49 protein-coding genes (2 of these 49 only partly in view) are annotated in these 57,366 nt (G+C 69.5%); 26 read left to right on the top strand and 23 right to left on the bottom strand.

The annotated features are described in order from the left end of the window. The 7 genes from GF068_RS12410 to GF068_RS12380 form a co-directional block, all read left to right on the top strand. On the top strand, window positions 1–235 hold the 3' portion of the coding sequence (locus GF068_RS12410) for a serine/threonine protein kinase (RefSeq protein ID WP_153819560.1). Its footprint begins 2,510 nt before the window's first position; 235 of the gene's 2,745 nt are visible here — the last part of the coding sequence; its start codon lies off the left edge, out of view; its stop codon occupies window positions 233–235. Between the two features lie 5 nt (window positions 236–240). Beyond that, window positions 241–822, top strand: a complete 582-nt coding sequence (locus GF068_RS12405; protein WP_153819559.1) for a GNAT family N-acetyltransferase — start codon at window positions 241–243, stop codon at window positions 820–822. Window positions 823–880: 58 nt separating this feature from the next. Next, complete coding sequence (locus GF068_RS12400) at window positions 881–2,455, top strand: sensor histidine kinase (RefSeq protein WP_338046351.1); 1,575 nt, start codon at window positions 881–883, stop codon at window positions 2,453–2,455. Continuing rightward, window positions 2,452–4,356 (top strand): sensor histidine kinase, encoded by a 1,905-nt coding sequence (locus GF068_RS12395; protein WP_153819558.1) that lies wholly within the window; start codon window positions 2,452–2,454, stop codon window positions 4,354–4,356. Before GF068_RS12400 ends, GF068_RS12395 begins: the two co-directional genes overlap by 4 nt. A gap of 37 nt (window positions 4,357–4,393) precedes the next feature. Beyond that, window positions 4,394–5,422 (top strand): Holliday junction branch migration DNA helicase RuvB, encoded by a 1,029-nt coding sequence (gene ruvB / locus GF068_RS12390; protein WP_153819557.1) that lies wholly within the window; start codon window positions 4,394–4,396, stop codon window positions 5,420–5,422. A 55-nt stretch (window positions 5,423–5,477) separates the two neighbouring features. Continuing rightward, a complete protein-coding gene (locus tag GF068_RS12385; RefSeq protein ID WP_338046350.1) occupies window positions 5,478–7,508 on the top strand; it encodes a PAS domain S-box protein in 2,031 nt (676 codons plus the stop codon). A gap of 69 nt (window positions 7,509–7,577) precedes the next feature. After that, the gene (locus GF068_RS12380) at window positions 7,578–8,741 is read left to right on the top strand and encodes a sensor histidine kinase (RefSeq protein WP_240806836.1); all 1,164 of its coding nucleotides are present in this window, start codon (window positions 7,578–7,580) and stop codon (window positions 8,739–8,741) included. Between the two features lie 7 nt (window positions 8,742–8,748). On the opposite strand, the gene GF068_RS12375 is transcribed toward GF068_RS12380, so the two are convergent. From GF068_RS12375 to GF068_RS12340, 8 genes are all read right to left on the bottom strand, one after another. Continuing rightward, on the bottom strand, window positions 8,749–9,303 hold the full coding sequence (locus GF068_RS12375) for a M23 family metallopeptidase (protein WP_170319444.1): 555 nt from the start codon (window positions 9,301–9,303) through the stop codon (window positions 8,749–8,751). Between the two features lie 118 nt (window positions 9,304–9,421). After that, a complete protein-coding gene (locus GF068_RS12370; protein WP_153819554.1) occupies window positions 9,422–9,928 on the bottom strand; it encodes a hypothetical protein in 507 nt (168 codons plus the stop codon). Continuing rightward, entirely contained in the window at window positions 9,925–10,674 is a 750-nt protein-coding gene (locus GF068_RS12365) for an RseA family anti-sigma factor (RefSeq protein WP_338046349.1), read from the bottom strand. The genes GF068_RS12370 and GF068_RS12365 overlap by 4 nt, the downstream gene beginning before the upstream one ends. Continuing rightward, complete coding sequence (locus GF068_RS12360) at window positions 10,671–11,507, bottom strand: sigma-70 family RNA polymerase sigma factor (protein ID WP_338046348.1); 837 nt, start codon at window positions 11,505–11,507, stop codon at window positions 10,671–10,673. The genes GF068_RS12365 and GF068_RS12360 overlap by 4 nt, the downstream gene beginning before the upstream one ends. A 42-nt stretch (window positions 11,508–11,549) precedes the next feature. Next, window positions 11,550–12,743 carry a S1C family serine protease gene (locus tag GF068_RS12355; protein WP_338046347.1) on the bottom strand — a complete coding sequence of 398 codons (1,194 nt, stop codon included), beginning with the start codon at window positions 12,741–12,743 and terminating at the stop codon, window positions 11,550–11,552. Continuing rightward, complete coding sequence (locus tag GF068_RS12350; protein WP_338046345.1) at window positions 12,740–13,030, bottom strand: DUF1844 domain-containing protein; 291 nt, start codon at window positions 13,028–13,030, stop codon at window positions 12,740–12,742. The genes GF068_RS12355 and GF068_RS12350 overlap by 4 nt, the downstream gene beginning before the upstream one ends. Further along, window positions 13,027–13,401, bottom strand: coding sequence for a hypothetical protein (locus GF068_RS12345; protein ID WP_170319395.1), 375 nt, complete (start codon window positions 13,399–13,401; stop codon window positions 13,027–13,029). Before GF068_RS12345 ends, GF068_RS12350 begins: the two co-directional genes overlap by 4 nt. Window positions 13,402–13,509: 108 nt before the next feature. Next, window positions 13,510–14,112, bottom strand: a complete 603-nt coding sequence (locus GF068_RS12340; RefSeq protein ID WP_153819552.1) for an FKBP-type peptidyl-prolyl cis-trans isomerase — start codon at window positions 14,110–14,112, stop codon at window positions 13,510–13,512. Window positions 14,113–14,216: 104 nt separating this feature from the next. On the opposite strand from GF068_RS12340, the gene GF068_RS12335 reads away from it, so the two are divergent. Genes GF068_RS12335 through GF068_RS12320 form a run of 4 tightly spaced genes read left to right on the top strand, consistent with a single transcriptional unit; the run spans window position 14,217 to window position 18,744 of the window. Beyond that, window positions 14,217–15,524, top strand: a complete 1,308-nt coding sequence (locus GF068_RS12335) for an efflux RND transporter periplasmic adaptor subunit (protein ID WP_153819551.1) — start codon at window positions 14,217–14,219, stop codon at window positions 15,522–15,524. A 12-nt stretch (window positions 15,525–15,536) separates the two neighbouring features. Then, complete coding sequence (locus GF068_RS12330; RefSeq protein WP_153819550.1) at window positions 15,537–16,301, top strand: ABC transporter ATP-binding protein; 765 nt, start codon at window positions 15,537–15,539, stop codon at window positions 16,299–16,301. Then, window positions 16,301–17,518, top strand: a complete 1,218-nt coding sequence (locus GF068_RS12325) for an ABC transporter permease (RefSeq protein WP_153819860.1) — start codon at window positions 16,301–16,303, stop codon at window positions 17,516–17,518. The genes GF068_RS12330 and GF068_RS12325 overlap by 1 nt, the downstream gene beginning before the upstream one ends. A 17-nt stretch (window positions 17,519–17,535) precedes the next feature. After that, window positions 17,536–18,744 (top strand): ABC transporter permease, encoded by a 1,209-nt coding sequence (locus GF068_RS12320; protein WP_240806835.1) that lies wholly within the window; start codon window positions 17,536–17,538, stop codon window positions 18,742–18,744. A gap of 125 nt (window positions 18,745–18,869) precedes the next feature. Here GF068_RS12320 and GF068_RS12315 read toward each other — a convergent pair whose 3' ends face one another. The 4 genes from GF068_RS12315 to GF068_RS12300 form a co-directional block, all read right to left on the bottom strand. Then, window positions 18,870–20,744, bottom strand: a complete 1,875-nt coding sequence (locus GF068_RS12315) for a S1 RNA-binding domain-containing protein (RefSeq protein WP_153819549.1) — start codon at window positions 20,742–20,744, stop codon at window positions 18,870–18,872. Between the two features lie 150 nt (window positions 20,745–20,894). Beyond that, on the bottom strand, window positions 20,895–22,004 hold the full coding sequence (locus GF068_RS12310; RefSeq protein ID WP_153819548.1) for an Mrp/NBP35 family ATP-binding protein: 1,110 nt from the start codon (window positions 22,002–22,004) through the stop codon (window positions 20,895–20,897). 176 nt (window positions 22,005–22,180) lie between these two features. Further along, complete coding sequence (locus GF068_RS12305; RefSeq protein ID WP_153819547.1) at window positions 22,181–23,359, bottom strand: hypothetical protein; 1,179 nt, start codon at window positions 23,357–23,359, stop codon at window positions 22,181–22,183. Between the two features lie 215 nt (window positions 23,360–23,574). Continuing rightward, window positions 23,575–24,900: a hypothetical protein gene (locus tag GF068_RS12300; protein ID WP_153819546.1), complete on the bottom strand. Its 1,326-nt coding sequence runs from the start codon at window positions 24,898–24,900 to the stop codon at window positions 23,575–23,577. 438 nt (window positions 24,901–25,338) lie between these two features. Here GF068_RS12300 and GF068_RS12295 point away from each other — a divergent pair, with 438 nt between their 5' ends. From GF068_RS12295 to GF068_RS12285, 3 genes are read left to right on the top strand one after another with little or no spacing between them, the layout of a single operon-like run. Next, window positions 25,339–25,800, top strand: a complete 462-nt coding sequence (locus tag GF068_RS12295) for a TlpA disulfide reductase family protein (RefSeq protein WP_240806834.1) — start codon at window positions 25,339–25,341, stop codon at window positions 25,798–25,800. Between the two features lie 55 nt (window positions 25,801–25,855). Continuing rightward, window positions 25,856–26,386, top strand: coding sequence for a peroxiredoxin family protein (locus tag GF068_RS12290; protein ID WP_153819545.1), 531 nt, complete (start codon window positions 25,856–25,858; stop codon window positions 26,384–26,386). Between the two features lie 34 nt (window positions 26,387–26,420). Continuing rightward, on the top strand, window positions 26,421–28,511 hold the full coding sequence (locus GF068_RS12285) for a DUF6029 family protein (RefSeq protein WP_338046344.1): 2,091 nt from the start codon (window positions 26,421–26,423) through the stop codon (window positions 28,509–28,511). A gap of 15 nt (window positions 28,512–28,526) precedes the next feature. Here GF068_RS12285 and GF068_RS12280 read toward each other — a convergent pair whose 3' ends face one another. Then, window positions 28,527–29,858: a HEAT repeat domain-containing protein gene (locus GF068_RS12280; protein ID WP_153819544.1), complete on the bottom strand. Its 1,332-nt coding sequence runs from the start codon at window positions 29,856–29,858 to the stop codon at window positions 28,527–28,529. Between the two features lie 233 nt (window positions 29,859–30,091). Here GF068_RS12280 and GF068_RS12275 point away from each other — a divergent pair, with 233 nt between their 5' ends. Beyond that, a complete protein-coding gene (locus tag GF068_RS12275; protein ID WP_153819543.1) occupies window positions 30,092–31,027 on the top strand; it encodes a diacylglycerol/lipid kinase family protein in 936 nt (311 codons plus the stop codon). Here GF068_RS12275 and GF068_RS12270 read toward each other — a convergent pair whose 3' ends face one another. Next, window positions 31,028–31,669, bottom strand: coding sequence for a CBS domain-containing protein (locus GF068_RS12270; RefSeq protein ID WP_153819542.1), 642 nt, complete (start codon window positions 31,667–31,669; stop codon window positions 31,028–31,030). It abuts the gene before it with no gap. A 171-nt stretch (window positions 31,670–31,840) separates the two neighbouring features. Between GF068_RS12270 and GF068_RS12265 the strand changes: the two genes are divergently transcribed. Then, complete coding sequence (locus GF068_RS12265) at window positions 31,841–32,797, top strand: acyl-CoA desaturase (protein ID WP_240806894.1); 957 nt, start codon at window positions 31,841–31,843, stop codon at window positions 32,795–32,797. On the opposite strand, the gene GF068_RS12260 is transcribed toward GF068_RS12265, so the two are convergent. Further along, the gene (locus GF068_RS12260) at window positions 32,790–34,481 is read right to left on the bottom strand and encodes a CTP synthase (RefSeq protein WP_153819541.1); all 1,692 of its coding nucleotides are present in this window, start codon (window positions 34,479–34,481) and stop codon (window positions 32,790–32,792) included. The two genes, GF068_RS12265 and GF068_RS12260, sit on opposite strands and share 8 nt — an antisense overlap. A gap of 314 nt (window positions 34,482–34,795) precedes the next feature. Here GF068_RS12260 and GF068_RS12255 point away from each other — a divergent pair, with 314 nt between their 5' ends. Then, window positions 34,796–35,701: a fumarylacetoacetate hydrolase family protein gene (locus GF068_RS12255; protein WP_153819540.1), complete on the top strand. Its 906-nt coding sequence runs from the start codon at window positions 34,796–34,798 to the stop codon at window positions 35,699–35,701. Here the strand turns inward: GF068_RS12255 and GF068_RS12250 are convergent. Both GF068_RS12250 and GF068_RS12245 read right to left on the bottom strand, forming a co-directional pair. Next, a complete protein-coding gene (locus tag GF068_RS12250) occupies window positions 35,698–36,192 on the bottom strand; it encodes a hypothetical protein (RefSeq protein WP_153819539.1) in 495 nt (164 codons plus the stop codon). The two genes, GF068_RS12255 and GF068_RS12250, sit on opposite strands and share 4 nt — an antisense overlap. Window positions 36,193–36,200: 8 nt before the next feature. Continuing rightward, window positions 36,201–36,731 carry a hypothetical protein gene (locus tag GF068_RS12245; RefSeq protein WP_338046343.1) on the bottom strand — a complete coding sequence of 177 codons (531 nt, stop codon included), beginning with the start codon at window positions 36,729–36,731 and terminating at the stop codon, window positions 36,201–36,203. A gap of 133 nt (window positions 36,732–36,864) precedes the next feature. Between GF068_RS12245 and dacB the strand changes: the two genes are divergently transcribed. Continuing rightward, window positions 36,865–38,388 carry a D-alanyl-D-alanine carboxypeptidase/D-alanyl-D-alanine endopeptidase gene (gene dacB, locus GF068_RS12240; protein WP_153819538.1) on the top strand — a complete coding sequence of 508 codons (1,524 nt, stop codon included), beginning with the start codon at window positions 36,865–36,867 and terminating at the stop codon, window positions 38,386–38,388. Between the two features lie 148 nt (window positions 38,389–38,536). Here the strand turns inward: dacB and GF068_RS12235 are convergent, their stop codons facing one another. Continuing rightward, the gene (locus GF068_RS12235) at window positions 38,537–40,273 is read right to left on the bottom strand and encodes a sigma-70 family RNA polymerase sigma factor (RefSeq protein ID WP_153819537.1); all 1,737 of its coding nucleotides are present in this window, start codon (window positions 40,271–40,273) and stop codon (window positions 38,537–38,539) included. 824 nt (window positions 40,274–41,097) lie between these two features. Here GF068_RS12235 and GF068_RS12230 point away from each other — a divergent pair. Beyond that, window positions 41,098–42,456 carry an ATP-binding cassette domain-containing protein gene (locus tag GF068_RS12230; RefSeq protein WP_153819536.1) on the top strand — a complete coding sequence of 453 codons (1,359 nt, stop codon included), beginning with the start codon at window positions 41,098–41,100 and terminating at the stop codon, window positions 42,454–42,456. Here the strand turns inward: GF068_RS12230 and pheS are convergent. Genes pheS through rpmI form a run of 3 tightly spaced genes read right to left on the bottom strand, consistent with a single transcriptional unit; the run spans window position 42,447 to window position 44,108 of the window. Continuing rightward, the gene (gene pheS, locus GF068_RS12225; RefSeq protein WP_420814121.1) at window positions 42,447–43,481 is read right to left on the bottom strand and encodes a phenylalanine--tRNA ligase subunit alpha; all 1,035 of its coding nucleotides are present in this window, start codon (window positions 43,479–43,481) and stop codon (window positions 42,447–42,449) included. The two genes, GF068_RS12230 and pheS, sit on opposite strands and share 10 nt — an antisense overlap. A gap of 51 nt (window positions 43,482–43,532) precedes the next feature. Continuing rightward, window positions 43,533–43,886 (bottom strand): 50S ribosomal protein L20, encoded by a 354-nt coding sequence (rplT, locus tag GF068_RS12220; RefSeq protein ID WP_153819535.1) that lies wholly within the window; start codon window positions 43,884–43,886, stop codon window positions 43,533–43,535. 24 nt (window positions 43,887–43,910) lie between these two features. Further along, a complete protein-coding gene (gene rpmI, locus GF068_RS12215; protein WP_153819534.1) occupies window positions 43,911–44,108 on the bottom strand; it encodes a 50S ribosomal protein L35 in 198 nt (65 codons plus the stop codon). Window positions 44,109–44,269: 161 nt separating this feature from the next. Between rpmI and GF068_RS12210 the strand changes: the two genes are divergently transcribed. Together GF068_RS12210 and carB are read left to right on the top strand one after the other, a co-directional pair. After that, a complete protein-coding gene (locus GF068_RS12210; protein ID WP_170319443.1) occupies window positions 44,270–45,805 on the top strand; it encodes an ASKHA domain-containing protein in 1,536 nt (511 codons plus the stop codon). 57 nt (window positions 45,806–45,862) lie between these two features. Next, window positions 45,863–49,234: a carbamoyl-phosphate synthase large subunit gene (gene carB / locus GF068_RS12205; RefSeq protein WP_153819532.1), complete on the top strand. Its 3,372-nt coding sequence runs from the start codon at window positions 45,863–45,865 to the stop codon at window positions 49,232–49,234. A gap of 39 nt (window positions 49,235–49,273) precedes the next feature. Here carB and GF068_RS12200 read toward each other — a convergent pair whose 3' ends face one another. Both GF068_RS12200 and GF068_RS12195 read right to left on the bottom strand, forming a co-directional pair. Then, window positions 49,274–49,540, bottom strand: a complete 267-nt coding sequence (locus GF068_RS12200) for a hypothetical protein (protein ID WP_153819531.1) — start codon at window positions 49,538–49,540, stop codon at window positions 49,274–49,276. Further along, window positions 49,537–53,280, bottom strand: coding sequence for a DUF3857 domain-containing protein (locus tag GF068_RS12195; RefSeq protein WP_153819530.1), 3,744 nt, complete (start codon window positions 53,278–53,280; stop codon window positions 49,537–49,539). Before GF068_RS12195 ends, GF068_RS12200 begins: the two co-directional genes overlap by 4 nt. 477 nt (window positions 53,281–53,757) lie before the next feature. Here GF068_RS12195 and GF068_RS12190 point away from each other — a divergent pair, with 477 nt between their 5' ends. The 5 genes from GF068_RS12190 to GF068_RS12170 form a co-directional block, all read left to right on the top strand. Next, window positions 53,758–54,240, top strand: coding sequence for a roadblock/LC7 domain-containing protein (locus GF068_RS12190; protein ID WP_136930304.1), 483 nt, complete (start codon window positions 53,758–53,760; stop codon window positions 54,238–54,240). Window positions 54,241–54,251: 11 nt separating this feature from the next. Then, window positions 54,252–54,842: a GTP-binding protein gene (locus GF068_RS12185; RefSeq protein ID WP_153819529.1), complete on the top strand. Its 591-nt coding sequence runs from the start codon at window positions 54,252–54,254 to the stop codon at window positions 54,840–54,842. 436 nt (window positions 54,843–55,278) lie between these two features. Continuing rightward, window positions 55,279–55,866, top strand: a complete 588-nt coding sequence (locus tag GF068_RS12180) for a hypothetical protein (protein WP_240806833.1) — start codon at window positions 55,279–55,281, stop codon at window positions 55,864–55,866. Window positions 55,867–56,001: 135 nt separating this feature from the next. After that, complete coding sequence (gene alr / locus GF068_RS12175) at window positions 56,002–57,183, top strand: alanine racemase (protein WP_338046341.1); 1,182 nt, start codon at window positions 56,002–56,004, stop codon at window positions 57,181–57,183. 42 nt (window positions 57,184–57,225) lie between these two features. Beyond that, window positions 57,226–57,366, top strand: partial view of a vWA domain-containing protein gene (locus GF068_RS12170; protein ID WP_153819527.1) — the beginning only. 1,050 nt of this gene lie beyond the right edge of the window; 141 of the gene's 1,191 nt are visible here — the first part of the coding sequence; the start codon lies at window positions 57,226–57,228; its stop codon lies off the right edge, out of view.

Below are 57,366 nucleotides of genomic sequence, written 5' to 3'. Positions count from 1 at the left end.
GGACGCCGCGGGCAACGGGCGCATCGTGTGGTTCGAGAAGGGCGGGGTGATGACCGCGCCGATCAGCCGCGACGGCGTGAAGAACGCCGCCGCCGCCAGGATCGCCCGCGTGAGCGGCGCGCAGCCGAGCCCCGCGGTCATCGCCGGCAAGGCGCCGGGCGAGTGGCTGATCGCGTGGCTCGATTTCGAGGCAGGGGTGCTCGAGCCCTACGCAGCGCGCTTCGTCTGCAAGTGACGCGCATGCTGGTCATCCCGCCGCGCTCCGATCTGCGATCCCAGCCCATCGAGACGCCGCGCCTGCTGCTCGCGCCCGTCGATCCGGCGGACTCGCCCGAGGTGTGGCTCGCGGTGAACGGCTCGCGGCCGATGCTCTCGAAGTGGCTGCCGTGGGTGCAGTACTACACGGAGCCGGCGTCGAGCGTGCGCTTCACGGAGGCGTGCGTGGCCGACTGGGATCAGGGGCGCGCGGTGCGCTTCGCGATCCGGGAGCGCGCAGGGCGCACGTTCGCGGGCGTGGTGGGGCTCGAGTCGTGCGTGCACATGCATCGCTCTTGCGAGCTCGGGTACTGGCTGCGCAAGGAGAGCATGCGGCGCGGGCTGATGACGGAGGCCGCGCGCGCAGCCGTGGAGTTCGCGTTCCGGTACATGGGCGCGCATCGCGTGCGCGTCGCGGCGGCGACGGACAACCACGCCTCGCTGCGGGTGATCGGGCGGCTCGGCTTCCGCTTCGAGGGCATCGCGCGGCAGGCCGAGTGGTGCGAGGACCGCTGGCTCGATCACGCGGTCTTCGCGCTGCTCGCGACCGATCCGCGCCCGACCTGAGCGTCCCCCTTGAAGGACGGGGCGATGCGGATGATGCTCGTCCGCGGGGGAGACGAACGTGCGGCGTTTCTCGTTACGACGATTCCGCGGCAGCCTCCCGCTCTTGCCGGTGGCGCCGGTGCTGGTGCTGGTGATCGGCATCGCGACGGCGTTCGCCATCGCGCTCCTCGGGATCACGCAGCTCCGACGTATCAGCGACGACGCCTCCTCGCTGCGCGCCGCCGCGATCGCGGGCACGCTCGCGGCGCGGATGCGCGTCGCCACGGTGGAGGAGCGCCCCGAGATCGTGGGGCGCGCGGCGAGGCGGAGCGGCACGGAGCTCCTGCTCGTCGAGCAGGGCGGGCAGATCCTCGTGGACGAGAGCTTCGGCCCGCCGAACAAGGCCGAGGTGCAGCGCCTGCTCGCGGCCGGGAGCGGCGAGACACGCACGGCGCTCGGTCGCGTGCGGTTCGCGGCGCGCCCGCTGGATCCGCCGCTCGATGGCATCACGGTGCTGGCCTTCGTGTCGGCGCCGAGCCCGCCGCCGGGGTACGTGCCGCTCGTGAACGCGGTCGCGGCGCTGACGGTGCTCCTGCTCGGCGTGGCGGTCTCCGTCGCGGTCGCGTTCACGAAGCAGCTCCGCGACGACGTCGACTACGTGCGCGAGCGCATCGTGGACATGGCGCGCCCCGACGCGGCGCCGACGGGTGAGCCGATCCCCCTCCGTTCGCTCGATCAGGTCGGCGTGCTGACGGCGGCGTTCAACCTGCTCGTCACGCGTTTCGCGGCCGCCGAGCGCAGCTACCGCGCGGATCTGCAGCAGGCCTCGGAGATGGACAAGGAGCGCTCGGCGTTCCTCGCGGGGCTGAGCCACGAGCTGCGCACGCCGCTGAACGCGATCCTCGGCTTCGCGCACGTGCTCGAGAGCGAGGTCGACGGCCCGCTGAGCGACGAGGCGCGCGAGTCGCTCGCCGTGATCCGGACGAGCGGCGAGCACCTCAGGCAGCTCATCGACGACATCCTCGAGCTCTCGGCGCTGGAGACGGGCACGCTGCAGCTCTCGCGCGGGCCCGTCGACGTCCGTCAGATCGCCGAGCAGGTCGTGCGCGAGGCGACCGCGACCATCAAGCGCAAGCCGCTCAGGCTCGAGGTGACGGGCGAGAGCCGGCTCTACGCGTACGCGGACAAACGGCGCGTGCGGCAGATCATCACGAACCTCGTCTCGAACGCGGTGAAGTTCACAGCCCATGGCTCGGTCACCGTGCAGATCGAGGCGCGCGGGTCGTTCGTGAAGATCGAGGTGCGCGACACGGGGCCGGGGATCCCGCGGGAGCAGACGGCGGCGATCTTCGAGGAGTACCGGCAGCTCGGCGACGCGCAGTCGCGACGCAGGGGCACGGGCCTCGGCCTCGCGATCACGAAGCGGCTCGTGCAGATGCACGGCGGCACGATCGACGTGAGCAGCGAGATGGGCCGCGGCTCGACGTTCACCGCCACGCTGCCTCACCTCGCGGATCCAGGCACGATCGTGGAGTCGTCGAGCGACTCGCGCGTGATCGATCTGTCCTCGGATCCGCCGCCGCGACCGGCGCGCCTGCTCGACTCGATGACGCCGCCGCCGATGCCGCTGCCGCGAAGGGAGCGTGATCGATGAGCGACGTCGCCCGCACCTTCACCCGCGCCATCCTGGGTCGCCAGCTCCTCACGGGCATCGGGGGTTTTTGCGCCATCGCGCTGCTCGCGCCGAACCTCATCGTGCTCGACTGGCCGATGACGAAGAAGGTCCTCGTCATCGGCGCCGCGCTCGCCGTCGTCGCGTGGGGCCTGTGCCTGCTCGTGACGTTGCTCCGGATCCACAAGCATCGCGCGCTCTTGCGCGTGCTCTCGGGCGGCGCCGCGACGGTGCGCGCGCAGGACTACGGCGACCTCGCCTCGCTGCCGAGCGCAATCACGCTGCGGACCTTCGTCGTCGGCTCGATCGTCGCCTTCGCCAGCCTCGTGCCCGGCGTCCGCCCCGAGAAGCTCGATCAGGGCCGCGCCATAAGCCTCCTCTGCCTCTCGATCACCATCGTCGGCGCCGCCTCGCTCATCCAGTACGTGCTCCTCCGCGGGGCCACGGTGCGCCTGCTCGAGCTCGTCCCGATCGAGCCCATCACGACGCTGCTCGAGTCGCAGGAGCTGCACCAGATCCCGCGCCGCAGGCTCTTGCAGAAGTTCCTGATCGCGGTCGTCGCGCCCGTCGCGCTCGTCGGCGTGGGCGCGGTGCTCACGACGCACGCGCACATGCGCACGCTCACCGAGCAGAGCCGGAAAAACACGGCGCTCCTGCTCGCGAAGATCGCGCTCGATCCGGGGCCGGGTCAGGGGAACAAGAACGCACGCGAAGACGCCGTGGCGGCGGCCGCGGAGCACGGGTTCCTCGCGCGGATCACCGGCCCGCGGCGCGACGGTGATCCCAACCTGCGCCGCGAGACCGACGGCGAGCTCGTGCTCAGCGTGCCGCTCGAAGAAGGCCAGGCCGACGTGCGGTTCACGGCCGAGCTCGATCCCGCGGTCACGACGGAGGGCGTGGGGATCGCGCTCGCGTTCGTCCTGATCGCGGCGCTGCTCGGCGTGCTCATCGGCCAGGCCATCGCGTCCGACCTGAAGCTCGCCACGCACCGCGTGCGCCTGCTCGGCACGGAGAGCGTGCTGCGCGGCGCGACGCAGATCGCGCGGCCTGCGCGCTTCGAGCTCGTCGCGCGGCTCGGGCGGGCGATCGAGGTCCTCGCCGAGCGCTTCCGCATCTTCGCCGGCGCGCAGGAGCGCGCGCTCGAGGCGCAGGAGGCCGCGCAGCGCATGCGAGGCCTGCTCTTCGCGAGCGTGAGCCACGACCTGAAGAGTCCGCTGAACGCGATCCTCGGCTTCGCGGAGCTCGTCGGCCGCGAGGAGCTCACGGCGAGCCAGCGCGAGAGTTTGGAGCTCATCGCCAACCGCGGGCGCGAGCTGCTCGCGCTCATCGAGTCGATCCTGGACACCGCGCGCGTCGAGGCCGGACAGCTCACGTTGATGCCGAGGGCGACCGAGGTCGCGCTCCTCACGACGGAGGCCGTGCGCAGGGCGCGCGAGCTCGCGGGCGACGCGCAGAGCGAGGTCGTCGTCGAGATCGCCGAGGGGCTGCCGACGATCCCCGTGGATCCTGCGTACGCCGCGCGCGCGATCGCCGTCGTCGTGGCGCACGCGATCCGGACCGCAGCAGCCGACGCGTCCTCGCGCGCCGTTCGTGTGCGCGCGCTCCGCCCTGCCCAGCCGGGTCAGGCCGTTCGGATCGACGTCGAGCTCGGCAGCCGCAACACGACACGCGCCGAGCTCGACGCGCTCTTCGCCCGCCGCGCCACCTCCCGCGGCCGCGGGCTCACGCTCGGCTTGAGCCTCGCGCGCTCGATCATGGAGCTGCACGGCGGCTCCGTGAAAGTGGAAGACACCCCCGACGGCGCGCCCGTCGTACAGTGCGTTCTCCCCCTCGTGATCCCGGGCAGCCGCCCGCGGCTCTCCTCGAAGCCTGCGCTCGGGTGACTTCCCTCTTTCCTTCGTACGGGTTACGTCCTGCCGCATGTCCGAGCGCGTGATCTCTCCGGCGTCCACCGCGGACGACGACCGCTTCGATCGGCTCTTCCGGCCGGACTCGCTCGACGAGTACGTCGGGCAGGACAAACACCGGCAGAACCTGAAGGTCTTCGTCGAGGCCGCGAAGCGCAGGCGTGAGCCGGTCGATCACACCCTCTTCTGCGGCCCTCCCGGCCTCGGCAAGACGACGCTCGCGCACATCGTGGCGCGCGAGATGGGCGTGAACCTGCACGCCACGAGCGGCCCGGCCATCGAGCACAAGGGCGCGCTCGCCGGCCTGCTCACCAAGCTCGAGGCGCGCGACGTCCTCTTCATCGACGAGATCCACAGGCTCACGCCGGCCGTCGAGGAAAGCCTCTACCCCGCGATCGAGGCGTTCAAGATCGACATCATGACGGGCGACGGCCCGTACGCGACGACGATCCAGCTCGCGCTCAAGCCCTTCACCCTCATCGGCGCGACGACACGAACGGGCTTGCTCACGGCGCCGCTCCTCTCGCGCTTCGGCTACGTCGTGCGTCTCGACTTCTACCCCGTCGAGGATCTGCAGCGCATCATCACGCGCAGCGCGCGGCTCATCGACGTGCCCATCGACGACGCGGGCGCCCGCGAGCTCGCCGCGCGCGCCCGCGGCACGCCGCGCGTGGCCAACCGCCTCTTGCGCCGCGCGCGCGACTTCGCCGAGGTCCTCGGCACCGGCCGCATCACCGCGAAGATCGCCGGCATGACCGCCGAGCGCCTGGAGATCGACGCCGCGGGCCTCGACGAGATGGACCGTCGGCTGCTCATGGTGATCATCGATCACTACGACGGAGGCCCCGTCGGCATCGACACCATCGCCGCCGCGCTGAGCGAGCCGCGCGACACCATCGAGGACGTCTACGAGCCGTACCTCCTGCAGCAGGGCTTCCTCGGCCGCACGCCGCGCGGGCGCATCGCCACGCGAAAGGCTTACGAACACCTCGGAAAGCCGATGCCCACGAAGGGCTCGCCCCAGGGCGACCTCTTCTCCTGACGCGGAAAGAGTGCGGTTGTTTCCCTTCCTGCGCGACCGCGGATAATCTCGTGGCGTGCACCCCGCGCTCCCCGTGCTCGTCGTCGACGACGACGCCGTCAGCCGACACGTGCTGACGCAGGCGCTCGCGGGCGCCGGCATCCCCGTGGCCACGGCGACGTCCGGCACCGAGGCACTCGCGTGGCTCGCCGAGCGAGACGCGTCGCTCGTCCTGCTCGACCTCGTCATGCCGCCGCCCGACGGCTTCGAGGTGCTGCGCCAGCTCCGCGAAGACACGCGCGTCGGCGACGTCCCCGTCGTCGTGCTCACGGCGCTCGACACGGACGACGACATCACGCGCGCCTTCGACGTGGGCGCCGACGACTTCGTCCGCAAGCCGTTCCGCCCCGCGGAGCTGCTCGCGCGGATCCGCGGCCAGCTCCGCATGCGCGAGTACGTCGACGCGCTCTGGCGTCGCGAGCGAGACGCGCGTGTCGTCCTCGAGCTGACGCAAGCGCTCTCGTCGACGCTCGACTTCCGCGACATCCTCTTCACGGTCGTACGTCGTATCGCCGAGGTGGCGCGGGTCGACCGCTGCAGCATCGTGCTCGTCGGCGACAACGTCGACACCGGGTACGTCGTGGCCGCGAGCGACGATCGGGATCTGCGCGACTTGCCCATCGCCCTCGACAAGTACCCCGAGATCCGGAGGACGCTCGAGACGGGCGAGGTGCTCGTGATCGAGGACGCCGCGACGCACCCGCTCTTCGAGGTCGTGCGCGCCGATCTCCCGCAGAATTCCTTCCGCTCGCTCGCCCTCGTCCCGATCGTCTACGACGACAAACCCATGGGCGTGCTCTTCCTGCGCGCCCGGCAGCCGGGGACGATGCGTGATCACGAGCTCTCCCTCGCGCGCACCGTGGCGAACGCGACGGCCATCGCGCTGCGCAACGCGAAGATCCTGCAGTCGCTCCGCGATCAGACGCAGGAGATCAACGTCGCGCGCTTCGAGGCCGAGCGGAGGCTCGCCGCGCTCGAGCGTTACGCCGACTTCTTCCACTCGTCCGCGGACGGCATCCTGGTCGTCGACGTCGACGGACGTATCCTCTTCTCGAACCCTCGCGCCCGCGAGATCACGGGCCTCACCGAGGAGCAGCTCGCCACGAGCAGCCTCGCCGACGTCGTCGACCCGAAGGATCTCCCGACGCTCCATCGCATCCGCAAGAGCTTCAAGCGGAACGTCTTCTCGCACATGGCCGACATCACGATCCGACGTTCGAGCGACATCGCCTGCGAACGTCGCATCATCAGCGTGAGCACGAGCTCGGTGCTCCGCGAGGACGGCGGCGCGATCCTCGTGAGCCTGCGCGACGTGACCGACGATCGCGCCACGGCCGCCGAGCTCAAGAAGACCAAGGAGTTCCTCGAGCGCGTCATCGAGAGCTCGGTCGACGCGATCATCTCGGCCGACAACGAGGGCGTGGTGCGCCTGTTCAACCGCGCCGCGGAGCGGATCTACGGCTACCGCGCGAGCGAGGTCGTCGGCGTGAGGAACGTGCGTGACCTCTACGCGCCGAGCCGCGCCTTCCAGATCATGCGGCTCATCAAGTCGCCGGAGCACGGAGGTCCGGGCAGGCTCGAGGGCTACCGGACGGAGGCGCTCGCGAAGGACGGCACCCTGATCCCGGTGCTCCTCTCGGCCGCGCTGATCGTCGAGGACAACCGCCCCGTCGGCTCCGTTGGTCTCTTCACGGACCTCCGCGAGCGGCTGCGCATGGAGGCGAAGCTGACGAAGGCGCAGGACGAGCTCCGCGCGCGAGAGAAGCAAGCGCTCATCGCGGAGCTCGCGGGCGCGGCCGCGCACGAGCTGAACCAGCCCCTCACGAGCGTGCTCGGCTACGCGGAGCTCATCAACCGGAGGGCCGAGGACCCGGCGTCCGTCCGCTCCGCAGCCGCGACGATCCTCGGGGAGGCGGAGCGAATGGCCGAGATCGTCCGGAAGATCGGCAAGATCACGCGCTACGAAACGAAGGCGTACGTGGGGGCAGCGAAGATCATCGACCTGGACCGGTCCAGCGAAGAGGACCCCAACCGAGCGCTCGGGTGAGAGATGGGTGCCGAAGGTCTCGAAGCTCCGATGCGGGAATCCCAGATCCCCATCACGCAAAGGAAAGCGATGCGCCGCGATCTCCCGGTCGAGTGGCTCGACGCTCTGCTCGTCGCCTCGTGCGAGATCCCGCCCGACGCGAGCGCCGAGGAGGCGGCCACGTCGATCGTCACGGCCGTCTTCGAGGTGCTGCCCGACGCGGCGATCGGCGTCTGCGTGCCCGGCGGGCCCGACGGGCAGGTCGTCGTTCGCCGCGGGGCGCGCAGCGAAGGCGAGTCACGTGATCCCACGCGGCTCTTCCCGGACTACGCCTTCGAACGTGTCGTCGTCATCAACGGCGACGAAGGCTCCACGCTGCACCTCGCCTCCGACGACGAGTCGCGCTTCTCGGGCACGGGCTCGATGGACGCCTTCATCGATCGCCTCGCGCTCGCGCTCGCCTCGGCCCTGCGCAACGCCCGCATCCATCGAGCGGCGCGCGCGCACGGCAGCGAGGTGAAGGAGCTCGAGGCCCAGGTCATCCAGGCCGGCAAGCTCGCCTCGCTCGGCCAGATCGCCGCCGGCATCGTGCACGAGCTCAACAACCCGCTCACCTCGATCGTCGCGTACTCGGACTACCTCCACAAGAAGGCCCTGCGCACGGAGGCGGACCCTGCCGACGTCGAGCGCCTCGCGCGCATCAACGAGGCCGCCGAGCGCATCCTGCGCTTCTCGCGTGACCTCATGGCGTACTCGCGCCCCACCGCGTCCGTGCCCGCGCCCGTCGCCATCCACGACACGATCGAGCGCGCGCTCGTGTTCTGCGATCACGTGCTCGGCGAGATGCGCGTCGTGGTCTCGCGCGAGTTCGGCGAGGTGCGCCTCGTGCGTGGCGTCGCGGGTCAGCTCACGCAGGTCTTCGTCAACCTGTTCACGAACGCGGCGCACGCGATGCGCGAGCACGGCGGACGCTTGCTCATCAAGACCGCGACGTCGGCGGCCGAGGGCACGGTGCGCATCACCATCCAGGACGAGGGCCACGGCATCGACGCCGCTCACCTCGAGAAGATCTTCGAGCCGTTCTTCACGACGAAGACCGACGGCACGGGCTCGGGCCTCGGGCTCAGCATCGTGCGGAACATCGTCGCGTCGCACGGCGGCAAGATCCGCGCGTACGCGCATCCCGAGAAGGGCACGGTGTTCGAGCTCGATCTGCCGGTGGCCGCGTCCCCGAGCGAGCCCCCGCAGCGCTGACGGCGCGTTACTTCGCGATCAGGCGATCGCCCTTCTGCGGCAGATCGACCGACATCGCGCCGTTGCGCTCGTAGGGCACGTAGCGGGGCGCGACGCCGCGCGCGGAGCTCGCGTCCGCGTCCGTCATGACCTGCCAGTGCAGGTGCGGCGCGAACGAGTGCCCCGAGTTGCCGCATCGACCGAGCTCGGTGCCTGCCGGGACAAACTGGCCTTTGCGCACGCGCACGGTGCCCGGGATGAGGTGCGCGAAGAGCGAGTACTCGCCGTTCTGATGATCGAGCACGACGAAGTTGCCGTGCATGTCGTACTTGTTCGCGCGCCCCGGGACGTTGTCGGGGACGCCGTCCACCGCGATGATCACCACGCCCGGCGCGTCGGCCACGATGGGCTGGTTGTACGAGGGGTGGTCCTCGTTGCGCTTCGATCGCGGCATGTCGTCGTCGATCACGAGATCGAGCGCGTAGGCCTGATCGTTGTTCGCGCCGTAGTGCGTGCGATAGACGCGCCACTTGCCGACGACCGGGAGCCGGTAGAGCACCGTCCCGGGCGCGTAGATCGGCATGTTCGGAGGAGGAGCGCTTCCGCCGCAGGCAGCGAGCAGGAGGCTTCCAGAGACGAGGAGGGGGGCGAAGAGAGACGAGCGGGGGACCATCCGCCCTAACTATACCGAGGGATCCGGCTCAGGGATTGACCTTGATTCCGATGACGAGGACGCCGCCTTTGTGGTTCTGTCCGGCGACGAAGAAGGTCTCGCCGGCCTTGGCGTTGACCTCGAGCAGCGGGAGGAAGTCGCTGCCGCCCGGCTTCTGGATGCTCGCGCTGATGACGTACCGCTTCGACTCGCCCTTTTTGCTCGGCTGAACGACGTCCTTCAGCGAGACCTTGAGCACCCTGTCGTTCGGCAGCTTCAGCGTGGAGGGGCTCGCCTTCGACGAGGTCTGCTTCGAGCGATCGAGCAGTTTGTAGCTGTTGTACGAGGAGAACGGCGGCTTCGCGAGCTCGGGCATCTTGCCGATCTTGGGGTCGATCCCCGTGCCGTCGTTCGTGCCGTGGAGGACCACGATCTCCATCGAAACGGACGCGTCGGCCTGGGCAGCGGCGGCGCCCTGCGCATGCGCCACGGAGGGGCCATGCCCGAGCGAGAGCCCAAAAGCGGCCACGAGCAAAGCAAACAGCGGGAGCCTCATTGTTCTCCTCCAGCGGAATCGTCGGCCAGCCACACGACGGTGGTGGTGTGGTTCGACGTGGCAGCCTCCGCGGGTACGTAAAAGATCGTGCCGATTCTGGTACCGAAGTCGACGGCCGCCACGGCCACGCCTACCTCGTCGTCGCCGTCCTGCACATCCGTATCGGCTGCGCGAGGCGCCTCCGTCGGCGTCGGGGCAGGGGCCGCAGGCGCTTCCGCGGGCGTCGTGACCACGGCCACGGGCGCGCCTTGCGGCCCAGGCGTCGCGACGTCCATCCGCCCCCAGATCATGAGCCCCGCCGCCGCCGCGACCGCGACGGCCGCGAGCGCGAAGATCCCGCGGGAATTGTCGTTCGACGGGCCCGACTTCGCCGCGACCTTGCCGAGGCCCGGCCGAAGCAGCGGCTTCACCTCGGCGTCCTTGCGCTCCGAGGCGTCCTCGCCCGACGCGGGCGCGGCGTCCCTCGCGTCGCGCGTCGTGCTCTCGTCGGCCGCGATCCGGGCCATGATCCCGTCCGTCAGATCGATCGTCGCGGCGCTCTCCGCGTTCTCCCGGACGATCGAGCCTGCGAGCGAGAGCGCGGCGACCTTGCTTCGCAGCACGCCGTCGCGCGAGACGGCCTGACGAACCTCGCGCAGGCGCTCGCCTTCGAGCTCACCGTCGACGTACATCATCAGCTCGAGGTCCGTCGGCGGCCGCTTCGTGCGCGTCTCGTGGGCTTCTCCGTTCATCATCTTCGTGCTCACGGCGCCTCCTCCGGCTCGGCTGCGATGCCGTCTGTGTTGCCGCCCCGCGAACGCCCTTCCTCTGCGTAACAATCCGCGAGCGCGCGCTGGAGCTTCTGCCGGGCGTGGAACAGCCGGCTCATGATCGTTCCCTTCGAAACGCCCATGGCCACGGCCATTTCTTCGTACGACATGCCATCGACCTCACGCATCAGGATCACGCCTCGGTGGTAGGGGGGCAGGGCGTCGAGGGCGGCCTGTATGCGACCCGCGATCTCCCGGCGACGCATGACGTCGATCGGGTCGGCCCCATCGATGCGCGACACCAGCGGGAACTCCGTCGGTTCCTCCGAAGCGGCTTGCCCGTCGACGAGCTCGGCGTCCCGGCGCCCAGGCTTGCGCATGAGGTCGATCGCGAGGTTCGTGACGATCCGGTAGAGCCAGGTGAAAAAGGACGACCCACCCTGGAAGGTGCCGAGGTTGCGGTACACCCGCAAAAAAGCGTCCTGCACCAGCTCGCGTGCGTCGTTCTCGTCGCGGACGAGGCCCATCGCGATCGCGAAGGCCCGGCGCTGGTGGCGCTCGACGAGCCGCCTGAACGCCGCCTGGTCCCCCTTCTGTGCCCGAAGGATGAGCTCACGATCTTCCTCTGCCTCCCGCCTTCGGGCCTCTTTGTTGGACGCCTCCTGCGAAGGCCTATTCACGCGGCCGATACGGCCGATCGCGGCTTCGGGCGGCGCCGGGGCGTCGGGAAGCTCGTCCGGCAGCCCCAGGGCACCTTCAGGCTGGTCGTCCGTCGGGTCGGCCGGCTCGGGCCGGAGGGACTCGTCCGGGGGCATGGGAATCGGGGGCACGTCGATGAGGTACTCTAGGCGATCGGCCTTCCGGCCGAAAGGTCAAGGCTCCTCACGGTCGTCAATCGGCTCGAGCTCGCCAAGCGTCACGCGGACGTCGAAGACCCGCTCGAGCCGCGCGATCCGCAAGGTCACCGTCTTGTTGACGCCCGCGATGCTCGCGAGCCACCGGAGCTCGTTCGGATCCGAGACGGGCTTGCCGTCGAAGGAGACGATGACGTCGTCAGGCGAGAGCCCAGCACGATCGGCCGGCCCACCCGCGATCACCCGCTGCACCCACGCGCCCTTGCGATCCGGCCGCCGCAAGCGGCTCGCCTCGATCGGGTTCAGCGCGTCGACGAAGACCCCGAGCGCGCTGCGCCGGATCTTCCCGTCCCGGAGCAACGTGGGCAAGAGCTGCTTGACCATGTTGATCGGGATCGCGAAGCCGATGTTGTTGGCGTTCGCGCGGACGGCCGCGTTGATGCCCACGACCTCGCCACGCATGTCGAGCAGCGGGCCGCCCGAGTTGCCGGGGTTGATGCTGGCGTCGGTCTGGAGGAAGTTGAAATAACCGCTGGGATCGAGGCCCTTCACGTCGTCACGCGTGCGGCCCTTCGCCGAGAGGATCCCCGCCGAGACGGTGTGCGAGAGGCCAAACGGGTTGCCGATCGCGACGACCCAGTCACCCACGTCGATCACGTCCGAGTCGCCCAGCGAAAGCGAGGGCAGGCCTCGTTCGTCGACGCGCAGGACCGCGATGTCCGTGTGCTTGTCGCGCCCCACGACCGTCGCGCGCATCTCACGGCCATCGACGAAGCCAACGACGATGTCCGTCGCATCCTCGATGACGTGGTTGTTCGTCAGCATGAACCCCTCGGGGTCGTAGACGAACGCCGTCCCGAGGCCCTCGGAGACGGCACGACGGCGGCCCGAAGCGGTCTCCTTCTCGACGCGCGCCTTGACCGTCGCCACCGCCGGATCCGCCTTCTTCGCGAGGGGCGCGAAGGAGATCGGCGTGCCTTCCTGGGTCACGATCGCCGGCGCGGCGGGCGCCGTCCGCGCGTGCGCAGAGGGAGGAGCCATCGGCGCCGCGCTGCTCGGAAGAGGGATCGCGCCGGGCGGGAGCGAAGCCCCAGGCTCGCCCGCCCCGGACGCGTTGCCCGACGAGCCGCCGCCCTTGCCACACGCCGACGCAGCCACGAGGAGCCACGAGATCAAGACGAGGAGCAGGAGCGGCGGGCGAGGTGAGCTCACGTTTCTTTGGATACCTCCGCGAGGCGCTCGCGCAACTCGTCGAGCGCCTGCGTGAGGAGCCGCTCCTCGTCGCCCGTGAGGTTGCCCTTCGTCTTCTCCTCGAGAAGCGTGAGCAGATCGATGTCCTGCTGGGCGAGGTCGAGGTTGCGCTCCGAGTGCCCATCCGGGCCGGGCATATCGCCGAGATGGACGTGCGCCGAGCCGATGATGGACATCACGAAGATCGAGAAGTCGAGCTTCGGGAGCTGCCCCGCTGCCGGCGCGTCGCGATCGCCCTGGCCGCTCACGCCTCGCCTGCCTCGTTGGCTACGTCGGCTACGTCGGCTACGTCGGCTGCGTCGGCTACGTCGGCTGCGTCGGCTACGTCGTCGACATCATCGTCGTCATCCGCGTCCACGTCCGCGATCGTCTCGCTGCTCTGGGCCGGGGCAGCCGTGACCGCGGGCATCGTCGCGACGGGCATCGTCGCGACGGGCATCGTCGCGACGGGCGCAGCCGCCGGAGCCTGCGCCGGGGCCTGCGCGGCAGACGCAGAGACGAGCGCGGGCTGCGCGATGCCGAGCCCCTCGGCCTCGGTCTCGAGCTCGGGGAGCTCGCCGAGGTAACGGTCGAGGTCCGCCTGGGTGATCACGCCCGCGGCGAGGAGGCGCTCGCGCACCCGGAGATCATAGGCAAGCGCGGCAAAGTATCCCTGATCCGTAGCTGCTTTCATCGGTTCGTCGTGTCTCCCTTGGTCGGACTTGCTCCCCCCCGGGTGCAGTAGGCTTCAGCGCTTGCGCGAGAGCTGGACGAGATGTCCGCCGCCCTCGGGCGCGTGGCCATGATCATGGTCGTGATCATGGTCGTGATCGTGGTCGCAGCAGCCGCCACCACCGTCGCCGAGGGCGCGCTCCTCGAGCTCGGCCTGCGCCTCCGCGATCTCCTCTTCGCTCGCCGCGCGCACGTCGTGCACGACGACCTCGAAGCGGATCTTCTGGCCCGCGAGCGGGTGGTTCGTATCCACGACGAACGCGTCGGGGAGGACCTCGACCACGCGCATCGCGATGGATTCGCCGTCGGGGGCCTGCGCGATGAACTCGTCGCCCGGCGTCACGTGCTCGCTGTCGGGGAAATCGGCCTTGTCGACCTCGAAGACGCCCTCGTCGTCGTGCTGGCCGAAGGCGTCTTCGGGCTCGACGACGACCTCACGACGCTCGCCCGCGTGCATGCCCTCGACCGCTCGCTCGAGCCCGGGGAGGATCTGCGCGTAGCCGTGGACGTACTCGAGCGGCTCGCTTTCCGTGGCGCGATCGACCGTATCCCCGTCCTCGTCGAAGAGGACGTACGAGAGCGAGACGCGCGTGTCGGGGCCAATGGCGGGCTGGGACATGGGCCCGTGGGTGTGCCACGTAGGCGCCGCCCCTTCAAGCGTCGCGAAAGGTCCTTTGCCACGGCCGCGCCCGGAGGCTCCACCGTGCTATCACGGGTTCCGTCATGGCCAATCCGGGAGTGCACCTCGACGCGGGCGGGCCGGCCCGGAACAACACGGCCGAGCGAGCCGACCTGCAAAAAGCGCTGTCGCGCGTGGAAGGCCGGGGAAAGTGGCTCCGGTGGCTCGTCATCCTGATCGTCCTCGCAGGCCTCGTCGCGGGCGGGATGATCTGGATGCAGAAGACCAAGCCGCCGCCGCCCGCGCGTTACGTGACCACGTCCCTCACGCAGGGCGACGTCTTCGAGACCATCCAGTCGACCGGGCAGGTCAAGCCGGTCACCGAGGTGCAGATCGGCGCGCAGGTCTCCGGGCGCATCACGAAGGTCCACGTGGACTTCAACAGCCACGTGAAGGCCGGTGATCTCCTGGCGGAGATCGATACGCAGCTCCTCGGCGCGGAGATCGACGCGAACGCAGCGCAAGTCGCGGCCGGGAGCGCGAGCGTCAAGCGAGCCGAGGCGAACCTCGAGACGGCGAAGGTGCGGCTCGATCGCGCGCGGAAGGTCTTCGCGGAGGGCGTGGGATCGCAGGCGGATCTCGACTCCGCGCAAGGGAGCTACGACATGGCGCTCGCCGAGGTGGCGTCCGCCAAAGCGCAGGTCGCGCAGCTCAACGCCACGCTGCGGCGCTCGAACACGAACCTCGCGTTCACGAAGATCTTCTCGCCCATCGAGGGCGTCGTAATCAACCGCGCGATCGATCCCGGCCAGACCGTGGCCGCGAGCTTCCAGACGCCGACGCTCTTCGTGATCGCCCAGGACCTGCGCAAGATGCGCGTCCTCGCGGACATCGACGAGGCGGACGTGGGGCGCCTGAAGGAGGGCATGACCGCGGACATCCGCGTCGACGCGTTCCCGGGCGAGTCGTTCAAAGGGCTCGTGAGCCAGGTGCGATACAGCCCCGTGAACCAGGCGGGCGTCGTGACGTACGCCGCGGTGATCGAGGTCGAGAACCCCGACATCAAGCTGCGCCCCGGCATGACGGCGACGGCGACGATCCACTCGGCCGAGGCGAAGGGCGTCAAGCGCCTGCCGAACGCGGCGCTTCGGTTCAAGCCCGCGCCGCCGATGACGAAGGAGGGCAAGCCGATCCCGCAGGATCCGCTCCCGCCGCTGCCCGCAGGAAAAGGGCGCATCTACGTGATCACCAACGAGACGCCGGGCGCCGAGCAGATCGAGATGCGCGAGGTCGACATCGGCATCACGGACGGCATCCACACGGCGCTGCGCACGGACATCGGTGACCTCAAGGTCGTCACCGAAGAGACCGACGAGGCGACCAAGGGCGCGCGTGGTCGCAGGCCGTTCTAGGCGAGGGACGTGATGAAGGACGCCCCGCCGATCATCGAGTTCGACGACATCCAGAAGGACTACGTCACCGAGGCGGTCGTCGTGCGCGCCCTGCGCGGCGTGAGCCTGACGATCGAGAAGGGCGAGTTCGTCGCGATCATCGGGCAGAGCGGCTCGGGCAAGAGCACGATGATGAACATCATCGGCTGCCTCGATCGACCGACGCGCGGGAAGTACATCCTCGACGGGATCGACGTCGGCTCGCGGAGCAACGACGCGCGGGCCATCGTGCGAAACCACCTCATCGGCTTCGTGTTCCAGGGCTTCAACCTGCTGCCCCGCACGACCGCGCTGGAGAACGTCGAGCTGCCCCTCGTGTACCGAGGCGTCGGCGCCTCCGAGCGGAGGAAACGCGCGGTGGAGTCGCTCTCCGCCGTCGGACTCGGCACGCGCTTGCACCACACGCCGAACCAGCTCTCCGGCGGTCAGCAGCAGCGCGTCGCGATCGCGCGCGCCCTCGTGACGCAGCCGCCGCTCCTGCTCGCCGACGAGCCCACCGGTAACCTCGACACACGCACGAGCTTCGAGGTGCTCGATCTGCTGCAGCGGCTCAACCGCGAGCAGGGCATCACCATCGTGCTGGTCACGCACGAGCGCGACATCGCCGACTGCGCGGGGCGCGTGGTCGAGATGCGCGACGGCAAGGTGCGGCGCGACATCGTCAACGAGAAGCCGACGGACGCAGCGCGCGCGCTCGCGGAGCTGCCGGCGCAGGAAGATTACGGGGCCGCCTCGTGATGGCGATCCTGGCCGCGATCCGGCTCGCGTTGCGCGCCCTCGTGCGCTCCAAGATGCGCTCGAGCCTGACGGTGCTCGGCATCCTCATCGGGGTCGCGGCGGTGGTGATCGTGGTCGCGCTCGGCACGGGCGTGCAGGCGCAGGTCGTCGGGCAGATCTCGAACCTCGGCGCGAACGTCATCTTCATCTTCCCGCAGTCGACGCAGAGCTCGGGCGTGCGCTCGAGCGACGTCAATCGCCTCACGGAGGCCGACGGTCGCGCCCTCGTCGCCGAGGCGACGAGCGTGGCGAACGTCGCGCCCTTCAGCTCCACGGGAGCGCAGGTGATCGCCGGCGATCGCAACGCCGTGACGCAGGTGATGGGCGTCTCGCGCAGCTACTTCCCCGTGCGCGGCTTCTCCGTGGACAAGGGGCAGATGTTCACGGAGTCGGAGGAGCTGCTCAAAGCGAAGGTCGTGATCCTCGGCGAGACCGTCCGCGAAAAACTCTTCGGCACCGGAGATCCGATCGGCCAGTACGTGCGCATCGGCCGCTATCCGTACCGCGTCGTGGGTCTGCTCGCGAAGAAGGGGCAGTCGCCCTTCGGCGAGGATCAGGACGATCGTGTGCTCATGCCGATCGGCAGCTTCCGCGCGCGCGTGGTGCCGAGCCCGCCGGGGCGCGTGCAGCAGCTCATCGCCTCCGCGACGGACGAGCGGACGGTCGACCGCGCCGTCGCGCAGATCGAGTCGATCCTGCGCCAGCGGCACGGGATCGCGCCCGATCAGGATCCGGATTTCGGCATCCGCACGCAGGCCGAGTTCCGCAAATCGTCCGAGGAGATCGTGGGCACGTTGACCGTGCTCCTCTCGTCGATCGCAGCGGTCTCGTTGCTCGTCGGCGGCATCGGCGTGATGAACATCATGCTCGTCAGCGTGACCGAGCGGACGCGCGAGATCGGCATCCGCATGGCGATCGGCGCGTCGGCGGCGGACATCATGACGCAGTTCCTCGTCGAGGCGATCGTGCTCAGCGTGATCGGCGGCGTGTTCGGGCTGGGGATCGGCGCGGGCGTGATCAAGGCGCTCGGCGGCGCGCTCGGCTGGTCGCTGGAGCTCCCGATCCCGGCGGTCGTCGCCGCGATGGGGACGAGCGCGGTGATCGGGATCGTGTTCGGGTTCTTCCCCGCGAGGAGGGCGGCGCTGATGGATCCCATCGTCGCGCTGCGACAAGAGTGATCGGCATCTGGCGTGTCTTGTCCGCGATCGCGATCGCCATGCGGGCGGTCCTGCGCAACAAGCTGCGCGCGGCGTTGACGATCCTCGGCATCACCATCGGCATCGCGGCCGTCGTGACGATGACCGCGCTCGGCGACGGCGCGCGCGCCAAGATCAACGGGCAGATCACGAACCTCGGATCGAACGCGCTGATCGTCTTTCCGCAGTCGGCGAGGGCCTCGGGCGCGCGCACGGCGGGAGGGTCGAAGCTCTCGGAGTCCGACTGCCAGGCGCTCGAGCGCGAGTCGACGAGCATCAAGGCCGCTGTGCCATTCCTGCGCGCGTCGGCGCAGGTCGTCTACGAAGGGCAAAACGCGAAGGCCGAGGTGATCGGCTCGCGCCTCGGCTACCTCCAGGTGCGCAACTGGAAGCTGCAGAGCGGCGAGCCGTGGACGACGTCGTCCGAGAACGTCTCGGAGAAGGTCGTGGTGATCGGCACCGGGACGGCGAAGGAGATCTTCGGCTCGGCCGATCCCGTGGGTCGATGGATCCGCATCGGCCGGCATCCTTATCGCGTGCTCGGCGTGCTCGAAGAGAAGGGCCCTTCGCCGTTCGGTCGGAGCCAGGACGACGTCGTGGTCATGCCGATCAGCACGATGCGATCCCACGTGCGGTTCACGCGGCCGGGCGAGACGGACGCCATCATGATGAGCGCCACGAGCCCGGAGACGACCGACCGCGCGAAGAAACAAGCCGAGGAGATCCTCCGCCAGCGGCATCGCATCCGCGAGGGAGAAGAGGACGACTTCCTCATCCGCACGCAGGCCGAGTTCCAGCAGATGCAGGACAAGATCTACGGCGTCCTGTCGCTCCTGCTCGTCGGGATCGCGGCCGTGTCGCTCGTCGTGGGCGGCATCGGCGTCATGAACATCATGCTCGTCAGCGTGACCGAGAGGACCCGCGAGATCGGCATCCGCATGGCGATCGGCGCGCGCGAGATGGACATCCTCGTGCAGTTTCTGGTCGAGTCGCTCGTGCTCGCGACGCTCGGCGGGGTCGTGGGGACGACGATCGGCTACGCGGCGATCCTGGGCCTCGGCGCGGCGCTCGATCTGCCGATGAAGCTCGCGCCCCAGGCGCTCGCGGTCGCGCTCGGGACGAGCACGGCGATCGGGCTCGTGTTCGGGTTTTTCCCGGCGCGCAGGGCCGCACGCATGGATCCGGTGCAGGCGCTCGGGCGCGAATGACGGGACGACAAAAGGCCACGCGCCCCGGAGCCTCTCGGCCGCGGGGCGCGTGATCGTTCGGTCGATCGAGCCCGGGGGTTTGGGGGCGAAGCTCCGCTTGCCGGAGCGAAGCCCCCAAGCGTCGACTAATGACTGGACTGGCTCTTCTTCATGAGGTCCGCGAAGGTGCCGAACTTCGCCTCGCGGGCGACACCAGCGCGGTACGACTGGTAGGCCTGCTTCTCGGCGTCCTCCTTGAGCGCGCGGATCGAGAGCTTCGCCTCGCCGCGGCGCGGGTCGACCTCGAGCACCTTCGCGTCGAGCTTCGTGCCCACGGGGAACTCCTTGCGGAGATCCGTGCCACGCGCCGTGCCGGTGTGGCCCGCCGGGATGAACCCGCGCGCCGCGCGCCCGGTGACGCCGAGGACGCGGACCGAGAGGCCTCCCTCGACGGCCGCCACGACGGCGACCTTCACGGCCTTGTACTGCTGCACGCGCTGACGAGGCTCTTCCTCCTCGCCCGCCGGCAGCGCGGGGTGCAGGCCGATCTTGTGCGCGCCCGGATCGCAGCTCGCGACCACCACGTCGATCTCGTCGCCGACCTTCACCACCTCGCTCGGGTGCTCGACCTGCTTGAACGAGATGTCCGCCGTGTGGCAGAGGCCGTCGATCCCGGGCTCGAGCTCGATGAACGCGCCGAACGGCTGCAGGCGCGCGATCTTGCCCTTGTGCTTGGTGCCGACCGCGTACTTCTCCTTCACCGTGTCCCACGGATCCGCGGTCGTGGCCTTGTGGCTCAGCCACAGCTTGCCCTTGTCGTCGATGCGGATGACCTTGACGTCGATCTCCGCGCCGGGACGGAAGAGGTCGCTGAGGCGCGCGCTGCGATCGTGGCTCGCCTCGCTCATGTGGATGAGGCCTTCGACGTTGCCCGCGTCGGGCAACGCGACGAAGACGCCCCACGCCACGACCTTGCGCACGATGCCCTTGTGCACGCTGTTCGGCGTGACCTTGCTGAGCGCCTCGGTGCGCGTGCGGCGCGCATCCTCTTCGAGCATGCGCTTGCGCGAGACCACGATGTCGCGGCCCTTCTTCGCGTACTGCGCGACCACGAAGTCGAGCCTCTGACCGACGAGGTGCGAGAGGTCGGCGCCGTGGCGCAGATCGACGTGGGACGCCGGCGCGAACGCGCGCATGCCGCCGAGGTCCACCTCGAGCCCGCCCTTCACCGCGCCCGTCACGAAGCCGAAGACCGGCTCGCCGCTCTGCGACGCGGCCTCGAGCTGCGTCTTCAGCTCGTCGAGAGGCTTCGGCTGGCCCTTGCAGAGCACCAGCATGCCGCCGCGAACGCCCGTGCTCTGCACGCTCGCGATGAACTGATCTCCCTCGGCCGGCACTTCCTCGTCGCCGAGCTCTTGCCGATCGAAGAGGCCCGTCGCCTTGCCTGCGATGTCGATCCAGATCGCCTGGTCCGTCACCTTGCAGACCTTGCCGAAGACCTCTTCGCCCACGCTGAACGCAGGGCGCTCGCGCAGAGCTGCGGCAGCCGCAGCGGCCTGTTTGTCCTTGCGGCGATCCTTGCGCTTGCCTTGCGGCGCTTCGCCTCCGGGCTGGGCCTCGGCGGCCTCGCCGGCCTCCGCCTCCTCGCCCTCCGCGCCCTCGTCCTCGGCGCCTTCGGCACCCTCGGCGGCGGCCTCCGTCGCCTGGCCTGGTGCGCCCGGCGGGCCCTTGCGCTTCCTGCGACGCTTGCGCTTCTTCGCGTCGCCGCCCGGGCCTTCGGCGCTCGCCGCAGGGCTCGCCTGCGGCCTTCCGCCGGCGCCCGGCAAGCGGTTGCCGATGTCGTCTCCCGGCTGCTCCTCCTCCTCGAAGTCCTCGCGGGAGGGAGCGGCGGTTTCCGGGGAAGACGAGGCAGCCTGGGCCTCGGTGTTCGCCTCGGGCTTCTGATCTTGCGGCTGCGCCTCGGGCGCCGCGGCGTCCGTCTGGACCTCTGCCGCCTCGGTATTGTCGTTGTCCGTGTTCATCCGGGATCTCGGGCCCCGCTCGCGGCGCGTGTCGTCAGGGGACGCTCATTCGCGCATACGCGTAGCTCGGAAGGGGACGGAAAACATAACGTACCTCGCGCACAGGCGCGAGGTCTCAGCGAACGGCGCGCGAACTTTCGCGACGTTTTTTTAACGTACGATGGGTAAAAACCGCTGTTGGCCGCCACTCCGGTCGATGCGGAGGGTGCCCCCGCGACCGAGGTCGAGCACGCTCACCTTGGCCGCCAGCCGCTGGGCCACCTCGAGGAAGGCTCGGCCGACCGAGCTCTCCGGCGCCGCCTGCACGACGGGCGTGCCCGCGTCGCCCCACTCCCGCACCGAAGGATCGAGCGGGATCTGGCCGAGCAGCGGGGCGCCCGCGAACTCGGCGATCTTCTGCCCGCCGCCGGAGCCGAAGAGCTCGTGGCGCGCGGAGCAACCGTCACAGATGAAATAACTCTCGTTCTCGACGACCCCGAGGATGGGGATGCCCACCTTCTGGGCCATCGAGACCGATTTGTAAACGTCCTGGAGCGCGACCTCCTGCGGCGTCGTCACGACCACGGCGCCCGTGGTCCGCAGCTTCTGCGAGATCGTGAGCACGATGTCGCCCGTGCCGGGAGGCAGGTCGAGGATGAGGTAGTCGAGCGTGCCCCAGTCGACGTCCTTCATGAACTGGAGCAACGCGTTCTGGATCATCGGCCCGCGCCAGACCACGGCTTGACGCGCGTCCTCCAGCAAGAAGCCGATCGACATGAGCTTCACGCCGAAGCGCTCGAGCGGCAGGAAATGCTGGCCGTCGGACGAGGTCGGCCGGCCCATCACGCCGAGCATCGTCGGCACGCTCGGCCCGTACATGTCGGCGTCGAGCAGGCCCACGCGGCAGCCGAGTCGGTTCAACGCGAGCGTGAGGTTCGCGGCGACCGTGCTCTTTCCGACGCCGCCCTTGCCGCTCATGACGAGCACGATGTTCTTCACGCCCGGGCAAGGATCGTCGGCCATGATGTTGCGCTCGGGAACGTTTGAGCTCCAAGCAATGGACACGTTCGCGGCGCCGACGGCCTTCAGCGCCGCCGTCACGTCGTCCTGGATCCGCGCCTTGTACGGGCACGCCGGCGTCGTGAGCGTGATGCCGACGGTGACGTCGTCACCTTCGACGGTGACGTCCCCCAGCATGCCGACGTCGGCGAGGGGACGAGAGAGCTCGGGGTCCTCGACCTTTGCGAGCGCGGTTTTCGCGGAGTCGACCGTGATTGCCATGATTTCCTTGGGGGCAGGCGCGGGGCAGCCGGTCTGTTAGGACCAGCCGTGGGTGTCGTCAACCCGTTCCACGATCGCGAGGCCCGAGGGCCGCCGAGAAAAACGGCCGGGGCGAAACAAAAAGAGAACGCGCCGCCCAGCACGACGAGCGGCCGGGCGGCGCGTCGATCAGGCGCTCAGTTGACGGAGCCGGCAGCCTTGCCGCCGACGCTGGCGCTGGCCTCGACGGAGACCTTGACCTCGACGCTCGCGTTGAGCGCGGCGCTCGCCGCGGTCGTCGCGCAGACGAAGGCCTTGCCGCTCGAGGTGAGCGCGCCTTCGAGGTTCTGGCCGACCTTCACGAGCGTCTCGCCCGCGTCGAGCGCGGCCTGACCACGCTCGACGCCGTTCACGATGAGCCTCGGCAGGTGCTCCTCGAGCGCGGAGGCGAGCGCCTCGAGATCGGCCGTCGCGCCGGCCGAGAGCTCGATCGTGACCTTGGGCGGCGTGCACGACGCGTTCGCCTGGACCTGCGCGCGGCAGCTCGCCTGGCAGTCGGCGTCGACCTCGCACTCGGGGGGCGTGATCTTGCCCTCGCAGCGCGGCTCCTGGAACTCGACCGAGCACTCACCGCGGCAGGTGCCGTTGCACTGCACGGTCGCGTTGGCCTCGAGCTCGCACGAGCCCGAGCAGGTGCCCTCGCACGTGCCCTCGCAGCGGCCGTTGCAGTTGTTCGAGTCGCCCGAGGAGCACGCGCCGTCGCACTTGCCGTCGCACGTCGCGCTGCAGCGGCCGTTGCACTCGACCGTGGCGCCGACGTCGGCCGTGCAGGAGCCCGAGCAGCTGGCCGAGCAGGAGCCCGCGAGCTTGCCCGGCTCGCACTTGGCCTCGAGCTGCGCCGGCGTGCACTTGGCGTCGACGTCGCAGCGCGCGTTGCACTCGGCGGCGGCGTCGAGGCTCGCCTCGCAGTGGCCACCCTCGACGAGCGCGACGAGCTTCACCTCGGCGTTCGCCTGGATCACCGCGTCGAAGCCGGTCTCCGCCTCCTTGCACGCAGCCTCGAGGCGGGCCGCGCCCTCGAGCGTGTTCCACGCCGCGGGGTCGCGCTTGGCCGCGACGGCGATGCCCTCGCAGGCCGTGGTGACGTCGGCGATCATCTGATCGGCGAGCGTGACGAACGCGCCGGAGGCGCCCATGAACGACTTGACGCGGTAGTCGATGTCGAGGTTCGCGCCCCACGACGCGTCGGCGCGGAACTCGTCACAGCCGTCGACGATGTCGGCGACGTCGCTGCAACCGATGCCGGCGGTGAGGCCGATGCCGAGCACGAAGGCGGGCGCGGCGGCGAAGCGAATCCACTTGTTCTTCTGCGACATGCGAAGCTCTCCTTGTTGAAGAAGTGATGGGTACGTTGAAGCGCACGTGCACCTTCTGCGCCATGCGAAGTGCGGCGTGAGCAGTCTCTCGTCGATCCCCGATGCTCCACGAAGAGCCGCGGATCACGAGCGAGAGGTGCGAAGGAGACGTGCCGCGCGACGCGAAACTTCATGCGCGTCGCGCGGCGATCGAAGCCCCCGGAGACCAGCGTGTCTTACCAGCAGCTCGCCTCGCCGCCCTGGTTCGGGTCGAGCGGGTTGGCGAGCGTGTACGGGAGGAGCTGGCACTTCTGGTAGTTCTGCGAGTTCGGGTTGAGGTCGCACTCCGCGTGCTTACCGCTCGGCGAGAGCGGGCAGTCCGCGTTCGACATGCAAGGCCCGCCCGCGGCGGCGAGGTCGACGCAGCCGCGGCTGCCGTCGGTGGCCTCGATGCAGACGGAGCGGCCGGTGAGCGGGCCGCAGTGCTCGTCGTTCACGCAAGGCTCGCAGTAGTTGCCCTCGCCGACGCAGGAGCCGAAGCGGTGGAAGCAGGCCTTCGGCCCCTCCGGCGCGGCCGCGTCCACGGGCTTGCACTCGAAGGCGCGCCCGCAGTCGTCGTCCGTCGCGCACCCGGCGGCGCAGCGCTTCGTCGTGTCGTTCGGCAGCGCGACGCAGTGGCTGTTCGTGTTCTGCGAGCAGTCGAGGTCGGTGTTGCACGGGGCGCACGTGTCGCGCGCGATACACGTCTTGCGCAGGACACAGAGCTGGCCCTCGAACATGGTGTTGCCCTGCCCGAGCGAGCTCGGCTCGATGCACGGGTCGTTCGACTGTCCGCAGAGGCCGTTGTTGCCCTTGGCGGGGTTCATGCTCTCGCAGAGGGCGCGGGCCTCGCGCGTCGTGCCGCAGTAGAAGCCGCCGGGGCACTCGGCGTCGCTCTGGCAATCTTGCTTGGTGCAGAAAGCATCGGCGTCACCCTCGGCGGTCGAGAGGCAGGAGAGCGGCGCGACGCACTCCGCCGGCGCGCACGTGAGCACGGTGCAAGCCGTCTTGTCCGGGCACTTGCCGACGAGGCAGTTCGCGCGCCCGTAGCAGTGCTCCTCGTCGAGCGTGCAGGTGTCGGGCGCGCCGTTGCACTGGTCGAGGATGCAGGGCGTGCCCGTCCCGGCGCAGGAGTGGACCTTGCTGCACTCGTCGCCGAAGGGGCATTTGAAGCCGAAGCCGAAGGGCTTGTCGTTCGGCTGGCAGGCGAAGATTTCGCGTTTCGTATCATCCTCGACCGCGGGCGAGCAGTCCTGCGTCCCGTCGGCGAGGCAATCGGTGTGCGCGGCGCACTCGAGGACGCAGCGGTTGTTCACACACGTGTTGCCTTCCAGGCACTTGTCGGGTGTGCATTTCCCCTCGCACACGCCGTCCGCGGTGACGAAGCCGCCGAAGCAGAACGGCGCCTCCTCCTCGGAGCACGCGCCGAGCGCGCCGCTGAAAAGGAGCGAGAGGAGCGAGAGGGCGGCGGCAAAACGGAGGCGCGCGGGCTGCCGCGGACGGAGAACGGGAGAATGCTGCATGGATGACCTCGAACCGCGGAGGGCCGTCCCTCCGTGGATGTGGGTATGCGTGGGACGGTGCCGGGTTCCACGGATCTTGCCTGGTTTTGGATCCGGTCCGTGCGGGGGCTTTTGCAAGGAAGGGCGCTTGACGCCCCGGACCCCCGCGGGGACCATTCCGACCTACCTCATTCCCGGCGCGGTGGCATCATGCGAAACGACGTGCTCTTTCGGTGCTTGGTTCTCGGTCTGACGGCAGCTTTCGGCTTGATCGGCTGCGGTGGCGACGAGGGCGACGGCAACGTCACTCCGGGGTTCCCCGATCAAACGGGGCAACTGCCCCGCGGATCGTGGGCGCTCCCGTATCCCGCGGGTCCTTACGGCATCAGCAAGGGCTCGATAGCGCAGAATTACGAGCTGATCGGTTTCCCGACCGGTACGGCACATATCGCCAGCGGCGTGCGATTCATCTCTTTCGCCGAGTTCTACAATCCCACCGGGGACGAGGTTTTTCCGGAAAACTCGTCGTTCGGGGCTGGCACGCCGAAGCCGAAGGCGCTGGCGATCATCATCTCGGCTTCGTGGTGCGGCCCTTGCCAGTACGAGGCGGCGGAGGTCCTCCCGGGCCTGCGCGACAAGTACCAGCCGATGGGCGGTGAGTTCCTCCTCGCCCTCGCAGAGGGCATTTCGGGTTCGCCGGCGACGCCCGACGATCTGACGAAGTGGGTGAAGAAGTTCGCCATCGACTACCCGTCGGTCACCGATCCGGGCGGCAAACTCGCGGCGCTGTGGGAGTCCGATTCGTTCCCGGCGAACATCATCATCAACACGCGGACGATGGAGATCGTCCACACGTACGCCGGTCCCCCGCCCGCGAGCTACTGGTCGACGTTCCAGAAGGTCATCGAAGGCAAGCTCTAGTTCGTCCCTCCTCGGCGCGCGTGCCGGCCCTGCCCATTTGCGGCATGATGCGCGTATGAACGCGCGAAAAGCTCACGTCCTCGGCGCCGCGATCGCCGGCCTCCTCCTTGGCTCGTGTGGCGGCGAATTGCCGGGCGCGAAGGCCGGCGGCGGCGGCGCTGCGGCGCCCGACTTCACGCTGCCGTCGCTCGACGGCCAGCAGGTCCGGCTCTCGGACTACAAGGGGAGCAGCGTGGTGCTCATCGACTTCTGGTCGACCACCTGCGACCCCTGCATGATCGAGATGCCGCACCTCGTCGAGCTCTACAAGAAGCACAAGGATCGCGGGTTCGTCGTGCTCGCCGTCTCGGCCGACGGGCCCGAGTCGCGCGCGCAGGTGAGCAGCGTGGTGCGCGCGAAAGAGATGATCTTCCCCGTCCTGCTCGACGAGGAGACCGTGGTGACGGCGCGCTACAATCCGAAGCGGGAGCTGCCGTTCACCGTGCTGATCGGCAAGGATGGTTCGATCGTGCACAAGCGTGGCGGATACACCGCGGGCGACGAGAAGACGCTCGCCGTCGAGGTCGAGAAGGCCCTCGCGGACTGAGCGGACGGCGCGCGCGCCATGGTAGAAGGCGCGCGTGAAGTCCTCCTCGAGGCGCGCCGCAGCGGCGCTGGCCGTCACCCTCGGAAGCCTCGCGATCGCGCCCTCGGCGCGGGCGCTCGACGTGCCCGGGCCGCTCGGTGAGCCGATCGGGCTCGACGTCACCAACACCACGGTCGTCGACTACCGCTGGGACAATCGAAACCACGATCCCCGCGCGTTCAACCCGCGCCCGATCGTCGACGACGACTACGGCGAGTGGATCAACCGCCTGAACGTGCAGGCGACGTGGTGGCGCTTCCGCGCGGGCGTGCGCCTCGACTCGGCGCTCTACTTCCTCACGACGTCGCGGACCCAGGCGCAGGTGATCGCGCAGCGCCAGATCGACGCGGTGAAGCAGGCCGATCCGAGCGCCCAGGTCCCGGAGGCGATCGACTACGCGAACCGCTTCTACAACGAGCTGAACACGCGGTTCTTGAATAGCGTCTACCCGGCCAAACTCTACGTCGGTTACAACCAGCCGGGCCTCGACGTCACGATCGGCGATTTCTACGCGCAGCTCGGCCGCGGGCTCGTGCTCAGCGTGCGCAAGATCGACGAGCTCGCGATCGACACGACGATCCGCGGAGGCAAGGTCGTCTTCGACAAGAAGCTCGGTCCGGCGCGGATCGGCGCGACCTTGCTCGCAGGGCAGATGAACCCGCTGCGCTTCGACGAGGTGAGCGGCAGGCGCCTGCATGGCTCGGGATCGCCCTTGTTTTTTGGCTTTCCGGACGCGAAGCCCGCGACGACGTACGCGATCAACGGCCAGCCGATCGTGGCCGAGCCGAGGCCGAGTTACCTCGAGGACACGATCTTCGGCGGCCGCGTGGAGGGCGGGATCGACGCGATCCAGTTCGCCGCCAACGCGTCGGTGTTGATGCGCAAATCCTTCACCGAGGAGAACCTCGCGTGCAGGAACACCTGCCCCGCGGGCGACTCGAAGTGTGTCGACGGCTGCTACGCGCAGTTCCCCGAGTTCACGGTCCTGCCCGGAGGTCGCTCGCACAACCAGATCCGCACCTTCAGCGGATCGGTGAACGTGCCGTCGATCGCGGGCATCGGTGATCTCTACGTGGAGGTCGCGGGGCAGCAGCTCCGGGACGGCCACGTGGGCGCGATCGACGCCCAGGGCAGGGCGACGGAGCGGCAACCGGACGTGTCGGGGTACGCGGTGTACGCGAACGCGAACTTCGGCCTCGGCAAGCTTCAGCTCTCGCTCGAGGGCAAGCACAACCGGAAGTTCTTCGCGCTCGGCTCGAACATCGACGTGACCACGCCGGGCTACAGCGCGCCCGAGTACAGCGTCGTCGCCTACAGCGCGCCCCCGACCGCCGAGCCGATCTACATGGAGCCGATCGAGTCGCCGAACGTGTGCATGACCGGCGGCCGCGCGACCGCGAACTTCAAGTACGACGATCACACGTCCGTGTACGGCTGGCTCGGCCGCTACCGGAGCTGGACCGAGGTGCCGACGAACGACCTCTGCCAGTCGATGGACGACAAGTTCCGCACGGACACGTGGGACACGGCCGTGGGCATCGACATGAGCCGCGAGCAGGGCAAATCGCACGCGCGCGCCTGGATCGGAGCGCGGATCGCGGAGCGCGCGGTGCCCACGCTCGGGACGCGGGCGCCGGGCGAGACGGACGTCCTCTACTACGAAGGCTACGTCCGCTACGACCTCGTCAAGCACATCAAGGGCCCGTTTTCGTTGCAGCTCCAAGGGTTTCACCGGAACCGCTACCTGCCCGCGACGCACGGGCGTACGTGGAACGAGGGCGAGAACTACACGGCCCTGCACTGGTCGCCGCACCTCTCCGCGGTCTTCGGCTACGAGTACTCGACGAGGCCCGGCTGCCAGCCGGAGCTCTCCGACCAGGACGAGTACAAGATCGTGCTCTGTCACTACCTGAGCGGAGGGCTCACCTACCGATCCGGCAGCACCGACACCTGGGCCTCGCGGCTCGTGAACACGGTGAACCTCTTCGTCGGGCAGCGGCGCGGCGCGATCCGCTGCGTCTCCGGCGTCTGCCGCCTCTTCCCGCCCTTCGAGGGCGCGCGGCTCGAGGTCGTCTCGAGGTTCTAGAACGACAAACTGTTTCTACTTGGCCCGCAGCATCGCGCACGCCACGCCCGTGCGCACGCGCGGGTCCGCGTCGACCGCGAGCAGCGCGGCGCGGCCGAGCTCGCCGAGCGCCACGAGCGACGTGCCCGCGACCTTGCGCGCCTGCTCGCTCGGCGAACGCGCGTCCGCCGTGAGCAGCGGGAGCACCTCGCGCGCGCCCGCCCGCGCGAGCGCCGCCTTCGCCAGCATCGCGCGTGTGCCCTTGCCCTTCGCCATGCCGAGGAGCTTCTGCGTGATCTCGGCGCGCTCCTTCGGCCGCGCGCCTTCCCCCTCGGCCGGCGCCATCTGAAGGCCGCGCCCGAGCGCCGCGATCGCGACGTCCTCGTCCGCGTCGCTCCGCGCCTTCACCAGCGCCTCACGCACGAGCGTGCTCTCGAGCGTCGCCGCGTGGATCGCGAACACCCGCTCGCGCGTCGATCCCGCCTCGATCGCCCGCGCGAGCACGCCCGCGGCGTCCTCCGCGCCCGGGCCCGGCTGCCGGACGAGCACGGCCGCGGCTGCGATCTGCGGCAAACCTCGCTCGGCCTGCGAGATCCGGACGAGCTGCCCTCGCCCACCGGCGTCGATCGATCGCGACGAGGCCCACGCGCCCACGATCGCGACCCGCTCGTCCTCGTCTGCCTTCACGAAGAGATCCTTCAGCGCCAGGACGACGCGCTCGCCGCCGAGGTTGCCCACCGCGTCGATCGCCTGCGCGCGGGCGGGAGCGTGCGGGTCGAGCCGCGCCGCTTCGAGCAGCGCCTCGGTGTCGTTCGGATCAAACGCGTCGAACGAGGCCTTGAGCGCCGCGACACGCACGGCCTCGTCCCCGTCGGTGAACAGGGTTCGGCGAAGCTTGCCGTCCGCGTAGTCGACGAGCCCACGCGCCTCGACGGCGCGCCACGCGGTGGAGGCGCCCTTCGACGCGAGCGCCGCGCGCGCCGCCGCCGCGAGGTCGTCGCGATCCCAGAGGCGCGCGTCGAAGCGGATCAGCGCCGCGATCGCCGCGACCTCGTCCGTGCCCTCGGCGCGCGCTTCGAGCGCGTCGTCGAGCCCCTCGGCGCACGACGGCAGCTCCTTCAGCTTGCTCACGCCTGCGTCGCCCTTCGCGGCCTTTACCTCTTGCTCGAGCACGACACGCGCAATGCGGCGCGCCTCGTCCGCGTCGATGTCCTCCGCCGCGGCGCTCGACGAGAGCGCGCGTCGCGCGGTGCCGAGGTCTCCTTGCTCCGCTGCGCGCAGGGCAGGGCCTCCGCCGCAACCTGCGGCGAGAGCGAGGACGAAGAGGCTTCCAAGGGCGCGCGGGAATTTCGTGCGGCGAGCGATCATCGGGCGTTCCTTCCGAGCTACCCGACCTCGCCTCGTCTCGCAAAGCCTTCCTGGGTCCGCGCGCGTGTTGCCCTTTCCCCCGCAGCTCGGGTGAGTCACCCTGCGCGCCTCGGGTGTCCTTTTCCGGTCGGGAGCGCTGCTCGGACGAGCCGCGTCGCGCCCTCGAATCCCCCGATCGCGCCCATCGCGTCCGCTCCCCCACAGGCCTCGGCATCGCCGCGGACCTTCCGCTCATGCGCATCGACGTCATCGCCAACATCACGGCTCGCCTCTATCGGCGAAGGCCTTCGCTCCTCGACGAGGTGAGGCGCGTCTGCGCGGGCGTCGCCGACGTCCACCCGACCACGCGTGTCGACGAGCTCGACGCCGTCTGCGCGCGCATCGCCGCGCGCGGCACGGACCTCGTGATCCTCTCCGGCGGCGATGGGAGCTTCATGGCGGGCGTGACCGCGCTCGCGCGTGCCTTCGGCGAGACCTCGCTCCCGCGCCTCGCGCTCCTGCCCGGCGGCACCGTGGCCACGGTCGCTCGGAACTTCGGCGTGCAGGGGGATCCCGCGCGGCTGCTCGCGCGGCTCTTTGCCTCCCGCGCGCTCACCTCGCAGCGCAGAGCCACGCTGCGGGTGCGCGAGACGCGCGAGGGCAGGGCGACCGAGCGTATCGGCTTCATCTTCGGCACCGGCCTCGTCGCGCGGTTCTTCGACCTCTACTACGCGGACGGCGCGCGCGGGTACGGAGGCGCGGCCCGGATCGCCGGTCGGATCTTCGTGGAGTCCTTCGTCGAAGGCCCGTACGCGCGCGTGGTGCTCACGCCGATGCCGTGCACCATCGAGGTCGACGGTCGTCGCCTCGGCTCCGATCGCTGGTCGCTCGTGTGCGCCGCCGTCGTGCGAGACCTCGGCCTCGGCATGCGCGTCAACCACCGCGCCGGCGAGGATCTCGATCGCCCGCACCTCGTCGCGAGCCCTCTGCCTCCGCGCTCGCTCGGCCCGCGCGCGCCGCGCGTCCTCCTGGGAAGACCCATCGGCGGCGCGGGATCTTTCGACGACCTCGTGCGCTCGTTCGTCGTGCGTTTTTCTCCCGAGGGGCCCTACGTGCTCGACGGCGACGTGCTCCGCGCCTCGGAGGTCGTGGTCTCCGCGGGCCCGCCCATCGACGTCGTCACGCTCTGATCACGCGCTCCGCCGCGTCGGCGCCTTCCTCGTCGCCGCGCCTTTCCTCGGCGTCACTTTCGCCGGGATCTTCGGCACGACCTTTGTCGCCGTCCCTTTCTTCGTGGCGATCGTCTTTGCGCCTCGCGCCGCTGTCGCCGCGGCCTTCGCCGTCCCCTTCGCGAGGGGCGGCCTCGCCCTCGGCGCGCTCGCTCGTGCCATCGCCTGCCTCGCCGGCTGCGTGATCCGCCCTGCGCGGAGCCCGTCCCGCGCCATCTTCACGAAGTCGGCGTCCGTCACGATCCCGAGCAACCGGCGCGCCTCGTCCACCACGGGCAAGCAGCCGATCTTCTGCGTGAGCATGAGGTCTGCGGCGTCCGCGGCGTCGTCGTCCGGGCCGATCGTGTCCACCGATCCGCGCATGACCTCGTTGACGCGCGCCTTGCGCTTGCGCTCGAGATCGTGGTCGACGGCCGACCTCCGCAGGATCGACTCGGAGGCCAGGAGGATGTCGCGGTGCGACAAGAGGCCCACGACCAGTTCGCCATCCAGCACGGGCAAGTGACGCACGCGCTCGACGGTCATGAGCTCCTCGGCGAACGCGAGGTTGTCGTCGGGCTCGATCGTGGTCACCGGCGTGCTCATGATCTCTCGCACCTTCACGCGATCCTCCTCTTTCCGCGCGTTACGTGCGCATCACGTCCATCGATGACGCGCGACGCGCTGCACCACGCGTCACGCGTGCATGTCGCGAGCCACGCGCTCGCATGACCGAATCGTGACCGGAGGCAGGGGGACGCCTGAAGAGCGCGTGTGACAGTCGGACCCGTGCAAATGGACGTCCCGGATTCGAAGCCCACCGTCACGATCGTCGCCTCCTCCAAGTGGTCGCTGTCCGAGCTGTTCCACGTCGCCGCGCTCGCCGCGATGCACGTGGGCCTCGTCATCGCCTTCGTGCGTGGCCCGACGTGGCAGCTCGTAGCGCTCGCGGCTGCGACCTACCTCGTGCGCATGTTCGCGATCACGGCCGCGTACCATCGCTACTTCTCGCATCGCAGCTACAAGACGAGCCGGCTCTTCCAGCTCGTGCTCGCCTTCCTCGGCACGACCGCCGTGCAGAAGGGGCCGCTCTGGTGGGCCGCGGCGCATCGCATCCACCACAAGCACTCCGACTCCGAGCGTGACGTGCACAGCCCCATGCGCCGCGGCTTCTGGTACGCGCACCTCGGCTGGTGGATGGGCCGCGACCACCAGAAGACGCGTTTGGATCTCGTCCCCGATCTCGCGGGTTACCCCGAGCTCCGCTGGCTCGATCGGCACCACGTGATCGGCTCGGCCGTGCTCATCGCGGCGGTCACGATCCCCTTCGGCCTCGACGGCTTCTTGTGGGGGTACGTGGTCTCGACGGTCGTGCTCATGCACGCGACCTTCACCATCAACTCCCTCTCGCACGTCTGGGGCTCACGCCGGTACGCCACGAAGGACACGAGCCGCAACAACGCCTTCCTCGCGCTGCTCACGCTCGGCGAGGGCTGGCACAACAACCACCACCACTACATGTCGAGCGCCAACCAGGGCTTCTTCTGGTGGGAGATCGACGTGAGCTTCTACGCGCTCCGCGCGCTCGAGAAGCTCGGCATCGTGTGGGATCTGCGGCGCCCGCCCGAGCGCGTGTTGCGCAAGGACCTCGTCGCCGAGGTGGGCGAGCGTTCTCCGCTCCTCCTCGGCAAGGAGGAGCCACGCGAGGACGTGGCGCCCTCGCTCGCTCGAACGGTGACGCGCGTCAGTTGACGGTGGACGAGCTCTTGGCGGGGCCGGGCAGCGTGCCTTGGGCCCCGCTGACGCTCTCCGTCCGCGGCTTGCGTTGCTCGCGCTGCCGCTCGACGGCGGCGCGCACGAAGCGCGAGAAGAGCGGGTGCGCCTGGTGCGGGCGGCTCTTGAACTCCGGATGGAACTGGCAGCCCAGGAAATAGGGGTGCTCCCGGAGCTCGACCATCTCGACGAGGCGCTGATCGGGTGAGGTCCCCGAGAGCAGGAGGCCGCCCTGCGCGAGCGCGTCGCGGTACTTGTTCGACACCTCGTATCGATGGCGATGGCGCTCGCTGATCGAGGTCGCGCCGTACGCCTCGGCGGCGAGCGAGCCGCGCTCGAGGGCGCACGGATACGCGCCGAGCCGCATGGTGCCGCCCTTGTCGAGCACGCCCTTCTGATCGGGCATCAGGTCGATGACCGGATGCGGCGCGTTGCGATCGAACTCGGCCGAGTTCGCGTCGTGTAGCCCGCAGACGTGCCGCGCGAACTCGACGACGGCGAGCTGCATGCCGAGGCAGATGCCGAAGAAGGGCACCTTCTGCTCGCGCGCGTAGCGGATCGCCTCGATCTTCCCCTCGGTGCCGCGATCGCCGAAGCCGCCGGGCACGAGGATCGCGTCGAGCGCGCCGAGCAGCTCCGGCGCGCCCTTCTGCTCGATCTGCTCCGAGTCGATGTACTCGAGGTCGACCCGCACGTCGTTTTGCAGCCCGCCGTGCACGAGCGCCTCGTGCAGCGACTTGTACGCGTCCCGGAGGTGCACGTACTTGCCGACGACGCCGATCTTCACCGTGCCGCGCGTGGGGCGCTTGAAGCGCTCGACCACCCAGTGCCACTGCGAGAGATCCGGCTGCCTCGCCCAGATGTTGAGCTTCTCCGCGATCTTCTCGTCGATGCCCTCGGCGTGCAGCACGATCGGCAGCTCGTAGATGCAGCCCACGTCGACCGCCGCGATCACGCAGTCGACCTCGACGTTCGAGAAGAGCGAGATCTTCTCCTTCATGCCGCGCGAGAGCGGCCTGTCGCAGCGGCAGAGCAGGATGTCCGGCTGGATGCCGATCTCGCGCATCTCCTTCACCGCGTGCTGCGTGGGCTTCGTCTTGAGCTCGCCGGCGGTCGCGATGAAGGGCACGAGCGTCACGTGCACGCTGACCGCGTTCTGGCTGCCGCACTCGACCTTGAGTTGACGGATCGCCTCGAGGAACGGCAAGGACTCGATGTCGCCGACCGTGCCGCCGATCTCGACGATCGCGATGTCCACGCCCTCGGCGGCCGCGCGGATGCGGTGCTTGATCTCGTCGGTCACGTGCGGGATCACCTGCACGGTGGCGCCGAGGTACTCGCCGCGTCGCTCCTTCGAGATGACCGACTCGTAGACGCGCCCGGTCGTGAAGTTGTTCTGGCGCGTCATGCGGGCGAGCGTGAAGCGCTCGTAGTGGCCGAGGTCGAGGTCGGTCTCCGCGCCGTCGTCGGTCACGAAGACCTCGCCGTGCTGGTACGGCGACATCGTCCCGGGATCGACGTTGATGTACGGGTCGAGCTTGATGTGCGTGACGCGCAACCCGCGCGCCTCCATCAGCGCGCCGATCGACGCGGCGCCGAGGCCCTTCCCGATCGAGGAAACCACCCCACCCGTGACGAAGACGAATTTGGTCCGCTTGCTCATGAACCGCCGCTCCGGCCCCGCGTGGGCGCATCACTCCCGAGCCGCGCTCGGTTGGTTTGTCCGGACGCTGTCGGGCGGCTCTGCCCGCTTGGGGCTCGCACGCTGCCCGAGCGCGACCGGGGGTTTGGGACGCATCACTCCGCTCGATGGAAGTGACGCCCCAAGCGTCAACCAGGGCGCAGTCTAGGCGTCCAGGGTGGCGCGTCAACGCGCGAGCCGCGGAAGAAAAAACAGCCGTTTTCCCGCCTGATAGCCGCGACGCACCCGGCGAGGGGTGCTAACGTGGTCGATCCTGGTGCCGAGGCGCCCCGCCCATGCGTCTTGCCCGCGTCCTCCTTCCGTCCTCGGTCTTGCCGCGGATCGCGCTCGAGCGTGACGGCTGCCTCTACGACGCGGCCGAGCTCGAGCGGAGGCGCGGCGCGCCGCTGCTCGACGCGCGCTCCTCCACCGCCGAGGACTATTTCGCGCGCGTCTTCTCCGTCGGCGGCGCAGGCCTCGACGTCCTGGACGACGCTCTTTGCGCCGGCGAACGTCCCACCGAGGCGAGGCTCCTGCCCGAGGAGCTGCTCTGGCTGCCGCCGTGCGTGCCCGAGCGCGCGCTGCTCGTCGAGCTCGAGAGCACACCCGCGGGCGAGGTGCCTCGGTACCACCTGGGCAACCCGCGCGGATTGTTGGGGCACCAAGAATCGGTCCCCTTCCCGCCGACCGAGGCGCGGCCCGACGTCGAGGTCTCGATCGCCGCGCTCCTCTGCGACGAGCTCCGCGCCGCGACGGCCTCCGAGGCCGAGCGAGCGATCCTCGGGTTTTCTCTCTTCCTCGGCTGGGTCGCGCGTGAGCAAGAACGAACGAGCGGTTCGGTCCACGCGCGCGACTTCGCCGCGACCCTCGGCCCCGTGCTGGTCACGAAAGACGAAGCCGGCGCGCTCGACGAAGCGCGGGTTCGTCTGCGCGTGGGCGGCGTGATCGAAGAGCTCTCCGCGTCCGCCGCGCCGGCGCTCTCCTTCGCCGAGTCGCTCGCCTTCGTCAGCCGCCACGTCCCGCTCTTCCCGGGCGACATCGTTTGTGCTCCACCGATCGAAGGCGCAGGCGAGGCCGCGCGGCGCCTCGGCCTCGGGTTTGGCGCGACGCTCGAGGTCGCGGTGGATCGGCTGGGGAAGGTCGCGGCGCGGCCCGTCCTCGGGCCCGAGCCGCCGCCGTATCGATACACGAAGGCGCGCTAGAAGCGGCCGACGAGCCCGATCCCGGTCATGTTCGGCGCCACGATCGGCACCGGCATGAGGAACGCGCTCTGCTCCGACTCCGAGGGCTTCGGCGCCGTCGCTTCGGTCTTCATGATGATCGCCTCGGCCACGAGGCCGAGCCCGCCGAGCTGCGCGATCCCGCCGAGCCCCGTGAGCAGCCCGCGCAGCCAGATCGATCCCGAGCAGTCGGTCACCGTCGGGTCGCCGCACTTGTTCTGGGCGAGCGCCATCCACGGCCCCACGACGGGGATCTTCAGCGACTCGGCGCCCGGCGCGTCGGGCCAGCTCGTCGCGGCCACGACGCCCACGCCGTACGCGATCGCCGTGATCGCGAGGCCGCCGCCGATGAGCTTCGGTCGCACCGACGAGGGCGGATACCGCGGCGCCGGTGCTTCGTCCGTCTCTTCGGCGAAGCTCTGCGACGAGCCGAGCAAGAGCGCGAGCGTGATCAGGATCGAGGCGTGCTTCATCCCGCGCGTCACTTCTTCGGCGTCGCCGCGGCGGCCTTCGCGGGCAGGTTGACCTTGTACTTCACGACCTTCGGATCCCCCTCGAACGGCAAGCAGTACTCGCCGATGAACGAGCGCTTGATGCATTGCTCGACCGGCGTGCCCGCGAACGGCGCGCCCACCTCGACGTCGGTGATCTTGCCGATCTTGCCGTCGAACGTGACCGACACCGGCCCCTCGCCCGTCGGGCCGTTCTCGACGACCGTGGCGCAGTTCGCGGCCTTGTTCTGACCACGCTTCAGCGCGATCTCCATCTGCTTGACCTGATCCTCGTTGAGCTCCTCCGGCTCGGCCGCGTCGGTCCACTTCGTGTCCTCGCCGGTCTCGCCCGACGCTTCGTTCGTCGCCGAGCTGCCCTCGTCGGTCGTCGCTTTCGCCGGCGGCTTCTCCCAGGTGTTTTCGTCGCCGATTTGCTTCGGCTGCGCGCCGCCGCAGGCCACGAGCAGGATGGAGAGCGAGAGCCCCAAGGTGAGTTGCGAGGTGGAGGTGCGAAGTGCCACGGCCTTCTCCAGTCCCAGTGAGAGGATCGAGTTTGACTCGACCCTAGCAAGGTCTCGCACGTCCGCACAACGAAAGCCCACACCCTTCGTCGTCGGATGGTCTCTCCCGCCGCGGACGTTGTAGGAAGCTCCCATGCACCAAGGCAGCCGTTTCCGTCCCACCCTCGTCGGCCTCGCGCTCCTTGCCCTCACCGCCTCGGCGCGCTCGGAGGTGCCGACGCCCGCCGCGACAGAGGCGCCGGCGCCTTCGAATCGGCCGAGCGCCGCGACACCGGCGCGCCCACGCGCGTCGATGGAAACCGGGCCGATCCAGCGAGCGATCGAGAAGCTCGCGGCGGACGTGAAGGGCTGGGGCGGGAGCGTCGGCGTCGCCGTCGTCGACGTGGAGACGGGCGAGACGATCGCCGCGAAGGACGCGCACGTCGCCTTCAACCCCGCCTCGAACGCGAAGCTCGTCACGGCCGCGGCGGCGCTTCACCTGCTCGGGCCGGGCCATCGCTTCATGACGGGCCTCTACGGCAAGCTCGACGGGGATCGTGTCCCCGAGCTCGTCCTGCGCGGGCAAGGTGATCCGTCGCTCGACGCGGGTGACCTCTGGCCCCTCGCGCGTGAGCTCGTGACCGCGGGGGTGCGGCGCGTGGGCGCGATCGTCGTCGACCAGGGGTACTTCGACGATCGATTCGTGCCGCCGGCCTTCGACGAACAGCCGAACGAGTGGGCGCCGTTCCGCGCGCCGGTCTCCGCGGTCGCGCTCGACGAGAACACGGTGACGCTCTCCGTGCGCGCGGGGGAGAAGGGCAAGGACGCGGCCGTGCGCGTCGATCCGCTCGGCTTCGTGGACGTCGTGGGCGCCGTGCGAACGACGAAGAAGGGAGATCCGGAGAAGCTCTTGCTCGACCTCACCCCGAAAGGCGATCGCCTCGTCGCGCGCGTGGGTGGTCATCTGCCCGAGAACGCGCGGGTCGTGCGGGTGCGGCGTCGCCTCGACGATCCGCGCCTCGTGCCGGGGTACGCGCTCCGCGCGGTGCTCGAATCCGCGGGCATCGAGGTCGCGGGAGGCGTGAAGCTCGGCGGCGCCAAGGAGAAGCGCCTGCTCGCGTCGCATCGATCCCGCCCGCTCGGCGAGCTGCTCGCGCTGCTCGGAAAGGACAGCGACAACTTCTACGCCGAGATGATCTTCAAGGCGATCGCGGCCGAGAAGAAGGGCCGCCCGGGTACGGCCGAGGGCGCGGCGGAGGTCATCACGAGTTACCTGAAGGAGATCGGCGCCTTCGAGGAGGGAGTGGTCGTGAAAAACGGCTCGGGCCTCTTCGACGCGAACCGCATCACGCCCCTCGCCACCACCTCGCTCCTCCGCGCTGCGCATCGCGACGTCTCCATGGGCCCCGAGTTCCTCGCGCAGCTCGCGATCGGCGGCGTCGACGGCACGCTCCGTGGTCGCTTCAAGAAGCTCTCCGAGCGCGGCATCGTCCGGGCCAAGACGGGCACCTTGAACGCCGTCGCTTCGCTCTCCGGCTACGTGCTCGGCCCTCCCGGCCGCGCGCCGCTCGTGTTCTCGATCTACGTGAACGGCATCCCGGGCAAGGTCGGACTCGCTCGTGGTGGGATGGACAGGATCATCGACGCCGCCGCGCGCGCGCTCTGGAAGGATCACTAGCGCGAGAGCAGGGCTTGCTCAGATCGCGCACGCCGTGCCCGTGCGTGTATGACAGAAATGTCATACCCCCGAAATGCCGAAGGCCACGCCGGGTTTTCCCGCGTGGCCTCCGAGCCGTTCGAGCCGCGGGGTTTGGCCCCGCGAACGTTCAGTAGTAGTCGCGCATCTGCTTGCGGATCTTCACGAGCGCCTGCTCCTGGAGCTGGCGGATGCGCTCGCGGGACAGGTTGTACTTGTCACCGATCTCCTTGAGCGTGAGCTCGTCCTCGTCGTCGAGGCCGAAGCGCCAGCGGATGATGCGCGACTCGATCGGCGTCAGCGTGGTGAGCAGCCGACGAACCTCGTCGCTCCACTTGCGGTTCGCCAGGTGATCGAACGGCGAGAGCGCGTTCTCCTCCTGGAGGAAGTCGATGAACTTGCGCCCGTCCTCGTCGCCGACCGGGCGATCGAGGGAGAACGGGGTCTCGGCGTAGAAGTCCTTCACCTTGTCGAGCTTCTCGCGCGGGACGCCGGTCTCCTTCTCGAGCTCCTCGATCGTCGGCTCGTGACCCGTGCGCGCGATGATCGCCTGGGTCGCGCGGGCGACGCGGTTGTACGTGTCGAGCATGTGCACCGGGATGCGCACCGCGCGGCCCTTGTCGGCGAGGGCGCGGCTGATCGCGTGCCTGATCCACCACGACGCGTACGTCGAGAAGCGGTAGCCGCGGTTGTGGTCGAAGCGCTCCACCGCCTTCATGAGGCCGATGTTGCCCTCCTGGATGAGGTCGATCAGCGGCAACCGGCCGCGGTTGTAGCGGCGCGCGATCGACACGACGAGGCGCAGGTTCGCCTTGACGAACCGGTTCTTCGCGTCGTGCTGGGCCTGGAACGTCTTCTCGACCCGATCGAGGTAACGCTTGTACGACGGCGACATCGGCAAGGTCGGGCGCGGCGGCTTGATCGGCGCGCCCTCTTCCGTGTCTGCGATCGTGTCCTCCTCGAAGTCCGGCTCGCGCACGAGGTCACGCGCGATGCTGCTGGCGCGCGACATCCACAGGCGGTCGGAGTCGGGCAGGCGGATCACGGTCGCGAGCTCGCTCGAGAGCTGCGCCCACGCCTTCTCGTGCTCGGGCGCGAGCTTGTACTTCTGCTTCTTCGCGATCTTCACGAGCTTCTGCAGCTCTTCGACCTGCGGCGCCTTCACCTCGTCCTCGCCCGCCTTCGTCACGTCCTCGGCGAGCGCGTCGAGCACGAACTCGGCCGCGGGCAGGTACGAGAGCAGCGCGACCCAGTGATCGATCTCCGTGCGCTCGACGGCACGCGCGGTCTCGAGCTCCTCCTCGGGGCCCATGACCGGGTGCAGCGCCATGTCGCGGAAATACCGCGCGAGCATGGAGTCGCCGCCACCCTCCTCGATGTCCTTGAGCTCGCGGTCGGCGTTGGGCCGGGGAGAATCCGGCCGGCTGAGCGGCGTGAAATCGAGGTCGATGAACTCGGCCGTCGTCGGCTCCGGCTCGAGCATCTCGGGGCGCGGGCGGATGGCGGCCGCCTCTTCCGCGGCGGCGCCTTCGTCGTCCAGCATGCCAATATCCATGTCGGACGCGGCGATCGGCTCCTTGGCGAGCGGCGCGGCGGGCGTCTTGGCGCGCGTGTCGTCCTGGAGCGCCTCCTCGTCGACCGGCGCTTGCGTTTGCTCGGGCTCCTGGCCCTTCGGCCGGCGCTCCATCGTGCCGCTGCGACGAACCGTGCGCGCGCCCGCGACGGCGGCTGCGGCGGCCCCGCGACGGCCGGGCGCGCTTCCGCGGGCGGGCTTGGGCGCCGATGCGGTGCGCGTCGTGGAGCCCGTCATCGCGGCCTTGGTGGAGGGGCGGTTGGCTTCGGGGCGGCGGGCGGTCGACGTGCTCATCTTGCTCTTCGTTGCGGTGGAGGGTTTTTCGTTCACTTCTTCGGAGTCACCCTTTCGAGAGTGGAAGCTCTCGTTCGGGTCAAGGAGGGATCGGTCCGGGCTCGTCGGGGTATCGAAGCTCGCCATGGCTGGGCCCTTGTTCCCGCTGCCCGATAGGGGGCTGAACGGGGGATTGTGCGGTTTGATTCCGGTGGATCCTCTCCGAGAAGAAATCGGCTGGCTCGGGCCGCCGTTCACGGATGCAATGCTGGAGACTGGATCGCTCGTCTTCTCAACGAATTCTGCAATTTTCATGCCGTAATCGGCGTATGTTCCCGAATTTCCCGCTCCCCGCTCGGGCTTGGAGCCGGTCGGCATGCTAGGAGCATCCCCCGACGAGGCATGCAGCGGGGCCGGCTCCCCGTCATGCGAGGCGGACGGCGACGGGCTGCCTCGATGGCCGCGGTGTGCTCCCATGCTTACGCGCTCCGTTGTAGTCGATGATGCCGACTGACAACACGTCCAGTCGGACATTCGTCTTGCGTGTCGTTCACGAGCTCCGCCGGGACCGGCGAAACTCTTGGATGTTTTCTGGGGCTACCCTGGTGCAGGCGATAGCCCATGGAATCTTGGCTTCGTGCGCTGGCCTCCTCGGCCAGGCGCTGATGGGTAGGCAACTTGCTTCCTTCAGCGCCCTTGTCGACCCCCACGACGCCCCGCATCATCCGATTTTTCTGGCTTCTATCGGTCTCGGGGCGTCCCTTGTAAAGACTGCAGCGAGCACCTTCTCCATCTACGGCCAGAAGCGGGCTGTCTTTCAGGTCGGAAACGCAATTCGGCGCACGATGACCGCCGCGATCGTGCTCCAAGGACAACCGCCGAGCGCGGCCGCCGCCTCCCTCGCCGCGATCACCGTGCGTATCCGCGACGTCGAGCGAGGCGTCGACGAGGGCGTGCTCGCGGCCGCTCGTGCGATTGCACACCTCGTTCCTCTCGCCCTGGCGCTCCTCTTCCTGTCCTCCCGCCTCGCGATCGCCGCGATCCTGCTGCTCACGCCGTTCGCGCTGCTCCTGGCCTCGGCGCGCAGGTTCGTCCGGTCCCATCACGCGCGGTCGGCGCGCCTCGCAGAAGAGCTGCATTCCGCTGTAGACGAGCTGGTACGGCACCTGGATCTATGGCGAACGTACGGAGCCGCCCGGCGGGTGCACGCAGCGCTCGGGCGGGCCGGAGACGAGGCCGGGCGCGCCGCCGCACGCGCAGAAGCGACCCGAGGCCTGATCTCCGGAGCAAACGAGGTGCTCGCCGCAGCCGCGTTGCTCGGGCTCTGCGTCTGGATCGAGCGTGCGCAGCCGGCCCTCGGCGGGTCACTCGTGGCCTTCGCGGCCGTCTTTTTCATGACCTACAGGCCGCTGCGCGATCTCGGCGACGCGCGGACGGCCATCGAGCGAGGCGCCGCGTCGCTCGACGCACTCGAAGCGAGCGTGCAGGTCGGAGCCGCCACGAGCGAGTTCGAAGCGGCCGAGCCGGAGAGTGTGCAAGGGGCGCGCAGTCGCTTCCGGCTGGCGCGGCTCTCGGTCGAAGGGTTGCGTTTCGTCGTGGGCGGGGCGATCGGGAGGCCGGTCCGGTTCACGGCCGAGCCCGGGCGGATCGTGGCGATCGTAGGGCCGACGGGCAGCGGAAAGACGACGCTCTTGCGAGGGCTGCTCGGGCTCGTGCCCGCGACGGAAGGGGAGCTTCGTTATGACGGCGAGGAGCTGACGCGCGCCGGGGTCGGTCCGGACGAACGGCCGTTCGCGTGGGTGCCGCAAGAGGCGGCGATCGTGTCGGGGACGATCGAGGAGAACGTGGGGCTCGGCGCGAAGGACGCGCCGAAGGAGGAGCTGCGGCGCGCGCTCGCGGAGGTCGGAGGGCTCGGGCTCGCCGAGGCGCGAGGGCAGGCGAGGATCGTCGCCGGAGGGCACGAGCTCTCGGGCGGGGAGCGGCAAATCGTGGCGCTCGCACGCGCGGTTGCGAGCCGTCAGCCGGTGCTGCTCCTGGACGAGCCGACGTCGGGGCTCGACGCCGAGGCCGAAGCGCGTGTGCTCACGGCGCTCGAGGCGCAGCGGGGCAGCCGGACGATCCTGATCGTCACGCATCGGCCAGGGCCGCTCAGGATCGCGGATGAGGTGATCTCGTTCGAAGGACCGGCGCCCGCTCAGAACTGAGACAAGAAGCGCGGATCACTCTCGAAGAGCAGGCGGATGTTGGGGATGCCGTAACGGAGCATGGCCAGGCGATCGAGGCCCATGCCGAAGGCGAAGCCGCTGTACCGCTCGGGATCGAGGCCGCAGTGACGGAAGACGTCGGGGTGGATCATCCCGCAGCCGAGCACCTCGAGCCAGCCCGTCTGCTTGCAGACGCGGCACCCGGCGTAGGTGCCGTCGGCCTTGCGGCAGAAGACGCAGCCGCAGTCGACCTCGGCGCCGGGCTCGACGAAGGGGAAGTAACTCGGCCGGAAGCGCATCGGTAGGCCCGGGCCGTAGAGGCGCTCGATGAAGCCCGCGACGACGCCCTTGAGCTCGGCGAAGCTCACCTTCTCGTCGACGAGGAAGCCGTCGATCTGGTGGAACATCGGCGAGTGGGTGACGTCGTCGTCACGGCGGTAGACGGAGCCAGCCATCACGACGGCGAGCGGCGGCTTGCGGAGCAAAAACTCGCGCGGCTGCACCGTGGTCGTGTGCGTGCGCAGGAGCAGGCCCGGCCCGAGCCAGAAGCTGTCCTGCATGTCCGTCGCCGGGTGATCGGGCGGGAACGCGAGCTTCGTGAAGTTGTTCTCTTCGAGCTCGATCTCGGGGCCGGACTCGGCCACGAAGCCGAGGTCGCGGAAGATCGCGAGCAGCTCGTCACGGACCTGCGCGATGGGATGGAAATGGCCGCGGCCGAGCTCGACGCGGCCCGGCAGGCTGAGATCGAAGGGGAGGCCGCGGAGCTCGGCCTCGCGGGCAGCACGGGCGATCGCCTGGAGGCGCGCTTCGAACGAAGCCTCGACCTCTTCCTTGAAGGCGTTGACCCGGCTGCCCACGCTGGCCTTCTGGTCGGCGGGGACGTGGCGCATCAGCGCGAGGACGGCGGTGAGCTCGCCCTTCTTGCCGAGGACCTTGGCGTGCTCGAGGCGCAGGGCCTGCTCGTTCGTCGCGGCCGCGAACGCGTCGCGGTACCGCGTGCCGAGCGCGGACAGGCCCTCCTCGATGGCCTTGATCGCCTGGACAGGATCCGCGGCGCTCACGCCCCGTCTCCCAGCCTAGCGGCTCGCGCCCGCGAGCTTCACGACCGCGCCGAACGACGTCGGATCGTGGATGGCGAGCTCGGACAGGATCTTCCGGTCGAGCGAGACGTTCGCCTTCTTGAGCGCGCTCATGAGGCGAGAGTACGTCGTGCCATTCGTGCGGGCAGCGGCGTTGATGCGGACGATCCAGAGCTTGCGGAAATCCCGCTTCTTCAGCTTGCGGCTGATGTAGCCGTACTCCCACGCGTGGCGCAGGACCTCGACGGCTTGGCGGTAGCGGTTTTTCCTGCCGAGGAAATATCCCTCGGTCTGGTTCAGGACGCGGTTACGACGACGACGGGCTTTGAACCCACGCTTGACTCTCGGCATTGGGCGCTCCTCTCTTGCTCGGGGTCAGCGGTAGGGCAGGAGGAGCTTCACACGCCCCTCCATCGCCGTGTCGACGGTGTCGTTCTTGCGGAGACGGCGCAGGCGCTTCTTGCTCTTCTCCTGCATGCAGTGGTTCAAGCCGCCCTTGCTCCGGCGGATCTTGCCCGAGCCCGTGACGCGAAAGCGCTTCGCGGCGGCTCGGTTCGTCTTCATCTTCGGCATGGTGCCTTCTCGCTCCCGAAAGGGTGCGCTCTGCCTGGCCTCGCTCCGACCGTCGGAGCGCCGTTCGAAACCAAGGTAGATGCGGCGGGGCGAGCTTTATGGCGGACGGGTGCGGTGGTTGTCAAGGCCGCGAGGCTCCCCCAGAGCTAGCCTCCCGAACCATGCTCGTCCGCGCCACCTTCGAAGAGCCGGTCAGCGACGGCCCTCCCGTCCGGACCATCGTGAGCTTCCACGCTGGACATTCGCTCCTGGAAATCGCGCATTCGCGGGGAATCGCGATCAACGCGCCCTGCGGCGGCCGAGGATCGTGCGGGAAATGTATCGTGCGTGTGCTCGCGGGCAACGCGCCGCCGACCGAGGAGGACCGGGCCGTGCTCAGCGAGGGCATGCTCCGTGAAGGCCTGCGGCTCTCGTGCCGGATCCGGCCGCGCACGCCCGTCACGGTGGAGGTGCAGAGCCGGTTCGATCTGCGCGCGGCGCCGAGCGTGACGAGACTCGGCGGAGGCGAGCTGCCGAAGGTCGTGGACGCAGCGGTGGATCTCGGCTCGACGAGCGTGCAGCTCCGGACGATCGATCCGGAGACGGGCGAGGTGCTCGGCGAGGCGAGCGTGCTGAACCGTCAGGTGCGGCGTGGCCACGACGTGATGACGCGGCTGACGCACGCGCTGCAAGGAGCGCAGGCGCGCGAGGAGCTGACGGAGGACGCGCGCGAGACGCTCCGGATGCTCGAAGGGGCGGCGCGCGGGCGGATCTTCGCGGAGGACGGCGCGATCCGGCGCTGGGTCGTGGCCGCGAACAGCGCGATGACGACGCTCCTCTGGGGCGAGGACGTGACGAGCCTGGCCGAGGCGCCGTACACGCCGCCGTTCTTCGACGAGCGGACCGGGCCGGCCGCGGCGCTGGGTTTGTCCGGGGAGGTGGTCACGACGTTCCCGCTGCTCGGGTCGTTCGTCGGTGGTGACACGGCCGCGGCGGTGCTGGCGACCGAGCTCGATCGGCCGGGTCCGCCGCGCATGCTCATCGACATCGGGACGAACACGGAGATCGTGCTCGCGCACGAGGGCTCGCTCTACGCGTCGTCGACGCCCGCGGGGCCAGCGTTCGAAGGAGGAAACATCTCGATCGGGATGCGCGCGGAGAAGGGCGCGATCGTGCGGGTCGAGGTGCGAGACGACGGGGCCATCCGCGCGACGACGATCGGGACGGTGAAGCCAAAAGGGATCTGCGGGACGGGGCTGCTCGAGGTGCTGGGCGAGCTCGTGCGCGCGGGGCTCGTGGCGAAGGACGGCGCGATCGCGTCGGGCGCGGATCGGATCACGCTCGCGCGGGGCGTGGACCTCTTGCAGATGGACATCCGCGAGCTGCAGCTCGCGAAGGGAGCGCTCCGGGCCGCGACGAAGCTGCTCTGCAAGACAGCGGGCATCCGGGACAAGGACCTCGCGCGTGTGGCGGTGGCGGGCGCGTTCGGGACGCACCTCAGGCACGACGTGGCGATCCGGCTCGGGATGTTGCCCGAGGTGGATCCGTCGGCGGTCGTCGCGGCGGGCAACGCGTCGCTCGAGGGCGCGACGGTGTTCGCGCGGGACCCGGAGTCGGCGCGGGCGAGGCTCGCGGATGTCCGGCCGCGGGTCCGGCACGTGGAGCTCGCGACACGTGACGATTTCCAGGATGTCTTCGTGCAGAGCCTCGATTTCTGAGCGACATTTCGCGCGTACATCGACGGTGCCGCGTTCCGGTGCTAACTCGCCCGCCCGATGCCGCGCCGTGACGATCTGAAGAAGATCCTGCTGATCGGCTCTGGTCCCATCATCATCGGACAAGCGTGCGAGTTCGACTACTCGGGCACGCAGGGCGCGAAAGCGCTCGCCGCCGAGGGGTACGAGGTGATCCTCGTCAACTCGAACCCGGCGACGATCATGACGGACCCGGAGCTCGCGTACCGCACCTACGTGGAGCCGCTCGACGTGCCGACGTTGACGGCGATCCTCGAAGCAGAGCGGCCCGACGCGATCCTGCCGACGCTTGGAGGTCAAACGGCCTTGAACCTGGCGCTCGCGCTCGACGCGGCGGGCGTGCTCGGGAGGCTCGGGATCGAGCTCATCGGCGCGAGCCCGGCGGCGATCCGCAAGGCCGAGGATCGCGCGCTCTTCAAGGAGGCGATGGAGCGCATCGGGCTCACGTGTCCACGCTCGGGTCACGTGAAGAGCGTGGAGGAGGCGCGCGCGCTGGCGGAGAAGGAGGGGCCCTGGGGCGCGCCGCTCGGCTACCCGGTGATCGTGCGGCCGAGCTTCACGCTCGGGGGCACGGGCGGCGGCATCGCGTTCCGGCCGGAGGAGCTCGACGCGAAGGTGCGCTGGGCGATCGAGCAGTCGCCGACGCACGAGACGCTGATCGAGGAGAGCGTGCTCGGCTGGAAGGAGTTCGAGCTCGAGGTGATCCGCGACAAGGCGGACAACTTCATCGTGGTCTGCTCGATCGAGAACATCGATCCGATGGGCGTGCACACGGGCGACTCGATCACGTGCGCGCCGTCGATGACGCTGACCGATCGCGAGTACCAGCGGCTGCGGAACGCGGCGCGCGCGGTGATGACGGAGATCGGGGTCGAGACGGGCGGGTCGAACGTCCAGTTCGCGGTGAACCCGGAGGACGGGCGGTTCGTGGTGATCGAGATGAACCCGCGCGTGTCGAGGTCGAGCGCGCTCGCCTCGAAGGCGACGGGTTACCCGATCGCGAAGATCGCCGCGAAGCTCGCCGTGGGCTACCGGCTCGACGAGCTGACGAACGACATCACGGGCACGAGCGCCGCGTTCGAGCCGACGATCGACTACGTGGTCGTGAAGTGGCCGCGCTTCGCCTTCGAAAAATTCCCCGGCGCGGACCGGCGGCTCGGGCCGCAGATGAAGAGCGTCGGCGAGGTGATGTCGATCGGGCGGACGTTCGCCGAGGCGCTGCAGAAGGCGGCGCGCTCGCTGGAGATCGGGCGGGACGGGCTCGAGTCGCTGCTCGGCAGGGTCGACTACCGGCAGCTCGGCAGTGATCCGAACCAGGCGCGCGACATGCTGATGGACGCGCCGCGCGAGCCCTCGGCGCCGATGGAGATGCCGCCGCCGAGCCAGGACGAGCTGGTGGCGGCGCTGGAGAAGATCGTGGGCGTGCCCGTGGCGGATCGGCTCTTCTACGTGGCCGACGCGGTGCGGCTCGGGATCCCGCTCGAGAAGCTCTACGAGGCGACGCGGATCGATCGATGGTTCCTGTCGCAGATCGAGCGGCTCGTGCACTTCGAGCGGACGATCACGGAGGTCGCGAAGGAGAAGGGCGCGCTCGACGAGGGCACGCTGCGTGACGCCAAGCGGCTCGGCTTCTCCGATCGGGCGATCGCGCGGCTCACCGGGCGCACGGAGGACGAGGTGCGTGCGCTCCGGATGACGCTCGGCGTGCGTGCGGTCTTCGGCCGCGTGGACACGTGCGCGGCGGAGTTCGTGGCGAAGACGCCGTACCTCTACTCGACGTACGAGCGCGAGAGCGAGGCCGCGCCGAGCGGGCGGCGCAAGGTGGTCATCCTGGGCGGCGGTCCGAACCGGATCGGGCAGGGGATCGAGTTCGATTACTGCTGCGTGCACGCGGCCTTCGCGCTGCGTGAGCTCGGGTTCGAGACCATCATGGTCAACTGCAACCCGGAGACGGTCTCGACCGACTACGACACGTCCGACAGGCTCTACTTCGAGCCGCTCACGTTCGAGGACGTGCTCTCGATCTGCGACGAGGAGCGTAAGGACGGCGAGCTCGTCGGCGTGGTGGTGCAGTACGGCGGGCAGACGCCGCTGAAGCTCTCGGTGCCGCTCGCGCGCGCGGGCGTCCCGATCCTCGGCACGCCCGCGGACGCGATCGATCGGGCCGAGGATCGTGGTCGGTTCGACGCGCTGCTCACGAAGCTCGGGCTCAAGCGCCCGCGCGCGGCCGTGGCGTCGAGCGTCGCGGAGGCGATCGAGGCGGCGCGGTCGATCGGCTACCCCGTGCTCGTGCGTCCGTCGTACGTGCTCGGCGGGCGGGCGATGATGATCTGCCACGAGGAGAGGGAGCTCGAGGCGTACATCCACGACGCCGTCGAGGCCGCGCGCGAGGCAGGCACGCACGCGATCCTCGTCGACGAGTTCCTGAAGGACGCGATCGAGGTGGACGTCGACGCGCTCGGGGATGGTCGCGAGGTCGTGATCGGCGGCGTGATGCAGCACATCGAGGAGGCCGGGATCCACTCGGGGGACTCGTCGTGCGTGCTCCCGCCGCACTCGCTGCCGCCGGAGGTCGTGGCTTCGATCGAGGAGCAGACGCGGCAGCTCGCGCTGGAGCTCGGCGTGATCGGCCTGATGAACGTGCAGTTCGCGGTGAAGGGTGGCGCGATCTACGTGCTCGAGGTCAACCCGCGCGCGTCGCGCACCGTGCCCTTCGTGTCGAAGGCGACGGGCCGGCCGCTCGCGAAGATCGCGGCGCAGGTGATGGCGGGCAAGACGCTCGCGGAGCTCGGGGTCACCGACGGGTTCATGCCGCAACACGTGGCGGTGAAGGAGTCCGTCTTCCCGTTCGCGAAGTTCCCGGGCGTCGATACGCAGCTCGGGCCGGAGATGCGCTCGACGGGCGAGGTGATGGGCATCGCGCCGACGTTCGCGCATGCGTTCGGCAAGGCGCTCAGGGCCTCGGGCATGCAGCTCCCGAGCACGGGGTGCGCGTTCATCTCGGTGAAGAACGACGACAAACCCGCGGCGTGTGTCATCGCGAGGCGCCTGCGCGCGCTCGGCTTCACCCTCATGGCGACGAGCGGGACGGCGCAGGCGCTCGCCCGCGCGCGTATCCCCGCGACGCCGATCAACAAGGTGAACGAGGGCTCGCCGCACGTCGTCGACGCGATCAAGGCAGGCCAGGTTTCGCTCGTCGTGAACACCACGGTCGGCGCGCGGTCGATCCGCGACAGCTACCCGATCCGGCGGAATGCGTTGCTCGCCAACGTCCCGTACTTCACGACGATGGCCGCCGCGATGGCCGCGGTCGACGCCCTCGAGGCGAGCGCGCACGACGCGCGCGCGTCGTACCGCGTCCGCTCGCTCCAGGAGTGGAACCCGTCCTCTTGAGAGACGACGAGGGCCGCCGGTGCTCGATGCGACGGCGGCCTACGTGTCTTTCGGCTCGTTCGTGTCGTCCTTGCTCGCGTCGTTCTCGCCGCGTTCGTCGAACGCTTCGGGCGAATCGCGGCGCTCGCGTGGCGTCAGCGCGGCCGTGAGGGCCACCGCGAGCGCGCCGACGACGACGCTCCCGTAAAAGAGGATGTCGATCGCGCTGCCCGCGGAGGAGCAGTTCGCGCCCGGGCCGAGGCGCACGGCGAGCACGCCTTCGGGCAGCGCGGGCGGCCCCTCCGGCGTGTTCGCGTCTTCGGTCACTTGCCCACCACGATGCGCTGGCCGAAGGCCCGATCGACCGCCTCGCAGAAGGAGCGGAACGCCTCGTACTCGGCCGGTGTGATCCGCGCCTTCTTGAACGAGAAGCCCGTCTTCACGGTGACCTTGCCCGGGGACTGCTCGACCGTCACGTGGAACGAGCCGAACGGCGTGTCGAGCTTCTGCGCCGTGGGCGCCGCGCGCACCTTCATGCCCGCCGGCACCTTGATGACCCACTCCTCTTCGCGGCTCGTCAGCGCCGAGAGCGTCACGTCGAGCGTGCGCTTCGACGAGGGCGCGAGCTCGGCGACGAGGCGCGGCGTGATGGTGGCGGGCACGCTGAGCGCGTCACCCTCGCGCCGCGCAAAGCTCGTGGCCTTGCCGCGGGCGCGGATCTTCACGGGTTGCTCGACGTCGTCGAGGTCGCCCGTCTCGACGCCCGTGCGCCCCTTCTCGAGCTCGATCGGGCCGAAGTCCGAGGCGAGGTCCTGCGACGCGCGCTCGTTGCGCGTGCCCTCGGCGAGGTAACGCCTGCGCCAGTCGGGGGCGTACGCGCCCGTCACCTGCACGTCCGAGACGAGCTGCGCCGCGCCGCCCTCGGCCAGCGTCACCTCGACGTGGCGGCGCGTGAGCGACTGCTCCGGCGGCGGCTGCGGCAGCCGCACGAGCTTGGGTTTGCCCTCGTTGACGAGCAGGCCGATCGCCGAGCGATCCATCACGGGCAGCTCCATCGAGCCCGTGTGCTCGGCCGTGCCGTCGAGGTAGAGGTCCATCGAGGGCACGTAGACGATCGCGTGATCGAAGGGCGCGAGGCTCGCGGGCTCGGGGGCGATGTCGCCGCGCATGCGCGTGCGGAGCAGGACGATCGTCGAGTTGATGCCGAGCTCGCGCAGCATCGTGACGATGAGCGTCGCCTTGTCCTTGCAGTCGCCCCAGCCGCGCGCGAGCGTCTGCGCGGCGCGGCGCGGCCGGATGCCCTCGATGCCGAACTCGAGCGCGACGTAACGCGTCTGCGTGGCGAACTTGTAGATCGCCTTCACCTTCGCGGCGTCGTCGGTCAGGCCCTTCGTGAGCTCGCGGGCGCGCCTGCGCACCTCGTCGTCGACGTCGAACTGCTCGCGCGCGAGGCCCCAGTACCACGCGCCCACCGCGTCCCACGTGTCGAACGTGGAGACGTGCACCGTGCCGAGCACCTCGGACCAGGGCGGCATGTTGGGCTCGGGCTTGAGCGCGGGGACGTTCGTCCCGACGAAGCGATAGATGCGCTTGTCACCCTCCTCCTTCACGTCCTCGACGAGCCCGGGGAGCTTGTCCGTACGGATGAAGAAGCGGCGCGACTTCGGCGTGATGAGGACGTACTCGCTGCTCGCGATGGGCTTGTCGTTCTGGAGGTACTGGACCTCGCCGAAGTAGTCGCTCTTCTCGTTGCGCGGCGCGACGTCCTCCACGCGGTAGCGCAGCTCGACGACGTCGCCCGCGTTGAGGCGCGGGAAGAGGACGACGAACGCGCGCTGCGACGTGTACATCGAGATCGCGGGGTTGTCCGCGGCGCCCTCGCCGCTCTCGATCGCCTCGTCGATCTTGCCGTTCGCGCGGTAGACGCGCGCGGCGCGGAGATCCACGGTCTGGCGATCGGCCTCGTAGGCGAAGTCGTACTGGCGCGCGGACGCGGCGCTCTCGTCGGTGAGCGGCTGGAAGACGACCTGGTGGAAGCGGCTCGCGAGGCCGTTCGGGTAGACCGTCGTCACCGTGAGGTTGCGCATGAAGCGCATCGGGTAGCCCTGCGCGGGCTCCTTGCGTTTCGGCAGGAACTTCTCCGGCGCCCACGCGTACGCCTCGTCCGCGCGCGGCGCCTTCGGCTCGATGTGCTCGACGTACTCGCGCACGTCCTTCGCCTGCGGGACGATCGTGAGGATCTGCCGGAGCAGGTCGAGCTGCTTGTCGCGATCCCCCTCCTCTCCGTAGAGATCGGAGAGCGCGCGCAGCGTCTGCACGTCCTCGGGCGCCATCGCCAGCGCTTGCTGGTAGGTCGCGAGCGCGCGGTCCTTCTGGCCGAGCGAGCGATACGTGCGCGCCGCGAGGCCACGCGCCCACGCCGAGCCCGCGTCGACGCCGAGGAAGCGGTTCAGCCACCGCTCCGCGCCCGCGGCGTCGCGGCGCGCCACGGCGAGCTCCACCTTCTGGCTCAGGAAGTCGGCGTCGTCGAAGCGCAGCGCCGCGTAACGCGCCTCGACCTCCTCGGCCTCGGTGTCGCGGCCGAGCGCGCGGAGCTGCGCGGCGAGCGCGGAGAGCAGCGAGACGCAGCGCGGGTTCCTCTGCACCGCCCTCTCCAGCATGCCGAGCGCGGTGCGCTTGAGGCCCGCCTCGACGGAGAGCTCGACCAGGCCGAGCGTGCCCCCGAGGTTGTCCGGGTCGAGCGCGAGGATGCGCTCGTAGATCGGCACCGCGTCGCGCCAGTTCGCGCCGGTGCGCGCGAGGTGCGCCTCGGAGAGCAGGACGTCGAGCTTCTCGTCGTTCGTCTTGGCGAGCGCGCTCGCGCGTTCGACCCAGGCGCGGCGCTGGTTGCGATCTTCGGCGAGCTCGCCGGCGAGCAAGAGGCGCGGCACCGTGGGCTCGGCCTCGGCGGCGCGGCGCGCGAGGTCCCGCGCCTTGTGCTCGGCCTTCGGATCGCCGCCGGTGATCGCGAGGTAACGCGCGTATTGCTCCAGCGCGGCGGGCTCGGGGCTCTTGCCCGACGTGAGCGCTTCGAACGCCTGCACGGGCCCGGCGACGCCGCGGCCTTGCGACTTCGGCTCCTTCGTCTTCGCGCGCTCCTTCATCGCGGCGGCGGCGTCGGTGCTCGCCTCGAGATCGGCGCGCACCTCGACGTCGAGGTCGGGCTTTCCGTTCTCATCGCCGATGCGCAGCGCGAACTTCGGCGCGTCCTCGTCGCCGCAGACCTTCACCGTGATGCGGCTGAACGTCGGCCGGAGCGTCACGGTCGTCGCGAATCGATCGATGTCGAGCTCGCGGTACGCGGCGTCCTCGAGGATCTTCTCGCCGTCGTAGTAGACCTTGAACGCGCCGGCGGAGCCCACCCAGAGCGTCGCCTTGCGGGGCGCCTTCGTGCCCGGGCGCGCGCGGACGAACGTGGTCGCGTAGCCGCAGACCGCCTCGCGCGGGCGCAGGATGTCGCCGAAGTCGAACCACCCGTAGGACGACGTCGTCGGCGGCACGCGCCAGCGCACGGCGCGCTCTTTTCCTTGGTACGCGCGGCCTGCGGGGATGGGCTCGCCGAGCTCCGACTCGGGCTGGTGGTCGATGCCGAAGCCCATCTTGTTGTCGTTGTCGAAGGGGCCGACGGTCATGTAACGACCGACGAAGCCGAGCTTCTCGACACGCGCGAGCGCGCCTTCGAGATCGCCGCGGCGCCTCCTCGCGTACGCGCTGAGCAGCTCCGCGTAGACACGCATGGGCGCGGGCAGCGCCTTGTTCTCGGTGGCCGCGACGATCGCCTCCTCGACGTGCGTCGGGTCTGCGCGGTCCCACGTGCGCCAGAGCTCGCGCAGCGCCGTGTAGGCCGCGGGTCCCTTCGCGCCGGCGATCGCGCCGCTCGCTTCGAGCACGTCGGGGTGGATCGTCCCGCCCTCTGCGCTCGCGGGGTGCGTCGGGGCGATCGCGCAGCAGGCGAAGGTCAACGCGAGGGCGATTCGTGCCTTCGCGCGGGTCGCGCGATCCAGGAGGGCGCCACGTTCACGAGCCATCGAGGGGCTATCCCGTGCCGTGCCCGGCAGGTCAAGGGAAGGACGTGCCCGGCTCACCAAGCCTCACGACCGTGCGAGCGCGTGGGAATTTTTGGCGGCCCAGAGCGCGCTTCCGAGCCTGATGTCGAGGGAAAGGCATGACGCGCGTGGGGCAGGGTGGTCATGCATATTACCAGGTCCCCCGATCGTCGCGTGGTGCGGGGCTCGTGAGTGCTCGGGGTTTGGCGCTCTTGGAGGGGTTGGGCAGGAATCTGCGTGCTCGTTCCGAAAGGCCACCTTGCTCCGCGGCGCCTGCTTCGGATAGAACCATCGCTGCACGCGTCGAATGTGCGCCCGTGCGAAGAGCTCGAGCGGGTGCGCGAGGGTGGCTCTCCCGCGCCGTCATTTCCGGGACGGGCCCTCCGGCGGTCCGGCGGAAACGAAGGCACTCAGGCAACGAGACGAAGACCCCATCGCGGAAGCGCTGGCGGAGGAACGATGGTCAATCCTCAGATGGTGATGTACGAGGAGGAGTTCAATCAGATCCAGAATGTCGTGGATCGCCTCGTCAAGGACGCCAATGCGAAGGTCGTTTTCATCGTTGACAAGAACGGTCAGCTGATCGCTGCCAGCGGCGACGTGGACAACCTCGACACCACGTCGCTCGCCTCGCTGACGGCCGGCAACATCGCGGCCACGGGCGGGATGGCGAAGCTCCTCAAGGAGAACGAGTTCGCGACGCAGTTCCACGAGGGCGAGAAGGCGAACATCCACATCCAGCTCGTCGGCAACCGCGTCATCCTCGTGGTGATCTTCGACTCGAAGTCCAGCCTCGGCCTCGTGCGGCTGCGCGTCCGCCGCGCGAGCGAGGAGCTGAACAACATCTTCGAGGCGCTCTTGAAGAAGGTCGCGGATCCCGGCGCCGACAGTCCGTTCGCCGAGATCACCGACGAAGACATCGACAACCTCTTCAACGACTAGGAGCGCGCGCGATGAGCTTCATCAACTACATGGCGCGCGAGATCAACTGCAAGATCGTCTATTATGGCCCGGGTTTGTGCGGGAAGACGACGAACTTGCAGTACATCTACGAGCGCACGAACCCCGACGCGAAGGGGAAGATGATCTCGCTGGCGACCGAGACGGATCGCACGCTCTTCTTCGACTTCCTTCCGCTCGCGCTCGGCGAAATTCGTGGGTTCAAGACGCGGTTCCACCTCTACACGGTGCCCGGACAGGTCTTCTACGACGCGAGCCGCAAGCTCATCCTGAAGGGCGTCGACGGCGTCGTGTTCGTGGCCGACTCGCAGATCGATCGCATGGAGGCGAACGAGGAGTCCGTCGAGAACCTCAAGACGAACCTCGACGAGCAGGGCTACAAGCTCGAGAAGATCCCGTACGTCATCCAGTACAACAAGCGGGACCTGCCCGAGATCGCCACGGTCGAGGAGCTTCGCGAGAAGCTCAACCCGATGAACGTCCCCGACTTCGAAGGCGTCGCCCGCACCGGCGTCGGCGTCTTCGACACGCTGAAGGCCGTCGCGAAGCTCGTGCTCACGGAGCTGCGCAAAGGCGGTCCCTGACCCGAAGGTCTCACGACCTCACGCACGCCTCGGTTTCTCGCCACGCGAGGGGCCGAGGCGTTCGTGTTCCATGACGACAAAATGCCGAACGGCCGAAGGTCTCACGTGGAGACGTCTTCGGCCGTTGGCGTCGGGCGTGTGTTGGGGACACGCCCGGAAGGCTACCCGCGCTGGTAGATCCGGTTGCGGCGACCGCGGTTCTTCGCCTTCAACTTCGCGCGGTAACGCTTCGACTTCGTGCGGTTGGTCTTCCGAGGACCCTTCGAGAGCATCAGGAACATGAGCCGACTTCCTCGTCTTGTGCGGCGCGATGGACGGCCGCTCCTGTAGGGAGGGCGGGAAGGTAGCCGCTGTCCGGTCGAAGTTCAAACGAGATCGCGAAGTTTTCGAGCACGGCCGAGGTCGCCCGCGAAGGACCGCGGTAGACTCGAGGCCGATGCAGAGAGCGCCCGCGCCATCACGACCCCGAACGCCTCTGCCCAGGGCGATCACGCGGGCGCGCGTCGGCGCAGCCGGGCTCGTTGCGCTCGTGACGGCCTCGTGCGGCGCGAGCATCAACGCCGTCTACGAGGGCGACGTGCGCTTCGAGCACTGCATGGCGCTCGACATGGAGAAGCACGTCAAGCCCACGATCCGGAAAGCGTGCTGGGAGGAGTGGACGAAGTTCTACACGTTCGGCCAGACGCGCGACCGCGTGGAGTACGCGAGGCTGCGCATGAAGCAGCTCAGCGGCGCGAGCGACTTCGAAGAGTCGGACCTCGCCACGGAGGAGCCACGCGTGGCCTCGGCCGTCCCCGAGCCGACGAGCGCGCTCGCGCCGCCGCCGATGATGCTCGCAGTGGACGCAGGCTCGTCGGGGCCGAGCGCGGACGCGTCCCCGGACGTGGCGGCGGAGTCGCCCGAATCGACATGCGGGACGACATGCGAGGCGACGTGGAACGAGTGCAAGGCGGCCTGCACGACGGCGACCTGCGAGCGCGGCTGCGCGGCGCAGTACAAGCGGTGCACGCGCAAGTGCTCGTGAGCACGGGCGCCAGAGCAAAAAGACCGGAATCTTGACGTTTTGCTCGGCGTATGGGTATCCGCAAACGAGATGACGTCGCTGCCCGCATACGAGGACGGGGCTCCTCCCCATGAGGGGGGGCGAGGTGCAATCCGGGTGCTGAAGCCGCGCAGGGCCGCGCCCGCGGACGCCGTGAGGCCGACACGCGCCGAGGTGAACCTCGCGCACCTCCGGCACAACTTCCGCGTCCTCGAGAAGATGCTCGGCGAGGGGCCGAAGAAGCCGGCGATCTGGGGCGTGCTGAAGGCCGACGCCTACGGGCACGGCTCGGCGGCGGTCGCGCGGACCCTCGAGCGCGCCGGGATGCCCGGCCTCTGCGTGGCGCTGCTCGAAGAGGCGATCGAGCTCCGCGACGCGGGGATCCGCGTGCCGATCCTGGTGATGGGCGGCTACTACGGGCCGCGGCGCGAGGGCCTGGAGGAGATCCTCGCGCGGGACCTCGTGCCGGTGGTCTACGACGCGGGGCAGATAGAGCGGATCGCGACGCTCGCGCGGTACGAAGGCGAGGGGCGCCCGGTGCGCGTGCACCTGAAGGTGGACACGGGCATGGGGCGGCTCGGCGTGTCGATGTCGGAGCTCGACGACGTGCTCGACGCGTTCGACGGCCGGCCGGAGGTCGCGCTCGACGGGCTCATGACGCACCTCGCGTGCGCGGACGGAGACGAGATCGCGCCGACGATGGAGCAGCTCGCGCGGTTCGAGGAGGTGCGAGGTCGGGTGCGCGCGCGCGGGTTCTCGCCGCGGGTCGTGCATGCGGCGAACAGCGCGGGCGCGATGCGGCTCTCGGAGGCGCGCTTCGACGCGGTGCGGCCGGGGATCGCGCTCTTCGGCGTGCAGCCGATGCAAGGCCTCGCGCCGGAGCTCAAGCCGGTGATCCGCGTGCGGACGGAGGTCGTCGCGTTGCGGACGGTCGAGGCAGGAGAGGCGATCGGCTACGGGTACACGTGGCGCGCTTCGCGGCGGAGCGTGATCGCGACCGTGCCGATGGGCTACGCGGATGGCCTCGATCGGAAGCTCTCGAACCGCGGGCACGCGCTCGTGCGGGGGAGACGCGCGCCGATCGTGGGGACGATGTCGATGGATCTGACGATGCTCGATCTGACGGAGATCGCGGGCGCGCGGATCGGCGACGAGGTCGTGTTCCTCGGGCAGCAAGAGGGAGCGCTCGGGCGTGACGTCATCACGGCGGAGGAGATCGCCGAGACGACGGGCACGATCCCGTGGGAGGTGCTGACGAGCATCTCGCGGCGCGTCCCGCGGTTCTATCGCGAGCCCTGACGTTCACGAGCGAGCTGCCCGGTCCTGCTAGGATCGGGTGTGATGGACACGCGCGCGCTTCGTTCGGCTCGAGGGATCGCGGCCACGTCGATCTTGCTCGGCGCCTTCGGGATCACGTCGGCGCTCGGGGGATGCGGGTCGTCGGGGGACGACAAGCTGCCGCCGCGTCCGCCCATGCTCGCG

Source organism: Polyangium spumosum (assembly GCF_009649845.1).
Taxonomy (GTDB): Bacteria; Myxococcota_A; Polyangia; order Polyangiales; family Polyangiaceae; genus Polyangium; species Polyangium spumosum.
The sequence above is the reverse complement of the archived record's forward strand: the minus strand, read 5'-3'. Positions and strand labels throughout refer to the sequence as shown.

Coding starts and splice junctions, on each gene's coding strand:
- GF068_RS12405 (WP_153819559.1), top strand. CDS start 241: ATGCTGGTCATCCCGCCGCGCTCCGATCTGCGATCCCAGCCCATCGAG.
- GF068_RS12395 (WP_153819558.1), top strand. CDS start 2,452: ATGAGCGACGTCGCCCGCACCTTCACCCGCGCCATCCTGGGTCGCCAG.
- ruvB (WP_153819557.1), top strand. CDS start 4,394: ATGTCCGAGCGCGTGATCTCTCCGGCGTCCACCGCGGACGACGACCGC.
- GF068_RS12380 (WP_240806836.1), top strand. CDS start 7,578: ATGCGCCGCGATCTCCCGGTCGAGTGGCTCGACGCTCTGCTCGTCGCC.
- GF068_RS12375 (WP_170319444.1), bottom strand. CDS start 9,303: ATGCCGATCTACGCGCCCGGGACGGTGCTCTACCGGCTCCCGGTCGTC.
- GF068_RS12370 (WP_153819554.1), bottom strand. CDS start 9,928: ATGAGGCTCCCGCTGTTTGCTTTGCTCGTGGCCGCTTTTGGGCTCTCG.
- GF068_RS12340 (WP_153819552.1), bottom strand. CDS start 14,112: ATGTCCCAGCCCGCCATTGGCCCCGACACGCGCGTCTCGCTCTCGTAC.
- GF068_RS12335 (WP_153819551.1), top strand. CDS start 14,217: ATGGCCAATCCGGGAGTGCACCTCGACGCGGGCGGGCCGGCCCGGAAC.
- GF068_RS12330 (WP_153819550.1), top strand. CDS start 15,537: ATGAAGGACGCCCCGCCGATCATCGAGTTCGACGACATCCAGAAGGAC.
- GF068_RS12325 (WP_153819860.1), top strand. CDS start 16,301: ATGGCGATCCTGGCCGCGATCCGGCTCGCGTTGCGCGCCCTCGTGCGC.
- GF068_RS12315 (WP_153819549.1), bottom strand. CDS start 20,744: ATGAACACGGACAACGACAATACCGAGGCGGCAGAGGTCCAGACGGAC.
- GF068_RS12310 (WP_153819548.1), bottom strand. CDS start 22,004: ATGGCAATCACGGTCGACTCCGCGAAAACCGCGCTCGCAAAGGTCGAG.
- GF068_RS12305 (WP_153819547.1), bottom strand. CDS start 23,359: ATGTCGCAGAAGAACAAGTGGATTCGCTTCGCCGCCGCGCCCGCCTTC.
- GF068_RS12300 (WP_153819546.1), bottom strand. CDS start 24,900: ATGCAGCATTCTCCCGTTCTCCGTCCGCGGCAGCCCGCGCGCCTCCGT.
- GF068_RS12290 (WP_153819545.1), top strand. CDS start 25,856: ATGAACGCGCGAAAAGCTCACGTCCTCGGCGCCGCGATCGCCGGCCTC.
- GF068_RS12280 (WP_153819544.1), bottom strand. CDS start 29,858: ATGATCGCTCGCCGCACGAAATTCCCGCGCGCCCTTGGAAGCCTCTTC.
- GF068_RS12275 (WP_153819543.1), top strand. CDS start 30,092: ATGCGCATCGACGTCATCGCCAACATCACGGCTCGCCTCTATCGGCGA.
- GF068_RS12265 (WP_240806894.1), top strand. CDS start 31,841: ATGGACGTCCCGGATTCGAAGCCCACCGTCACGATCGTCGCCTCCTCC.
- GF068_RS12260 (WP_153819541.1), bottom strand. CDS start 34,481: ATGAGCAAGCGGACCAAATTCGTCTTCGTCACGGGTGGGGTGGTTTCC.
- GF068_RS12255 (WP_153819540.1), top strand. CDS start 34,796: ATGCGTCTTGCCCGCGTCCTCCTTCCGTCCTCGGTCTTGCCGCGGATC.
- GF068_RS12250 (WP_153819539.1), bottom strand. CDS start 36,192: ATGAAGCACGCCTCGATCCTGATCACGCTCGCGCTCTTGCTCGGCTCG.
- dacB (WP_153819538.1), top strand. CDS start 36,865: ATGCACCAAGGCAGCCGTTTCCGTCCCACCCTCGTCGGCCTCGCGCTC.
- GF068_RS12235 (WP_153819537.1), bottom strand. CDS start 40,273: ATGAGCACGTCGACCGCCCGCCGCCCCGAAGCCAACCGCCCCTCCACC.
- GF068_RS12230 (WP_153819536.1), top strand. CDS start 41,098: ATGACCGCCGCGATCGTGCTCCAAGGACAACCGCCGAGCGCGGCCGCC.
- rplT (WP_153819535.1), bottom strand. CDS start 43,886: ATGCCGAGAGTCAAGCGTGGGTTCAAAGCCCGTCGTCGTCGTAACCGC.
- rpmI (WP_153819534.1), bottom strand. CDS start 44,108: ATGCCGAAGATGAAGACGAACCGAGCCGCCGCGAAGCGCTTTCGCGTC.
- GF068_RS12210 (WP_170319443.1), top strand. CDS start 44,270: ATGCTCGTCCGCGCCACCTTCGAAGAGCCGGTCAGCGACGGCCCTCCC.
- carB (WP_153819532.1), top strand. CDS start 45,863: ATGCCGCGCCGTGACGATCTGAAGAAGATCCTGCTGATCGGCTCTGGT.
- GF068_RS12195 (WP_153819530.1), bottom strand. CDS start 53,280: ATGGCTCGTGAACGTGGCGCCCTCCTGGATCGCGCGACCCGCGCGAAG.
- GF068_RS12190 (WP_136930304.1), top strand. CDS start 53,758: ATGGTCAATCCTCAGATGGTGATGTACGAGGAGGAGTTCAATCAGATC.
- GF068_RS12185 (WP_153819529.1), top strand. CDS start 54,252: ATGAGCTTCATCAACTACATGGCGCGCGAGATCAACTGCAAGATCGTC.
- GF068_RS12180 (WP_240806833.1), top strand. CDS start 55,279: ATGCAGAGAGCGCCCGCGCCATCACGACCCCGAACGCCTCTGCCCAGG.